Raw genomic sequence first — 56,354 nt, forward strand, 5'->3', positions numbered from 1 at the left:
TCTCGCCACGTCGTCCCCCATGTCGTCCGGTGCTCCCGCCGACGCTCAGGCTGCCTCGGGGCGGGTCAGGAAGGCCAGGACCGTGCTCTCCCAGGCCTCCTTCTGCTCGATCATGGCCCAGTGGCCGCAGTCGGGCAGCACATGCAGTTCCGCTTTCGGAATGGTACGCATCGGGAGCAACGCGCTCTCCAGCGGTGTGACCCGGTCGTCGCGTCCCCACGTCAGCAGGGTGGGCGCGGTGATCTTGTGGAGGGCGGCCCAGATGGGCTGGTCGGAGTGTGCCTGCGCGGCCTGCATGGCGGCCATGGCCTGGCGGCCGTAGATCCGGCGGGAGGCCTCCAGGGTCGCGGGGACGGTGGCGGTCTGCCAGCGTTCCTCGATGAGTTCCTCGGTGAGCAGGGCCGGGTCGTGGACCATCGACCGAAGCCACTGGACCAGGTTCTCGCGGGTCGGGTTCTCGGCGAACTCGACGAGCAGGTTGAGGCCTTCGCTGGGGCCCGGCGAGAGGATGTTGCGGCCCACGCCGCCGATGGTGACGACCCGGCGGAACAGGTCCTTGTGGGCGACGGCGAGTCCGGCGGCGACGAAGCCGCCCATGGAGTTCCCGATGACGTCGACCCGGTCGAGGCCGAGGCCGTCGAGGAAGCGCAGGACGGCTTTCGGGGCCGCCGTCATGGGGTTCTCGTCGGTCGGGTCGCTGACCCCGAACCCGGGGAATTCCAGGGCGAGGCAGCGGAAGTGCTTCGCGAAAACGGGGAGGTTTCCCCGGTAGTTGCGCCAGCCGGTCACGCCGGGGCCGGAGCCGTGCAACAGGAGCAGGGGCGGCCCGTCGCCCGCCTCGTGGTAGCGCAACGTGCCTTCGGCGGTGTGCAGTTCGCGCAGAGTGTCCTCAGCGGTGAGTGTCATGGCGGTGCGTGACCTCCGGTCGCGGGGTGACGGGCGACAGTCACCGTGCCACCGCGTCCCGGCCCGGCGCCCTGCTCCTCCCGATCAGTGGGACGTGCACGACCCGTGGTCGGCCGGGCTGATTAGCGTCGGGCTGCCAGGAGTTGACGACGGTGATGGGAGAACCTGATGGGTGTGCGCTCACTCGGGTATGTACGGCTGGAGTCCAGCGACATCGGGAAATGGAAGGTGTTCGGGACGGATTTCCTCGGCCTGATGCCTGTCGAGGGCGGCGACCCGGAATCCCTGTACTACCGGATGGACGACTGTCCGGCCCGCGTCGTGGTCTCCCCCGGTTCGCAGAGCGGGATGACCGCCCTGGGCTTCGAGGTGATCGACGAGCGGGAACTGGCGCGGCTCGTCGCCGACGTCGAGAAGACCGGCATCAAGGTGACCGCCGGCACCGAGGACGAGGCCGCGGAACGCAGGGTCACCGGTTTCGTCAAGTTCAACGACCCTGGCGGCAACCCTGTCGAGTTGTTCTACGGCGCGATCCTCGACCACGTCCCGGTGCACACGCCGCTGGTCTCGGGCTTCCTGACCGGCGACATGGGCTTCGGGCACGCGATCGTCTCCGCCGAGGACGCGCGGGGCACCTTCGACTTCTACGTCAACGTCCTCGGCTTCATCGAGCGCAACACGATGCGCTCACCGGGCGGCACGACGTGGTTCATGGGCTGCAACCCCCGCCACCACACCCTGGGCGTCACCCCGGCACCGGGCCCCGGGCGGCTGCTGCACTTCATGGTCGAGGGGAAGACACTGGACGACGTGGGCCGCGCCCTGGACCGGGCCGCGAAGCTCGACGTGCCGATGATGCACTCGCTGGGCAAGCACACCAACGACCACATGGTGTCGTTCTATGTGTGGTCGCCGGAGAACTACGCCGTCGAGTTCGGCTGGAACGGCCTGAAGGTGCCGGAGCCGGTGCCGGTCTACGAGATCACCGACGGCGCGTTCTGGGGCCACCGCTTCACCCCGCCGCCGCAGCCCGCCGGCTGACCCGAACACGCAAGAGGAGCAGCCCCACGGTCCCAGGCCGTGGGGCTGCTCCGTGTCAGCGCTCGACGGTGACGGCCCGCTCCGGGCAGGCCAATTCCCCGTCCCTGGCCGCCTGTTCCAGCTCGGGAGGTACCTCACCGTCGTAGGGCAGCGCATAGCCGTCGTCGTCGAGCCGGAAGACCTCCGGCGCCGCCGCCGCGCACCTCGCGTGCCCGGAGCACAGCGAGGAGTCAATCGTGATCTTCATCCACAACCCCGTTCTACGGCTTGTTCGTCGACCCGGCGTCGACGGTGAACTGGAGGCCGGTGACATAGCGCGCCTCGTCCGACGCGAGGAACAGCACGGCGTTCGACACGTCCCGCGGCTCGACGTACGGAGCGAGGGGGTTCATCGCGGCCAGCGCGAACAGCGGTTCCCGCGCGGCGAGTTCCTCGATCGGGACGCCGACGGTGATGCCGGTGTCGCTGACTCCTGTGGGGTGCACGGTGTTCACCCGGATGCGGTGCTGGGCGAGTTCGTTCGACAGCGCCTTCATCAGACCGACCACGCCGTGTTTGCTGGCCACGTAGTGGGCGTACGGCACATGGCCGCGAATGCCGGCGGCCGAACTGGTGATGATGACGGAGCCGCCCTGTCCGGCCTCGATCATCCAGGGGATCGCGGCCCGCACCGTGTTCCAGGGGCCCTTGAGGTTGACGTCCATGACGACGTCCCAGGCTTCCTCGGACAGTTCCCAGGCGGCGCCGATGCTCATCACACCCGCGTTCGCCACGACCGTGTCGAGCCGCCCGAACTCCTCCCGCGCCGCGTCGACGGCGGCCCGCACCTCGGCCACGGAGCGGACGTCGGCCTGGACGGCGACGCACCGGCGGCCGGTCGCCCGCACCAACTCGGCGGTCTCTTCGAGCTGTTCCTTCGACGCCAGCGGATACGGCAGCTCATCGCTGATGTCGTGGCACACGTCGGTGACGACGACGTCCGCGCCCTCCTCCGCCAACCGCACGGCGTGCGAACGACCTTGACCGCGGGCCGCGCCCGTGACAAGCGCGACCTTGCCCTCCACCCGCCCCATGCCAACTCCCTCCCGTTCAACGGACATTCAGGTCCTCGGCAGCCTCGCGCAGGGCACGCGCCCGGGTGTCGAGGAGTTCACGCTCGGCCTCGTCGTCCGGGCCGAGTTCGGCGAGCCGACGGACGGTGAGGCCGATCTCCTCCTGGAGGCGGCCGTACGCCTCGTCGCGGGTGAGCAGGTCGAGGTCGGTCCAGTCGGAGCGCTCGGACTCCGGGCGCCTGCTCACGCGGGGATGTTGTAGAGGCGGCGGGCGTTCAGCTCCACGATCTTGTGCACCTCGTCGTCCGGTACGTCGGCGAGCATCTCGGCCGCGTAGGCACGGCTCTTGGGCCAGTACGAGTCCGAGTGCGGGTAGTCACACTCCCAGGTGATCTTGTCCACGCCGACGTGGTGGCGTACCTCCACACCGAACCGATCGTCGATGAAGCAGCCGTGGAAGTGCTTGTGGAACAGTTCCGAGGGGCGCACGCTCTGGTTGACGTTCTGGTAGAAGCGGTGCCGCTCCCAGGTGCCGTCGCTGCGCTCCAGCAGGTAGGGCATCCAGCCGATCCCGCCCTCGGACAGGCCGATCTTCAGCCGGGGGTGGTTGTGGAGGACCGGGGAGAACAGCAGGTCCGCCGTGGCGTACATGGAGTTGCAGCCGAACAGCGCGATGGTCACCGCGAACGGCGCCTCCGGGGCTGTCTTCGGTGCGGCTCCCGAGGTGCCGAAGTGCAGGCACAGCGGCATGTCGGTCTCCTCGGCCGCCGTGAACACCGGGTCCCAGTGGTCGGTGTGGAACGACGGCAGGCCCAGCGGGACCGGGTTCTCCGGGAAGGAGATCGCCTTGGCGCCCTTGACCGCCGTACGCCGGATCTCGGCCGCGCAGGCGTCGACGTCCCACAGCGGCAGAATGACCAGCGGGATCAGCCGGCCGGGGGCGGTGGCGCACCACTCGTCGAGCACGAAGTCGTTCCACGCCTGGACGCAGAGCAGGGCGAGTCGGCGGTCCTCGCCGTCCAGGAAGATCGTGCCGGCGAAACGCGGGAACGACGGGAAGCACAACGCGCCCCACACACCGTCCAGGTCCATGTCGCGCAGGCGGGCCTTGGGGTCGTAGCAACCCGGGATCATCTCGTCGTAGCGGGTCGGTTCGAGGCCGAACTCCTCAGGTGTCTTGCCCGCGACGGCGTTCAGGCCGATGTAGGGGTAGATGCGGCCCTCGTAGTTCCACACCTCGGCCGGGGCCTGGCCCTCGCCGCGCGCCTGTTCCACGATCCGCGGCCCGGCCTCGCGGTACTTCGCCGGCAGGCGGTCCGTCCACAAACGCGGCGGCTCGATCAGGTGGTCGTCGGTCGACAGCAACTTCATCCATGGCTGCAATGGCATCGATGTGCTCCCTCGATCTCATGGACTCTCTAGCACCGGCCAAATTGTGTGCACTGTTCGAGTCCCACTCAACGGAAACCGATGAACGATCAGCGGAACCGACGCCGATCATGGATCACGAATGGCCTCATCGGACAACATTCAGGCTACTCTTTTATCTCCGGCGGAAGGAGCCCCACGATGGGCCGAGTACAGGACAAGGTCGTGTTCATCACCGGCGCCGCGCGCGGACAGGGCCGCTCCCACGCGCTCCGGCTGGCCGCGGAGGGCGCCGACATCATCGCCGTCGACCTGTGCGAGGACATCGCCACCAACGCGTATCCGCTGGGCACCCGGGACGACCTCGACGAGACCGTGCGGCAGGTCGAGAAACTCGGCCGGCGCATCGTGGCGCGCAAGGCCGACGTGCGGGATCCGGCGGCGCTGAAGGCGGCCGTGGCCGACGGGGTGGCGGAACTGGGGCGGCTGGACGCCGTGGTGGCGCAGGCCGGTATCGCCCCGCTGGGTCCGCGGCAGGGCGTCCAGGCCTTCATCGACGCTGTCACCGTCGACTTCAACGGTGTCGTGCACGCCGTCGAGGCCGCCCTGCCGCATCTGCCGGACGGCGCCTCGATCGTGGCGACCGGGTCCATCGCGGCCCTGACCCCGGCGACCGTCGACAGTCCGTCCAACGGCCCCGGCGGCCTGGGCTACTCCTTCGCGAAGCGCCAAGTGGCCGCGTTCGTGCACGACTTGGCGACGGTGCTGCTGTCCCGGCGGATCCGGGTCAACGCGCTGCACCCCACCAACGTCAACACGGACATGCTCAACAGCGACATCATGTACCGCTCGTTCCGGCCCGACCTCGACAACCCGACCCGCGAGGACGCCCTCGTCTCGTTCCCCGCGACGACGGGTATGGACATCCCCTACGTCGAGCCCGAGGACGTCTCCGACACGGTGCTCTTCCTCGTCTCCGACGAGTCCCGCTATGTCACCGGTATGCAGATGCGGGTGGACGCCGGCGGCTACGTCCGCAAGCGCCCCCAACTCCCCACGTTCTGACGGTGTTCGCTAGGAGGTGAGGTCCAGGACCACTTTGCCGGTGGTCCTGCGCTCGGCGACATCGGTCAGGGCGCTCGCGACCTCGGCGAGCGGGTGGACCCGGGAGACGAGCGGGCGCATCCCCTCCCGGACCATCCCGGTGAGGGCGCGGTCGGCGGCGGCCACCGCGTCCGGGGCGTACTGACGCACCATCCGGATCTCGAACCCCCGGACGACCAGGTCCTTGAGCAGCACCAGGTTCAGCGGGATGCGCGGGATCCTCCCGTCGGCGTACCCGACCGTGACGAACCGGCCGCCCCGCCGCAGCCCGCGCAGGGCCGCCTCCGCGTGGTCGCCGCCCACCGGGTCGATCACAAGGTGGGAGCCTTCGCCGCCGGTCAACTCCCTTGTGCGGAGCTTGAGATCCTCGTGGACGTAGTCGACGCCGGCCTCGGCTCCGAGCTTGCGGGCGACCGTCAGCCGCTCCTGGCTCGACGCGGCGGCAACCACCCTCATACCGAGTCGCGCGGCGATGTCGACCGTGGCCGAGCCGACCCCGCCGGCGGCGCCGAGCACCGCCACCCACTCCCCCGCGGCGGCCTGCCCGACCGTGACCAGGGCGTGGTACGCGGTGGCGTACGTGACGTGGAACGCGGCGGCGTGCACCATGTCGAGGCCCTCGGGGATCTGCCGCAGGCTCGCGACGGGCACCACGACCTGTTCGGCGAACGCGCCGGTGAGCACTGCCCCGGCGACGGATGAGCCTACGAGTGGTCCGGAGACACCCGGCCCCAACTCGGCGACCACACCGGCGAATTCACTGCCCGGAGTGAACGGCAGCGGCGCGGGCACCTGGTAGCGGTCCGCCACGATCAGCACGTCCGGGAAGTTCACCGCCGCCGCGTGCACCCGGACCAGCACCTCGCCAGGACCGGGCCGGAGATCGTCGAGTTCGACGACCGAGAGGCCACCGGGCGGCCCGTACTCCGTGCAGCGTGCGGCCCTCATGACGTCCTTCCCGCAGTCGTCGGCATCGCCGGGTCCCGGGGCAGCCCCAGCACCTGTTCGGCAATCGTGTTGCGCTGGATCTCGGCGGTGCCCGCGCCGATCGACGAGGCGCGGGTGCGCAGGAACCCCCATACCCAGCGCCCGTGTTGAACGGCATGCGGGTCGTGTCGGCCGAGGATTCCATAGGGCCCCAGCAGGTCGACCGCGAACTCGTGGAGCTCCTGCTCGAAGGTCACGATGAACAGGCGTGACGTCGAAGAGGCAGGCCCCGGTTCGCCCTTGGCCATGATGTCGGCGATGGTGCGCATCCCGGTGAGCCGCATGACACGCACCCGGATCTCGAAGTCCGCGAGCCGGTCGCGGACGATCGGGTCGGCCGTCGCCCCGCGCTCACGGGCGAGTTCGATCAGCTCGTCCAACACCCGCCGGTACAGGGCCGCTTGGTTCATCGCCCCGGCCGCGCGCTCATGCCCCAGGCTCGTCCGCACCAGCGGCCAGCCGCCGTTCTCCTCGCCGATGCGGTCGGCGACCGGTACGCGGGCGTCGTCGAAGAAGATCTCGCAGAAGTGCGCGTCCCCGGTCAGGTCGCGCAGCGGTCGTACGGTCACCCCGGGAGCGTGGGCGTCGATCAGCAGGTAACTGATCCCGTCCTGGCGGGAGTCGGGCGGTCCGGTGCGGACGAGAGTGAAGACGATGTCGGCGATGTCGGCCGAACTGTTCCACACCTTCTGCCCGTTGACGACGTACTCCGCACCTTCGCGTCGTGCCGTCGTGCGCAGCGCGGGGAGGTCCGAACCCGCCTCCGGCTCGGAGTAGCCCTGGGCCCACACCATGTCGCCGCGCAGCATGGGGCGCAGGTGCCGCTCCTTCTGTTCGGGCGTGCCGTACTTGATGAGGGTGGGGGCGGCGATGCCCAGTCCGGTGCCGAGGGGTCCGGGGACGCGGGCGCGCGCGTACTCCTCCTGGTAGATCACCTGGCCTGCGAAGGACAGGTCCATGCCGCCGTACGCGTGCGGCCAACTCGGGCCCGCGTAACCGGCGTCGTACAGCGTGGCGAGCCATTTCTTCTGCCAGGCCACCCGCTCGACGGGGTCCTTGGGACGGCGGCCGGGGTGCTGTTCCGTGAGGAAGGCCCGCAGGCGGGCGCGGAACCGCTCCTCGGTCTCGTCCGCTGTCATCGCGGAGCCATGCGGATGGCACCGTCGAGGCGGACGGTCTGGCCGTTGAGGTAGGGGTTCTCCAGCATCTCCACGGCGAGGCGGGCGAAGTCGTCCGGGTCGCCGAGTCGTTTGGGGTGCGGCACGGTGGCCGCGAGGCCGTCGCGGATGTCCGCGCGCAGGCGGCCGAGCATCGGGGTGTCCATGATGCCGGGGGCGATGGTGTTCACCCGGATCTGCCAACTGGCCAGGTCGCGGGCGGCAACGAGGGTGATGCCGTGGACTCCGGCCTTGGCTGCGGTGTAGGAGGTCTGCCCGATCTGGCCGTCGAAGGCGGCGACCGACGCGGTGAGGACTACGGCCCCGCGATCGCCGTCGACGACCTCGTTGCCGGCCAGACGGGCGGCGGCCAGGCGCAGCACGTTGTAGGTGCCGATCAGGTTGACGCGGACGACCTCGGCGAAGGTGTCGAGTTCACCGGGCCTGCGGTCGCGGTCGATGATCCGGGTACGGTCGCCGCCGCGCCCGGCGCAGTGCACGACGGCACGCAGGGTCCCGAGTTGCCGTGCGGCATCGAGAGCGGCGGTGACCTCGGTCTCGTCCGTGACGTCGGTGCGGACGAAGCGTGCGGCCTCGCCGAGGTCCGCGACCGCCTTGACGCCCTGTTCCTCGGAGATGTCGGCGAGGACGACCCGTCCCCCGCGTTCGATGACGCGCCGCGCGGTGGCCAGGCCCAGCCCGGAGGCGCCGCCGGTCACGAGTGCCGCTGAACCGTCGATGTTCACACCCAACTCCTCATGGTCTGCATGGCCTCAAAGGCCCAGGGACTTGCTGATGATGAGCTTCATGACCTCGCTGGTGCCGCCGTAGATGCGGGTCACGCGGGCGTCCGCGTACAGGCGGGCGATCGGGGATTCGAGGATGTAGCCGTAACCGCCGTGCAGTTGGAGGCAGCGGTCGACGACCCGCCCCTGTGTCTCGGTGCAGAACAGCTTGGTCCGTGCCGCGTCCGCGGGGTCCAGTTCGCCCGCGACGAGCGCGGTGACCGCCGCGTCGAGCAGGGCCTGCGCGGCGGTCGACTCGGCGTCCAGGGCGGCGAGTTCGAACTTCGTGTTCTGAAACTGGGCCAGTGGTTTCCCGAACACGGTCCGGTCGCGGACGTAGGCGACGGTCAGGTCGATCGCGGTACGGGCCTGGGCGACCGCCCCGACCGCGATGGCCAGGCGTTCCTGGGCGAGGTTGCGGCCGAGGAGGGTGAAGGCGGCGCCCTCCTCGCCGAGGAGGTTGGCGGCGGGCACGCGGACGTCGTCGAAGGCGAGTTCCACGGTGTCCTGGACGGCCAGGCCGATCTTCTCCAGCCTGCGCCCGACCGTGAAGCCGGGCATGCCCCTCTCCACGACGAGGAGGGAGAGTCCGGCGCGCCGGTTGCCCGGGTCCACGGTGGTGCGGGCGACGACGATCACCAGGTCGGCGTGGTGGCCGCCGGTGATGAAGGTCTTCGCCCCGTTGAGCACGAAGTGGTCGCCGTCACGGATCGCGCGGGTGGTGATCCCGGCGAGGTCGGAGCCGGTGGCGGGCTCGCTCATCGCGATCGCGGTGTACAGCTCGCCGGAGGCCAACCCCGGGAGCCAACGCGCCCGTTGCTCCGCATTGGCGAGGCCCGTGAAGTACGGGACGACGACGTCCAGATGGGTACGCAGACCGCCGAGCGTGACGCAGACGCGGGCACACTCCTCCTGGATCACCGCGTTGTAGCGGTAGTCGGCCTGGCCACCCCCGCCGTACTCCTCCGGGATGGCCGTGCCGATGATGCCGAGTTTGCCCAGCGCGGTGAACAGGTCGCGGGGGACGAGTCCGGCGCGCCGCCAGTCCTCGTACGACGGAACCACCTCGCGGACCAGGAAGTCACGGACCAGCAGACGGAAGTCCTCATGGGTCTCTTCGAACAGGGTCCGGCGCATCGGATCTCCTTCGGCTCGACCTATTCAGTATACCTAATTAGCCTCGCCCGACACAGCTCGGTACAGCAGAACGCCCCATGAGCCCGAAGGCACCATGGGGCGTTCCCGGTCGAGTGTCGGGGAATCAGTGCCACCAGGGAATGAGCGCGTCCAGGTGGCGACGCATCCGGTGCCGGGCCACCCCGGTGTCGCCCTCGACGATGGCGTCGAGAATCCGCTGGTGGACGTGCTGCACTTCGTCCGCCGCCGTGTCGCCGGGCAGCGGCCGGTCATGACCGGAGGCATGGCGGCGGAACAACTCGGTGATGATCGACAGGAACAGCGCGAGCACCGGGTTTCCGGAGAGCGCGGCCAGTTCGGTGTGGAAGAGGTCGGCCTTGCGCGGGTCGTCGGCGGGGCCCTCCGTGCTCCAGCGAACGGCCCTGCCGAGCCGTTCGGTCACCTCTTCGTCGCCCTCCGCGACCCGGGCGGTGACCCGGGCGACGATGCCGAGCTCGATGGCGTTGCGAACGGTCCGCAGGTCGTCGGCCGTGACGCCCTGGTACTCCAGGAACAGCGCCATGGTGTCGATGCTGGCCTGCGGCTCGGGCTCGGTGACGATCAGCCCGCCGCCTGGACCTCGGCGCATCCTGGCGACCGAGTGGTACTCCAAGAGCCGTACGGCTTCCCGCAGTACGGCCCGGCTGATCGAGTAGCGGGCGAGCAGGTCGGCCTCCGAGCCGAGCACCATGCCGGTCTGCCAGCCGCGCGCGGCGATGTCGTCGTGGATCCGGGCCGCGACCACTTCGGCGAGCTTGGCACGCGGGCCCTCGACCAGCTCGGGCTCGACCACGTTGCCCGCGATCCGCTGCCCGCGCCGCACCCGGTGCTTCTCGATCCAGCCCGCCACCGACTCCAGATGCGCGGTCAACTCCGTCTGGGCGCGGGCTCCGTCGTCGGCGATCACCGCGTCGACGACGGCTTTGTGGGCGCGGTGCGAGGTGTCCTTCGCCGCGTGCATCTCGGCCTTGGAGATACGGCGGGAGGTATGCGCGTAGCGCGCGGTGAGCCGGGTGAGCACGTCGACGAACAGGTGCAGCACCGGGTTGCCGGACAACTGGCCGAGCACGGGGTGGAGGGGGTCCTGCGCGTGGACGCCGGGGTCGTCCCAGTGGGCGAGTTCGGCTTCGAGTGCGGTGCGGAGGGTGTCGATGCCCTCCTCGGTGATCCGGTCGGCGGCGAGTCCGGCGGCGATCGGCTCCAGCAGGAGACGGGCCTGGAGCAGGTCCGTGACGCTGGTGCCGACGTATTCGAGGTAGATCACCATGGCGCGGGTGGCCGGGCCGGCGTCGGGCGCGCAGACGATCAGGCCACCGTTCGGGCCGCGCCGCATCCGGGCCACCTGGTGGTGCTCGACGAGCCGTACCGCCTCGCGCAGCACCGCCCGGCTCACCCCGAGCCGCTCCCGCAGGTCCACCTCGGACCCCAACGACTCGCCCACCGCCCAGCCCTGACGGATCACGGTCGCCTCGATACGGCGGGCGGTCTGCGCGGCCAGCTTGCCGACCGGGACACCGGTCTCGCCGTCGGCGGGCTCGCGGTCGACGGCAGTCGCCATGGCCAACTCCTCTGGGGCGGATATTGCGGACCCCCAGTCTATTCGCCACCTGGGCCGGAGACGCGCGGTTCGGGTACCTGGAATCAAGATGAGGCCACTTTTTCGGCCGTCTAACCCTAGCAACCGAGTGAACAGCATGGTTAGAGTAACCTCATTTCGCGTCACGGCATGAGAACAGGGAGCCGACAGCGATGCGCCTGGAATCCACGCCCGAGCTCGAAGCGTTCCGGAGGAAGGTGCGTGCCTTCGTCGCGGAGCACGCTCCGGGCACCAAGACCCGTGCGGGGGTGCGCGCACCGGAGCCGGAGTTGATGCCGGCGATCCGGGAGTGGACCGCCAAGCTGTACGAGGCGGGCTTCCTCGGGATCGACTGGCCGGCCGAGTACGGCGGCCGACCCGACGCGCACCCCCTGGAGCCGTCGGTCGTGGCCGAGGAGATCGCCCGGGCCCGGACCTGGCAGCCGATCGGCGCCGCCTCGCTGGCCTCGGCCGCGCTGCTGGAGTTCGGCACCGCCGACCAACGGGCGCGCTTCCTGCCCCGCATCCGCTCCTGCGAGGACGTGTGGTGCCAGCTGTTCAGCGAACCCGAGGCGGGCAGCGACCTGGCGGCGCTCCGGACGCGCGCGGTCCTTGAGGGCAAGGGCGACGACGCGGTGTTCGTCGTGGACGGCCAGAAGGTGTGGACGACCAACGGCCAGCACGCCGACCTGGGCTATCTGCTCGCGCGCACCGACCGCGAGGCGCCGAAGCACAAGGGCATCACGGCGTTCGCCCTCGACCTGCGCAGTCCGGGCGTCGACATCCGGCCGTTGCGCGAGATCACCGGGACGACCGACTTCAACGAGGTGTTCCTGGACGGCGTCCGCGTCCCGGCCGCGAACGTGATCGGCCGGGTGGACGACGGCTGGCGGGTGGCCATGAGCAGCCTCGGCCACGAACGCTCGGGCGTGGCCGCGCGAGGGGTCGAACTGGTCGCCGTGCTCGACGACTTGCTGCGTCTCGCCTCCCGCGTGTCGGTGGCCGGCGGGCCCGCACTCGACGACTCCGCGACCCGGCGGACGATCGGCGAACTGGCCACGCGGGTCCAGGTGAACGCCGCTCTGATCGGCCTCGCCCAATCACGGATGCTGCACGGTACGGAACAGCCCGCCGACGCCCTCCTCGGCAAGATCTTCTTCAGCGAGCTCAACCACGACCTGGTCGACTTCGGCCTGAACCTGCAGGGCACGGACGGCCTGCTCGTCGAGGGCGACGAGGACGCCGTGGCGGAGGGCTGGTGGCAGGACGCGCATCTGTACTCGCGGGCGTACACGATCGCCGGCGGGGCGAACGAGGTTCTGCGCACGCAGGTGGCCGAGCGAGGGCTGGGCATGCCGCGAGAGCCCCGCTGAACTGCAACGTTCTCAAATAGACCGCCCGGTCGATATCAATACCAAGAACAGCGGGACAGGCCACCGAGAGATTGATTGTACCGGTCGGTCGACGTATCGTTCAGCGAGGTATGGGCCGACGAGAGGACACCAGAACGATGACCGAGAACGTGGCCGGAACCGACGTCGCCGAAGAGCTGCCGGAGTACCCGTCGCCGCGGTCGGGCGAGTGCCCGTTCGCGCCGCCGCCGGGGCTGCTCAAGCTGCACGACACGGGGAAGGCCCTCGTCCGGGCCAAGACCTGGGACGGCACCACCCCCTGGGTCGTCACGACCCACGCCGCCCAGCGCGAGCTGCTGACGGACCCGCGGCTGAGCGCCAACATCGCCGCGTCCGGATACCCGCACACGACCGAGGCGATGAAGGCACACGCGGCCGACGTACGGCTGTCCATCAACAACACCGACGGTGCCGAACACGCCCGGTGGCGCCGGATGTTGACGAGTTCGTTCACCCGTCACCGGATGGAGAAGATCCGCCCGGAGATCCAGCGGATCACCGACGACCTGATCGACAGGATGCTGGCCGGTCCCCAGCCGGTCGACCTGAACCAGGTTCTGTCCCTGCCTCTGCCGTCACTGATGATCTGCGCGCTCCTCGGGGTGCCGTACGACGACCACGAGTTTTTCCAGGAGCACGCGGGAGTGACCAACGCGCGGTTCAAGACCCCGGAGAGGGCGGCGGAGAGCACGGCCACACTGGTCGGCTACATCTCCGAGCTCATCGAGGGCAAGATGGACGATCCCGGAGAGGACGTGCTCTCCGACCTCGCCGCGCGCGTCAAGGCGGGCGAGCTGTCCATGGAGGAAGCCGCGCCCCTGGGGCACATCCTGCTGGTCGCCGGCCACGACACCAGCGCCAACATGATCACGCTGGGCACCGCGCTGCTCCTGGAGAACCCGGACCAACTCGCGGGTCTGCGCGAGCACTCGGACGATCCGAAGTACGTGACGAGCACGGTCGAGGAGTTGCTGCGCTACCTCACCATCCCGCACCTGCTGGCACGCCGGGCGGTGCTGGACGACATCGAGATCGACGGCGAGACCATCCGCGCGGGCGAAGGCGTCATCGCGTCGCTGCCGGCCGCCAACTGGGACCCGCAGGCGTTCCCCGACCCCGGGAAGCTCGACCTCACCCGCACCGCGTCCCACCACCACGCGTTTGGCTGGGGCCCGCACCAGTGTGTGGGCCAGCAGCTCGCGCGCATCGAACTCCACGTCGTCTTCAGCACGTTGTTCCGCCGGATCCCGACGCTCCGACTCGCCGTGGACGTCTCGGAGCTGAAGTTCAAGGAGGACTCGCAGGCCTACGGCATCTACGAGTTGCCCGTCACCTGGTGATCCGCCGCCCGCGGAAGCCCAACTCCTCGATCGCCGGTGCGGGTGGGTTGGGCAGGGGCGGACAGATGTCACGGGAGCAGTTCGATGATCGTGGCGTTGGCGGTGCCGCCGCCCTCGCACATCGTCTGGAGCCCGTAGCGCAGGTTCCGTTGCCGCATCCGGGCGAGCAGCCGGGTCATCAGGATGGCCCCGGAGCCGCCGAGCGGATGGCCGACCGCGATCGCCCCGCCCAGCGGGTTGAGCCGCTCGGGGTCGGCGCCGGTCTCGGCCAGCCACGCCAACGGGACCGGCGCGAAAGCCTCGTTGACCTCGAACGCTCCGATGTCGTCGATGGACAGACCGGACCGGCGCAGCACCTTCTCGGTCGCGGGGATCGGGCCGGTCAGCATCATGACCGGGTCGGCTCCGCTCACCGCGCCGGAGTGGTAGCGGGCGATCGGCTTGAGGCCCAACTCCCTTGCCCGTTCGGGAGTTGTGATGAGCAGGGCGGCGGCGCCGTCGGATATCTGGGAGGCGTTCCCGGCGTGGATCACGCCGTCCTCCTTGAACGACGGTTTGAGTCCGGCGAGCGTCCCGACCGAAGTTCCGCGCCTCAGGCCCTCGTCCACGGTGAACTTCGTGCCGTCGACCTCGATCGGCACGATGTGGTCGTCGAAGACACCCGAGTCGATCGCCGCGGCGGCCTTGGCGTGCGAGGCGGACGCGAACTCGTCCAGTCGGGTGCGGCTGAGTCCCCACCGCTCGGAGATCATCTCCGCGCCGACCCCCTGGCTGAACCGAAAGCCGTCGTAGCGGGCCAGCACGGCGGGTCCGTACGGCTGGCCGGTGGTCCGGTGAGAGCCCAGCGGCACTCGCGTCATGGTCTCCACGCCGCCGGCCACCACCAGGTCGTACTGTCCGGCCATGACGGCGTGGGCGGCGGAGTCGACGGCCTGTTGGCCGGAGCCGCAGGCCCGGTTGATCGTCACGCCGGGCACACGCTCGGGCCAGCCCGCGGCCAGCGCCGCGAACCGGGCGATGTTGCTCGACTGGTCGCCGATCTGGGTGACACACCCCCACATCACGTCGTCCACGGTGCCGGGGTCCACACCGGTGCGTTCCACCAGCGCGGTGAGCACGTGCGCCGACAGGTCCGCAGCGTGCACGGCGGCCAAGGAGCCGTTGCGCTTGCCGATGGGTGTGCGGACGGCGTCGACGATGACGGCCTCGGGCATGGAAGGGTCCTCTCGATCGGTGGGGAACTGGACGACGTCAGTGGGGGAACTGGACGGCGGCGCCGCTGTCGACGAGTTCGTCGACGCCGGCGATCTCCCAGTCCCGGAACACAGCGCGGGTGTCGGCGCCTACGGGTGGTGCGGCCGGGCCGGGGCTCGACGGTGTCGCCGAGAAGCGGGGTGCCGCTGCGGGCTGGACGACGCCGTCCCGGGCGAACAGGCTGCCGCGCGCGGCTACTTGGGGGTGTGCTGCGGCCTCGGTGAGGCCCAGGACGGGGGCGACGCAGGCGTCGGTGCCCTCGAACAGGGCCGCCCATTCGTCGCGGGTGCGCTCCGCGAAGCGTTCCGCCAGGCGGCGGCGCAGCTCCGGCCAGGTCGAGCGGTCGTGCTGGAGGTCGGGGTGGACGTCGAGCTTCAGCAGGTCGATCAGGCACCGGTAGAACCTGGCCTCCAGGGCGCCGACCGCCACATGCCGGCCGTCCTTGGTCCCGTAGACGGCGTAGAACGGCCAGCCACCGTCGAGTTGGTTGATGCCTCGCTCGTCGGTCCACACCCCGCGCCCGAGTTTGCCGAAGGTGCTCGCGAGGAGATGTGTGGTGCCGTCGACGATGGCCGCGTCGACGACCTGGCCGACTCCCGTGCGCCCTGCGGCGTGCAGGGCTGCCAGCACGCCGATCACGAGGTAGCAGCCGCCGCCCCCGAAGTCGCCGACGAGGTTGAGCGGTATCTGCGGGGGTCCGCCGGTGTCTCCGATCGCGCCGAGTGCGCCGGTGAGGGCGATGTAGGTGAGGTCGTGTCCGGCGGCCGCGGCGAGGGGTCCGGTCTGGCCCCAGCCGGTCATCCGGCCGTAGACCAGCCGGGGGTTGCGGGCCAGGCACTCGTGCGGTCCGACGCCCAGGCGTTCGGTGACGCCGGGGCGAAATCCCTCGATCAACACGTCCGCGCACGCGGCGAGTTGGAGGAGGGCAGCGGGTCCTGCCGGGTGTTTCAGGTCGAGTACGACCGACCGTTTCCCTCTGTTGAGTACGTCCGCGGGGCCGCCCGCGTCGGGTTCGTCCGCCCGCTCGGGGCGGTCCACCCGGACGACCTCCGCGCCGAGATCGGCGAGCAGCATGCCCGCGAACGGGCCCGGTCCGATTCCACCGAGTTCGACCACTCGGCAGCCGGACAGCGGTCCTGTGGTCACAACACCCTCCCTGGCAAGCTGAGTTGACGATCCGACTGTGCTGGGGCGCTGTCAGCGTCCCTTCCAGACCGGTGGCCGCTTCTCCGCGAAGGCGGCGGCGCCTTCGCGCGCGTCCTCGGACGAGAACACCGGCGACGCGATCTCGGCCTGCCGGATCCAGCCCTCCTCCAGCGTCCAGTCGGCGGCGGACTGCGCGATCTGCTTGGTCGCGGCAACGGCGAGGGGGCCGTTCGCGGCGATGGTCGTGGCAAGTTCCAGGGCGCCGGCGAGCGCGCCGCCCTCGTCGGTGAGCCGGTTGACCAGTCCGACCTCGGCCGCGCGCACGGCGGTGATGGGCGCGCCGGTCAGGAGCAGCTCCAACGCGATGGCGTAGGGCACCCGTTGGGGCAGGCGCAGTGCCGCGCCGGCCCGGGCCACCAGGGACCGCGTCACCTCCGGGACGCCGACCCGTGCCGTGCGGGACGCCACGACGAGATCACAGGCGAGCAACAGCTCGAAGCCGCCGGCCAGCGCCCAGCCCTCGACCGCGGCGACCAGTGGCTTGCGGGGCGGGGTGACGGTGATCCCGCACAGCCCGCGGCCCTCGATCGCGGGGCTCTCACCGCGCAGCCAGGCCTTGAGGTCCATCCCCGCCGAGAACGTGCCGCCCGCCCCGGTGAGCACGCCGACCCGCAGCTCGTCCGACTCGTCCAGCTCGTCCACGGCGGCGGCGACTCCGGCGGCCACTCCCGCGTCGAGGGCGTTCTTCACCGTAGGACGGTTGATCGTGATGACCTGGACCGCGCCCCGGCGCTCCACCAGCACTTCGTCCGACATCCTGCCTCCTGATGCTCGTTCTCGATTGCCGATCACTTGACCGCGAACCGCTCCAGTTCGCGGGCGACCATGCCGTCCAGGTCCGGGGCGGGCGGCGAGGGAAGCTCGACGGCCCGCTCCCTGGTCGGCAGCAGCACAACTGCCGTGCCGGGTGTGGTGACTTCGCCGCGCTGGTTCTCGCAGCGCACCTCGATGTGCACCTCGCTCCGGCCGTCCACCTGTTGCTTGTCGACGACGGTGCCGCGTACCCAGGTGGTGTCGCCGAGGTAGTTGAACCTGCGGTGTTCGCAGCGGAGTTTCCACAGCCAACCGTCGTCGCCGATCCAGTCGGTGAGGAGATGGCAGAGCCAGGTCTCGCGCATGCCGCCGTAGTCGTAGGGGTTGGGCAGGCCCAGTTCCCGGGCGCGTTCGGGTTCCCAGTGCAGGCGTTGGACGGTGTCCGGGACGCCCAGCCGGTTGGGCGGGTAGAGGCCGGGAGCCTTGCGTCGCACGGCCGCGGCGATCCCGAACGCCCCGGGCGGGGTGAGCTGCATGCCCCAGCCCAGGTGCCAGACAACCACGTCCGTGGTGGTCAGCGGCCCCTTCACCCGGGGTTGCAGTTCCTCGCCGACCTCGACGTCCTCCCAGTGACGGGGTTCGGCGCCCCGCCTGCTCTCGGCCGCGTACGCCGCGTCGATCTCGGCGAGTCTCCCGGGCGGGTACGGCTGCTGTTCGAGCGCCTCCTTGGCCCGCTTCTTCGACGTGTGCCGTTCGGCGTTGATCCAGGTGCCGCGTCGCAGGGCGTGCATCTCGCCGTGGCCGTTGGCGTAGAGGTAGTCGCGGACGACGTGTGCGGTACGTCCACCGAAGTTGCTCTGCTTGAGCCGGACCCCGACCTGGGTCTGCAACACCCGGCAGCGGTCGCCCAGTTGAAGCGGTCGCCACCACTCGAACTCCATCACCGCCTGGTAGGAGCCGAGCCCCGCGAAGGGGTCCCCCTTGAGCAGGGCCTTGGTCTCCGGGTCCGGGATCGGGGCCGCGTCCTCTCCCATCGTGTAGAGGAAGGTCGGCGGTGCGACGAGGGAGCCCCAGCGGGTCTTCGCCGCGTACTCGGGGTCGCAGTAGAGCGGGTTGGCGTCGCCGTAGCCGTAGGCGAAGTGGCGCGAACCGTCCCAGGTCACCTCGTAGTTGTGCGGTGGATTGCGTTGCGGCTGGGGTACGCCCAGGCGGCGCCGGGAGCGTTCGACCGCCTCGTCCGTCAGCACGCCGAACCGCTCCGCCGCCTTCTCCTCGGTATCACTCACCGCTCAACCTCCTTGCTGGACACCGCGGTTCCTCCTTGGGACGCTCAGGCCTTGCTGTGCTCGGCGAGCCGGGCCCGTACGAGGTCGAGCAGTTCGACGCGGCTCACCTTGCTTGACGGGGTGCGGGGCAGTGCGTCGAGGACGACGATGTGGGTGGGCACCTCGTACGGGGTGAGGTGGGCGCGGCACAGGGCGGTGAGTTCGGCGGCGTCCGGTGCGCGCAGCCCGGGCTCCAACTCGACGGCCGCGACCGGCACTTCGCCGAGCCGTAGGTCGGGCAGTCCGGCAACTGCCGCCTCGCGTACGGCCGGGTGGGTCTCCAGGACGCGTTTGACCGTCTCGGGCTGGACTTTGAAGCCGCCGCGGATGATGGCGTCGTCGGCGCGGCCCTCGATCCACACGAACCGGTCGGCGTCGATCCGGGCCAGGTCGCTGGTCCGCACCCAGGTCCGGCCGCCGTGCGTGCTCTGCTCGGTGCGGACCTCCAGGCACCCGGTCCGGCCGACCGGCAGCTCGGTGCCGTCCTCGCCGGTCACCCTCAACTCGACGCCGGCGAAGGCGCGTCCGGCACTGCCGGCCTTGCGCTCCCACCAGCGGTCGTGCAACGGCAGGGTCCAGCCGGCGACGGCTCCGGCGAACTCGGTCGCGCCGTAGGTCATCAGGACGGGGACGCCGTACGTCCGGTGGAAGGAGTCGGCGAGTTCGGGCGGGCACGGTGCCGTGCCCGAGGTGACCACCTGGAGGGTGGCGAGGCGTTCCTTCGGTACGTGGGCGTCGAGTACGGCGCGCAGCGCGGCCGGTACCAGGCTCGCCGCCCGGAGTCCGTGGCGTTCGACAGCGCTCACCCAGGGTTCGACGGCGAACCTCGGCATCAGGAGCATGCGGCGTCCGGTGGCGAGGCAGGCCAGCGCCCGCCACAGGCCGCCGATGTGCACGAGCGGTGCGGCCACGAGCGACGCCGACTCCGACAGGAGCCTGCTCGGCTTCGGAGTCTGTCCGCCGGAAACGAGGGCCTGGTCGAGTTGCCCGATGCGCAGGTGGACGCGTTTCGGGGGGCCTGTGGTGCCGGAGGTGAGCATCTCCACGGCGATCCCCGGGCGGGTCGGTGCCTCGGTGGGTGCCGTGCCGCCGGCGGGCCGCAGGGTCCCGTCGGCGGCGAGTTCGAGGGCGGCGCCGTACGTGGTCACGGCGTCGAGGACGCCCTCGCGTGCGAGGGCGTCGGCGCCGGACACCACGACGGGTGGCCCGCAGCGGGCGATGTCGGCCGCGAGGCGTGCGGCGGGCTGGAGCGGGCTGAGCATGACCAGGCAGCGCCCGGAGGCGATCACCGCGGCGACCACTGCGACGTGCTCGGGCCGGTTCTCCAGGACGACCCCGACGCGGGCTCCGGCGTGCAGGCCCATCGCGTCGAGTGCTTCGCCGAGTCCCTTCGCGGTCCGCTGGACCTGTCCCCAGGTCCACCAGTTCCGGTCGTACTCGATCGCCTCGGCAGCCGCCGGCGCTTCGGCCAGCAGACGGGACAGGCGGTCGCGGATTCCCACGTGATCAGCCTTTCGACAGGACGTCGGTCTCAGATTCCGACCAGGTCGGCCAACCGGGTCCGGTGCATGCCCGGCCCCCCGAACAACTGTTCCGACGACTTCGCGCGCTTGAGATGGAGGTGCGCGTCGTGCTCCCACGTGTAGCCGATGCCGCCGTGGATCTGGATGTTCTCCTTGGCCGCGTGACTGAAGGCGTCCGCGCAGCAGGCCGCGGCGAGCGCCGCGGACACCGGCAGTTCGGACGAGCCCTCGGCGGCCACGGCCGCCGCGTGGTAGGCCGCCGACCGGGCGGCCTCGACCTGGACGAGCAGATCCGCGCACTTGTGCTTGACGGCCTGGAAGGAGCCGATGGGGCGCCCGAACTGCACGCGGACCTTCGCGTACGCCACGGCCGCGTCGAGACACGCCCGGGCTCCGCCGACCTGCTCCGCGGCGAGCGCCACGGCGACGAGATCGAGCACGGTGCGCAGATACGGTGAGGAGTCGCCGTCCGGGCCGACCCGTCGCACGGGCACGTCGTCGAGGTCGACGCGCGCCAGCCGCCGGGTCGGGTCGAGGGTCTCCAGCCGGGTCCGGGTCACGCCGGGCGCGTCACCGTCGACGGCGAACAGCCCGGGTCCCGTGCCGGTGCGGGCCATGACGAGCATCAGGTCCGCGGTGTGGCCGTCGACGACGAACATCTTGGTGCCCGAGACCGTCCCGTGCTCGGCGGACGTCTCGATGTCCTCCAGTCGCCACGACCCGCTCTCCTCCGCCAGGGCCAGCGTGGCGGTCGTCGAACCGTCGGCGATACCGGGCAGCCAACGCGCCTTCGCCTCCTCGTCGTTCGAGGCCGCGAGGGCCTGTCCGGCGAGGGCCACGGTCGCGAAGTACGGCGACGGCAGCAGCACCCGGCCGAGTTCCTCCAGTACGATCCCCAACTCGACCGGGCCGCCGCCGAATCCGCCGTAGGCCTCCGGCAACGCCAGTCCGTGCAGGCCGAGTTGGTCGGCCATCTGTCGCCACAGCCGGGGGTCGTGCCCCTCGTCGGAGTCCATCGCGCGGCGCACCGCCGCGCTCGGCGCCTTGTCGGCGAGGAACCGCCGCAGTGTCGTGCGGAGTTCTTCCTGCTCCTCGGTGAACGTCAGTGCCACGTCGGTGCCTTGGAGCGGAGGTAGGCGGCGAAGTCGGGCATGCGGGTGCGGTCCACAATCTCGATGCGGACGCCGTACGGGTCGAGGTGGTAGGCGAAGATCGACATCGAGTCGTCGACCACCGCGCAGGCCTCCAGCGGGAAGCCCGCCTCCTCCAGCCGTGCCGACGTGGTCGGCAGGTCGTCGCAGAAGTAGCCGAGGTGATGGGTGGCGAGGCGTCCGGCAGGCGTCCACGGTGTCCCCGGGATCTCCTGCACGAGTTCGATGTGCGGGGCGTCCAGTGAGTACGCGAAGCGCAGCGGGAGCACACGCTCGCCGTCGGCCAGGCGCACGAGGAGGTCGAAGGACTGGGTCTCGGTCCAGCGGTGGCCCGCGATCCCGGTGAACCAGGTCTTCCACTCCTCGATGTCCGGAACGACAATTCCCGTGTGGTACAGGTCTGTTGCGTTGAGAGGTGAGGCCATGGCGTCGCTCACCACTCCAGCCGGAGCTGCTTGATGCCGTACATGTTGCCGTGCTGTTCGAGGTCCTGGCCGGGGGTGATCCGGTAGTCGGGGATGCGCCTGTGCCATTCCTCGACGGCCACGTTGAGTTCGAGGCGGGCGAGGTGGGAGCCCAGGCAGCGGTGCGGGCCGGAGCCGAACGCGATGTGGTTGGTGGACTTGCGCCGCAGGTCCACGTCGAGGGGGTGCTCGAAGCGCTCGGGGTCGCGGTTGCTGACCGCGAGCGGCAGCATCACCATCTCCCCGGCCCTCACCGGGCAGCCACCGATCTCCACGTCCCGGGTCGCCTTGCGGGCGGGCACGACGAACGAGTAGACGCGGAGGATCTCCTCGACCGCCGTGGGGATCAGGGAGGGGTTGTCGACGATCGCCCTGCGCTGTTCCGGGTGCGTGGCGAAGTGGTAGAGGGCCCAGCCGATCGAGATCGGGACCGTGTCGAAGCCGGCCTGGAACAGCAGGACGCAGAACGCGTGCATGTCCCGGTCGCAGATCGGCTCGTCGTCGATCGTCCAGGCCATGGCGCGGGACAGGAGGTCGTCACGCGGGGCCTCGCGCCGGACGGCGATCTGTTCCTCGAAGTACTCCGACACGGCGTTCATCGCCCTCAACTGCCGCTCGCCGTCCGGGTCCTCACCATGGGACAGGTGCAGCAGATCGTGGATCCAGTCGAGGAACCGCGGGAGATCCTCCTCGGGCAGACCCATCAGACGCATGAAGATCAGGGTCGGGAAGCGACGGGCGAACATGTCGAGGACGTCGGCGGAGCCACTGTCCTTCAGCCCGTCGACGAGTCCGGACGCGACCTGCCGGATCTCCGGTTCGCGGGCGGCGACGGTCTTGGGCGAGAAGGCGCTGCCCAACAGCCGCCGCCACGCGGTGTGTTGCGGCGGGTCCAGCATCTCCGGGATCCACAGGAATCTGGGGTCGGGGTCGAGCGCCGTCACGGACGTGTTCGAGAAGGTCCGCCAGTCCTGGAGTGCCGTCTGCACGGCCTCGCCCTCGGTGACGACCCAGTACCCGCGTGCGGTGGTGCTCCGGAATCCGGAGTGGGCGCGGGCGATCTCGTCCCAGCGTTCCTGATGGCTGAGGACCGGGCCGCCGAGGCGGTTGTCGAAGTGGTAGGCGGGGACGCCCTGGTGGGTCCCGTCGGGTTCGAGCGTCGCGCTCATCACGGCTCCTCTCGTGCGCTGTTCGGTTCTCGTACGGTGCTCATGTCGCCGCCCCGTCGATCTTCAGCGCGATCAGCTCCTCGTCGGAGAGGCCGAGCGAGCGCAGCACCTCGTCGGTGTGCTCCGCGAACTGCGGTGCCCGCGTGATGTCGGCCGGGGTCTCGTCGAACTGGACGGGGCTGGCGACTAGTTCACGGCCCACACCGTCGGCGTCCACGACCGGGGCGATGAGTCCGTTGGCGCGCAGCGAGGGGTCCTGGCCGACCTCCCACGCGTTCTGCACGGCCGACCACTGGCCCTCCCCGCGGGAGAGGAGCTGGACCCACTCCTCGAAGGGGCGGGCCGCGATGAGTTCGGCGACGATGTCGGCCGCCTCCGCCGCGTTCGCCATCAACTTCTCGGTGCTGTCGAAGCGTTCGTCGGTGGCGAGTTCACCGCGGCCTGCGAGTTTGCAGAACTCGGCCCAGTACCGGCCGGGTTGCAGCATCGACAGTTCGATCCAGCGTCCGTCCGAGGTGAGGTAGGCGCCGATGAGCGGGTTGGTGCGCGATCCGTGCCGGGGCTGGACGTTCTCCGGCAGCGGCCCGCCGTTCATCAGCGCCATGTTGACCGTGAACTGGGTCGCCCAGGCCCCGACAGCGAGCAACGACACGTCCACCACGGAGGGTTCACCGGTCGTCGCGCGGGAGTAGAGAGCGGCGGCTATACCACCGGCGATCGTCATGCCGCCCATCGAGTCGCCGTAGGCGCCGGCGGGCATCCGGGTCATCCGGTCGGCACCCGCCGGTGTGACACCGGCGGCGCTGCCGCCGCGCGCCCAGAAGGCGGTGCTGTCGTAGCCGCCCTTGGTGGCCTCGTCGCCTCGCGGGCCGAAGCCACTGCCGCGTACGTAGATGATGTCCGGGTTGATCGCCCGGATGTCCTCGACGTCGATGCGCAGTTTCGTGCGCGCCTCGGGCAGGAAGTTGGTGAGGAACACGTCGCTGCGGCGGACCAGTTCCTCGAACGCCTTGCGGGCCGACGGTTTCTCCAGGGCGAGGCCGACGCTGCGTTTGCCCCGGTTGGGTCCCTCCACGATCGGGAAGAACGAGGATCCCCTGCTGGTGGCGTCGTAGCCGAGGACCCGGACCAACCCCCTCTGTCCGTCGCCGCGTTCGGCGTGCTCGATCTTGATCACATCGGCGCCCCAGTCCGCGAGCACGGCGCCCGCCGCCGGGACGAAGGTGAACTGGGCTACTTCGAGAACGCGAACGCCCTCCATCGGCCTGCGCATCGACCAACTCCTCATACTCAATCTGCCGTCACGCGCTCCGAGTATGGACCGAACCTCGCTAAAAAGTATACTGTTTTGCCGTCACCGTCCGCCCCGCACCTTCCGGAGAGCCGATGCTGGACTTCTCGATCGAACCCGAGTTCCAGGACAAACTGGACTGGGCGGCGGCCTTCGTCCGGGAGGAGATCGAGCCGCTCGACCTCCTGTTCCCGCACGGCGGCGATCCGTACGACACGCGCAACGAGAAGGCGCGCGCGATCCTGCGGCCGCTCCAGGACCAGGTCCGGACCCAGGGCCTGTGGGCCTGCCACCTCGGCGCCGAACTCGGCGGGGCGGGCTACGGCCAGGTGAAGCTCGCCTACCTCAACGAGATCCTCGGCCGCTCCTACTGGGCGCCCACGGTCTTCGGCACGGCGGCCCCGGACACCGGCAACGCCGAGATCCTGGCGATGTTCGGCACCGGCGAACAGAAGGCGCGCTATCTGCGGCCCCTGCTCGACGGGGACATCGTCTCCACCTTCTCGATGACGGAACCGCAGGCCGGAGCCGATCCCAAGGAGTTCGTGTGCCGGGCCACGCGCGAGGGGGACGCGTGGGTGATCGAGGGGGAGAAGTGGTTCTCCTCCAACGCCCGGTACGCGGCCTTCCTCATCGTCATGGCCGTCACCGACCCGGAGGCCGCGCCGCACGCCCGGATGTCGATGTTCATCGTCCCGGCCGAGACACCCGGCATCGAGATCAAGCGCAACGTCGGCACGATGGACGAACGCGACTCCCTCGACGAGGGCATCCACGCCTACATCCGCTACGACCGGGTGCGGGTCCCGCTCGACGCCATGCTCGGCGGCCCCGGTGAGGGCTTCAAGGTCGCCCAGGCCCGGCTGGGCGGGGGCCGGGTGCACCACGCGATGCGGACCGTCGGCAAGTGCGCCCGTGCCTTCGACATGATGTGCGAGCGCGCGCTGTCCCGGCGTACTCAGGGCACTCTTCTCGCCGAGAAGCAGGCCGTGCAGCAGTTCATCGCGGACTCCTGGGTGGAGTTGCAGCAGTTCCGGCTGCTGGTGCTGCACACGGCCTGGATCATCGACACCCAGCCGCACGGCGCCGCCCGCACCCAGATCGCGATGTGCAAGGTCCAGACGGCGAAGGTGTTGCACGACATCATCCAGCGCGCCCTGCACCTGCACGGCTCGCTCGGCACCACCAACGAACTCCCGCTGGCGAAATGGTGGATGGCCGCACCGAACCTGGCCCTCGCCGACGGCCCCACCGAGGTCCACCGCACCACGATCGCCAAGCAGCTGCTGAAGAACCGCCGGCCGGCCGAGGGACTGTTCCCCAGCGAGCACATCCCGCCCAGGCTGGAGGCCGCCCGCAAGCGGTACGCGCACATCCTCGACGACGAGAGCCTCTCCGGCCGGGTGGAGGCATGAGCGCGCGGCGTGACACCAAGTCCCCGGCTCCGGCAGCCCTGTTCGACCTGTCCGGCAAGGTCGCGCTCGTCACGGGCGGCAGCCGCGGCCTGGGTCTCGCGATGGTGCGCGCCTTCGCCGGCGCGGGTGCCGACGTCGTGATCGCCAGCCGCAAGCTCGACGCGTGCGAGACCGCGGCGGCCGAGGTCCGCGGCCTGGGCCGGCGTGCCCTGCCGGTCGCCGCCCACGTCGGCCACTGGGACGACCTCGGCCGGCTCACCGACGCGGCCTACGAGGAGTTCGGCAAGATCGACGTCCTGGTCAACAACGCCGGCATGTCGCCCCTCGCCCCCTCCTCCGCCGACACGAGCGAGGAACTCTTCGACAAAGTGATCGGCGTCAACTTCAAGGGCCCGTTCCGGCTGGCCTCGTTGATCGGCCGGCGGATGGCCGACGCGGGCGGCGGCTCGATCATCAACGTCTCCTCCTCCGGCGCCCTGATGCCCCAGCCACGCTTCGGCCCGTACGCCGGCGCCAAGGCCGCCCTCAACGCCCTGACCACGGTCTTCGCCCTGGAGTACGGCCCGACCGTACGGGTCAACACGATCTCGGCCGGGCCGTTCCTCACGGACATCTCCCAGGCCTGGGCGGAGGAGAAGCGGCAGACCACGCGCAGCGCGATCGGACGTCCCGGGCAGCCGGAGGAGATCGTCGGTACCGCGCTGTATCTGGCGAGCGACGCGTCCAGTTACACGACGGGGGCGCTGATCCGGGTGGACGGCGGGCTGTACTAGCCGAGCAACTCCAGTGCCTCTTTTAGCAGTTCGGGCAGCGCGGGCAGCATCCGCCGGTGCATGGTGTTCAACTGCCCGGTCTTTCTGCCCCGCTTGATCAACAGCGCGGTCGCGGCCGACTCCTTGTACTTGGTGAGTGCCTCGAACCACGGCAGGTCCCGAAGCGGTTCGCCTCGCGACTCCTCATAGGCGTCGACCAGTTCGGCCCTGCCGGGCATGCCGGTGGGCTCGTCCGACAGGGCGGCGGGGTGGCGGGCCTCGTCGGTGAAGAAGGTCAGCCAGGTCATGTCGACGCGGGGGTCGCCGCGCGACCAGATCTCCCAGTCGATGACCGACGTGACGAAACCGTCCGCGCACAACGTGTTGCCGAGCCGGTAGTCGCCATGGGTGAACACCGGCGTCATCGCGGCGGGCACGGTCGCGTGCAACCGGTCCGCGACCGCTTCATGCCCGGTACGCAGGTCGTCGGAGACGGTACCGAACGCCCGCGTCCAGCGGTCGATCTCCCCGGCGAGCGTCACCACCGGCTCCGCCGCGAGCGCCGTACGCGCCGGATCCACCCGGTGCAGGGCGGCCAGCATGCGCGCCGCGTCCAGGGCACGCCCCCGCACCTCCCCCTGGGTCAGCGTGCCGCGCGGCACCAGCACCGGCTCGACGCACTCCCCCGGCACCAGTTCCATGGCCACGAAGGGCTGGCTCTCGGGGGGCTCGCCCGCGTCGCAGAACAGCACCTTCGGCACCCTGACGCCCGGCTGCCCGGCCAGGGCCGCCATGAGCCGTGCCTGGCGCAGCACGTCCCGGTTGCGGACCGGGGCCAGGCCGGGCGGTGCCACCTTGAGGACGACGCGCTCGTAGCCCGCCGGGACACCCGCCAGGGCCGCTACATACGTCAGGCTCGACGTGCCGCCGGTGAGCGGTTCGACGCCTTCCACCGTGGCGCCGGGTATCCAGCCGCCGACCACGGCGGCTGTCCGATCCGTCAACTCCCGTATCAGCGCGGGGCTGTTGGTGGCGACGCTCAAGGCTGCCCCTTCGTCCCGTTCCCGGGTGCGGTCAATGCCGCCACGATGTCGCGGCGCACCAGCTTGCCGGTCACCGTGCGCGGGAGTTCGGTCCAGTACGTGATGCGGTCCGGGGTCTTCGATCCGCGCAGTGTGCCGCGTACGGCCGCGCGCAGCGCGCCGGCGTCGGCCTTCGCGCCGTCGCGCGCCACCACGACGGCCTCGATGCGCTGACCCCACTCCTCGTCCGGGACACCGACCACCACGGCGTCGAGCACGTCCGGGTGCCGTAGAAGAACGTCCTCTATCTCGGCGGGCGCAATGTTCTCCGCGCCGCGGATGATCGTGTCGTCGGCTCTGCCCTCGATGTGGACATAGCCGTCCGCGTCGAGGCGGCCCCGGTCCCGGGTGTGGAAGAAGCCCTGCTCGTCGACCGCGGAGCCCTGCCCCGCGTACTCCCCCGAGACCTGCTCGCCGCGCACCCAGATCTGTCCGGTCTCCCCCGCGCCGAGAGGCTGCCCGTCCACCGCCCGGACCTCGATCTCGATGCCCGGCACCGGCAGTCCGGCCGACCCGAGCCGGGCGCGCACCACCGGGTCGTCGCTCGCGACAGCCGCCCGGTGTTCGGCCGGGCCCAGCACCGAGACGGTGGACGAAGTCTCCGTCAGGCCATAGGCGTTGACGAAGTCCACGCGCGGCCAGGTGCGCAGTGCCGTCTCGATCACACGCACCGGCATCCTGGCTCCACCGTAGGCCAGCGAGCGCATGGAGGGCACCGAACGGTCCAGCCCCGCCGTGTCCATGATCCGGGCGAGCATGGTCGGCACGATCATCGCGTGCGTGATGCGCTGCTCCCTGACGAGGGCGAGCCAGCCCTCGGGGCTGAACTGGTCGAGGGTGAGGGTGCGCCGGCCCGCGTAGAGGTTAGTCAGCACATTGGAGACGGCGGCTATGTGGTAGGGCGGCACACTCATCAGCGCCGCCTCGGCCGGGTCCGCCGCGGCGAACTCCACCGTGCCGAGCACGTACGACACGAGGTTGTGGTGACGCAGGACCACGCCCTTCGGAGCCGAGGTGGTTCCGCTGGTGTAGATCAGTACGGCGGGGGTGTCGGGCGATGGTGCCGGTCCCATGGCGCCGTCGACGTTCGCGGCTGCCTCCGTGAGCCACGCGGCCGGGCCGCGGACCGTCAGTCCGGCCCTGCGCGGAGCCATGGCCTGGTCGGGAGCGGCGATGGCCAGAGCGCGCGGGTGGTTCGCGAGGAGGGCGTCCAACTGCTCTTCGCCCAGGCGGTAGTTGACCGGGATCAGTGGAACACCGGCGTGGGCGGCGGCGAACTGGGCGACAGCGAAGGCGGGGCCGTTCGTCGCCAGGTACACGATCGCGTCGGCATCGGCCGCGCGGACCGACCGGGCCCCGCCGGCGGCCAGTTCGCGCAGCCGTACGGGAGTGAGCCCGTCCTGTGCGCGGCCGATCACGACCCGGTCGCCGAAGCCCTCGGCGGCCATGTCCAGGATCATCGAGACGTTCATCGGCGCACTTCCCGCTTCCCGTTTCTCAGTCTTCCCGGTTGTCAGTCCGAGGCCGGGAGCGGTTTGGCGCTCTTCACCGGCAGGGGCACGCCGGTGACCGCGAGCGTGCCCTGTCCCTGTTTCGTGCAGAGCAGTTCGAGTCCGAGGTCCTCGTCGGCGTAGCGCTTGCCGAGGAGTGAACCGCCCATCAGGTCCGGGTCGGCCGTGCCGGTGACGGCCCCCGGCGCGGTTCCCTCGATCATCGCGGCACCGCCGCAGGTGATGTCCAACTCGCTGTCAGGGCAGCGCACGACGATCACCGCCGTCGTGTCCACCGTACTGGCGAGCATCTGTCCCACTCGTGGCCTCATCGCAGCTTCCTCCGCGGATCTTGTTCCGTTCCGGGCACCCGAAGACCAGAAAAAAGTATACTACTTACCTCGATCGCGTCGAGATGACGAACCGAGCCGACATACCGAGCTGACGAACGGAGTCGCCGGATGGATCTCAAGACCGTCCTGTTCGAGGTGAGCGACCATGTCGCCACGGTCACGCTGAACCGGCCGCAGGCCATGAACAGCTTCAACCAGCGGATGCTGGAGGACTTCTCCGCGCTCTGGGACAGGGTGAAGACCGACGACGACGTGCACGTCGTCGTGTTGCGCGGGTCGGGCGAGCGCGCGTTCAGCACCGGCATGGACGTGAAGGAGGGCATCGACCGGCATCCCAACGCGTGGTCGCAGACCGACCCCGGGGAATTCCTGTCGCCGAAGCTGAACCAGGTGTGGAAACCCCTGGTCTGCGCGGTGCACGGGATGGCCGCCGGCGGCGCGTTCTACTGGCTCAACGAGGCCGACATCCTGATCTGTTCGGAGGACGCGACCTTCTTCGACCCCCATGTCAGCTACGGACTCACCGCAGCCCTCGAACCGATCGGGCTGGCCCGCCGCATCCCGCTCGGCGAGACCCTGCGCATCGCGCTGCTCGGTCTGGACGAACGCCTGTCGGCCGCACGCGCTCTCCAGATCGGCCTGGTCAGCGAGGTGTTGCCGGGCGAACAGCTCTGGGACCGGGCGGACGAGATCGCGCGCGTCATCGCCGCCAAACCGCCGGCCGCGATCCAGGGCACGGTCCGCGCGATCTGGGAGTCCCTGGACGCGACCCGCACCCAGGCGCTGCGCACGGGACTGTCGTACACCCAGATCGGAAACCCGATCGGGAAGGCGGAAGTAGATCGCGCAGCGGTGCCCCGCAGGCGGTGGACACTGCGCTGACACTCCCCTACGCTCCATAAAACAGTATCCTTTATTATGACGTTCCATGGAGGGCTGGCTCCGATGCGCTTTGGCATGCCCTGGCCGGGCCGTGAGGTGGCACGTGAGGCCGAGGAGGCCGGTGCGGGTGCCTTCTGCGCCGGCGAGTTCGTCGACCATGACGCCTACCTCACCCTCGCCGAGATCGTCGCGAACTCCGAGCACGCCCTGGCGGGGCCCGCCATCGCCTACGCCTTCGCCCGCACCCCGTACGCGCACGCCACCGCGCTGCGCCAACTGCACGCCCAGGCGCCGGGGCGGCTCTTCCTCGGCCTGGGCAGCGCCGCGTTCCGCATCAACCGCGACTGGCTCGACGTGCCCGCCGACCGCCCGGTGGACCGGATCGCGGAGACCGTCGGCGCGGTCCGCGCCTGGCTGCACGCGGAAAACGGTGAGCAGGTCCGCTACTCCGGCGAGTTCTACTCGATCGACGCGGACGTCCGCGCACCCGTGCTCGGCCGGCTCGACATCCCGGTCCTGCTCGCCGCGTTCAACACCCGCATGGCCGCCACCGCGGGCCGGGTCGCCGACGGCGTCATCGGCCACGGGCTGTTCACCGGCTCCTGGTGGAACGACGTCGTACGCCCGTCGGTGGAACGCGGCACGCTCGCCGCGGGCCACGCCGAGCCGCCGCTGGAGCACGGCTGGGTCATCACGGCGGTCGACGACACCGCCCCCGAACGCGCCGTGGCCGACGCCCGGCGCATGATCGCCTTCTATCTGACGGTGAAGACATACGACCCGTTCGTGGCCCACCACGGTTGGGAGGGCCCGGTGGCCCAACTGAGGAAGGCGTTCCGGGCCGGTGACACCGACGCGATGGCCGCCGCCGTCACCGACGAGATGCTGGCCGGGATCGCCGTGTGCGGGACGACGGCCGACGCGAAGGACATGCTCGCCCGTCGCGCCGGTTCGCTGCCCCGTGACGTCGGCTATTTCGCGCCCCCGAGTTTCCTGGTGAGCCAGAGGCGCCGGGCCGCGTACGCCCGGGCCTCCCTCGCCCTGATCGACGAACTGCCCACACCGTGAGAGAAGCGGCGGGCGGCACCCTCGGGCCGCCCGCCGCTGCCATCGCGTTTCAGTACCCTGAAACGCCGTTTCGCGGGTCAGGCGTTTTCGGTGGCCGGGGCGAGTTTCCTGCTCTTGTCGAAGTGCACGACGTCCGCGAGGGTGCCGCCCAGGATGGCCGCACGGTCCTCGTCGTTCACCCCCTCGAAGTTCTCCGCGACACACTCCGCACTGCTGCGGAAAGTCCCCTCCGCATGCGGATAGTCATTGCCCCACATCACCGTCGACAGACCGGTGATGTGCCGCGCCTTGACGGCCGTGGGGTCGTCCGCGAACTGCACGTGGATCTGCCGACGGACGTACTCGGTCGGCTTGAGCGGGTAGGGCCACTTGTCGTTGATCGCGAACAGCCGCCCCATCGAAGGCTGTTCGGTCGCCGGACGGTTGTCGTCCCAGAAACCCAGCCACCAGTCCGGATCCTGACCCGTACCCGTCTTCCACGCCTTGTCCATGTACCCCATGAAGGAGACCAGCCAGCCGGCCGTGTACTCGATCAGGTTGAAATGCAGATCCGGGAAACGCTCACACACACCGCCGCCGACGAGGCTCGCGATGATGCCCTGCGGACCCGCCACCCCGGCACCGGCCGCGAAGCCCATCGTCCGGCCCGCCACCATGTCGTCGGTCAGGTTCCCCTTGCCCATGTTCATCGACGTCATCAGTCCCCGCACGGTCTGCGCCGTCCCGGAGATCTCCTGCTTCACCTTCACGCCGCCGGTCGCCACATGGATGAACACCGGCAGGCCGTGCGCCTGGGCGGCGGCCCAGATCGGGTCGTACTCCCGCGAGTAGTACGGCTGGGGCGGGATCTCCGGGAGGAGGATCGCACCCAGCCCCAGCCGCGCGATCCGCTCGATCTCCGCCACCGCCGCGGGGACGTCCGTGATCGGGATCGCCGCCGTGGGACGCAACCGGTCCCTGTAGGGCAGGTAGCGCTCCACCAGGTAGTCGTTCCACACCCGCGCGTGCGCCATCGACAACTCGTGATCGTCCGTGAACAGCACGAACAGCGACAGATTCGGGAACATCACCGACGCGTCGACGCCGTCGAAGTCCATGTCCCGCAGGATGTGCTCCGGATCGCCGTCCGGGGTCTCCCCGCCCGTCTGGCGGTACTTCGAGATCGTCCAGCCGTCGAACCCGATGGTGTGGAGCTTCTTGAACTCCGTGTGCCCACCCGGCACGATCGGCTCGTCCAGCGTGAACTCCTCCTCCCACAGAGCACGCTCACGCAACTCCTTCGGCAGCCGGGTCCTGAACAGATCGACCGGCTCGATGATGTGCGAATCGCCGGACACCACAAATTCCTTGAACACAGGCGGTACCTCTCTTCGAACTCCGTCGTCCGTAGCCAAAAGGCCGACCCCCAGATGTCTGCGAAGTTAGCTGTACCGACCGGTCGAGTCAATAAAAGGTGCACACTCCTGACCTCCCTCCGCTAATTCAGTACACTCAACCTTGGGACACGGCAATGAGGAGACGGCACACATGACGACGACGTACGCGTTCTCTTCCCAGCTCTACATCGACGGACGGCACACCGACGGCACCTCGGAGGCACAGATCGTCGTACGCAATCCGGCGACGGAGGAGACCCTCACCGAGGTTCCCGACTCCTCGCTCGCGGATGTGCGTCGTGCGGTCGAGGCGGCGCGGCGGGCCTTCGACGAGGGACCGTGGCCACGGATGAGGCCCGCCGAGCGGGGCGCGGTCCTGCTGCGCATGGCGGAGGAGTTGGAGCGGCGGCTGCCCGAACTCGTCGCCGTCAACATGGCCGAGGCGGGTTCGGTGCGGGCGCTGGCGGAGAGTCTGCAGACCCGGGTGCCCGTGGCGCATCTGCGGGACATGGCCGAGCGGGTGATCCCGGCCTTCGCGTGGGAGCGTCCGATGGATCCTACGATAGCGCCGGGCATCGGCATCTCCCAAGGGGTGCTGCGGCGCGAGGCGTTCGGGGTGTGCGCGCTGATCCCGGCGTACAACTTCCCCTTCTTCCTCAGCATGATGAAAGTGATCCCCGCCCTCGCCGCGGGCTGCACCGTCGTACTGAAACCGGCGCCCCAGACGCCGCTCGACTCGCTGCTGCTCGGCGACTTCGCCGACGCGGCCGGGCTGCCGCCGGGTGTGCTGAACATCGTGACCGGCGACGTCGAGGCCGGCCGGGAGCTGACCACCCACCCGATGGTGGACCTCGTCAGCTTCACGGGCTCGGACACGGTGGGCCGCGTCGTGTACGCCCAGGCCGCCGCCTCCATGAAGAAGGTCGTCCTGGAACTCGGCGGCAAGTCCGCCAACATCGTCCGCGCCGACGGCGATCTCGACGGTGCCGTTCGTTCCGCGCTGGTGGGCATGACCACCCATGCGGGGCAGGGTTGTTCGCTGCTGACGCGCACGCTGGTGCACGAGTCGGTCCACGACGAGCTGGTCGACCGGTTGAGCGCGGCCCTGGTAGATGTCAGGGTCGGCGACCCCGCCGACCCGGCCACCACGATGGGGCCGCTGATCAGCGCGGCCCAGCGGGACAAGGTCGAGAAGCTGATCCGGATCGGCGAGGAGGAGGGCGCCCGTATCGTCCGCGGCGGCAGGCGCCCGGCCGGTCTCGACAAGGGCTACTTCCTGGAACCCACGCTCTTCGCCGACGTGGACAACGGGATGGCCGTCGCCCGGACGGAGTTCTTCGGACCGGTCGGCGTCGTCATCCCGTTCCGCACCGACGAGGAGGCGGTGCACATCGCCAACGACAGTCCGTACGGACTGGGGGGTGCCGTCTGGAGCGCGGACACGGTGGCCGCGTACGACATGGCGACCCGGTTGCGGACCGGTGGTGTCGCGATCAACGGCGGCAGCGCCGGGGTGAACCCGCGGGCGGCTTTCGGCGGCTACAAGCAGAGCGGACTCGGCCGCGAGTGGGGCGAGTTCGGGCTCGACGAGTATCTGCAGACGAAGACGGTGAGCTGGGCGGCGCGCTGACCGGTGTGCCGCCCGGCGGGCCGCTCGTCACACGGTGAGCACCATCGCCGATCCCATGCCGCCACCCGCGCACATGGCCGCGACCGCCGTCCCTCCCCCGCGCCGCCGCAGCTCGTGCGCGAGCGTGACGACCATGCGCGCGCCGGTGGTCGCGATCGGATGCCCGAGACTGCACCCGCTGCCGAAGGGATTGACCTGCTCCGGGTCGAGGTCCAGCTCCCGGGTGGCGGCGACGGCCACGGCGGCGAACGCCTCGTTGACCTCGAACAGGTCGACGTCCTCGATCCGCAGCCCGGCGCGGTCGAGTGCCTTGCGGATGGCGGCGATCGGGGCCAGTCCCGTCTCGACGGGGTCGACGCCGACACTCGCCCACGACCGTACGGTGGCGAGCGGCGCGAGCCCGTACTCGGCGGCGACCTCGGAGGAGGCGACGACGACCGCGGCCGAACCGTCGTTCACCCCGCTGGAGTTGCCCGCGGTGATGGAGTAGCCGTCGATCTCGGGGTGCAGCACCTTCAGCGCCGCGAGCTTCTCGATGCTGGTGTCGCGCCGAGGGTGTTCGTCGGTGTCGAACACGGACTTCGTCCCGTCCCGGTCGATGACCTCGACCGGGACGATCTCGTCGGCGAACCGTCCCCCGTCGATCGCCCGCACGGCCCGCTGGTGCGAGCGCAGCGCCCAACTGTCCATCTCCTGACGGGAGATGCCGGCCAGCCGGGCCGCGTTCCAGCCGACGAGGGTGGCCATGTCGTCGTTGGGCGCCTCCCGGGTCGGCACGTGCGAGGGCGACATCCAGGGGTCCTGCCAGTCGTCGGTGCCCGGAATCCGGCGCCGGGCCGCCGGCGCGGTCGAGGAGGACTGCGTTCCGCCCGCGACGACCACGCGGTCCATTCCGGCGCGTACGCCCGCGGCGGCGGTCGCCACGCTCGACAGTCCCGAGGCGCAGTGCCGGTTGTGCGCCAGGCCCGGCACATGGGTCAGCCCCGCTTCGAGTGCCGCGTAGCGGGCGATGTCCCCGCCGCCGGCCAGGGTCTCGCCGAGGACGACGTCGTCGATCAGTTCGAGCGGCACCCCGGAGCGTCGCACCGCCTCGCGTACGACGACGGTGGCGAGGTCGAAGGCGCTCGTGTCACGCAGCGTTCCCCTGTGGGCGGTACCGATCGCGGTGCGGCAGGCGGCGAGCAGAACGGCATCAGTCATGCAATTCATGATACTCAACTCGTCACACGACGCGGAAGAACGCCCAGAAGCACCCCAGGATCTCGACCGATTCTCTAAAAGAGGATACCTTCTTCATGCCGTGGCTCTGCCGTCGATCTGCCGTGGAACGGGTGGTGGCTGGTGAACTTCGAGCTCAGCGAGGAGCAGGCCATGCTGCGCGAGGCCTCGCGCGACCTGCTGTCCGACCGGGCCCCGATCGCCCTCGTACGAGCATCGATGGACGGCACCGAGGACGTCGACCCCGAACTCTGGCGGCTGACCTCCGACCTCGGCTGGCCCAGTCTTGCCCTGCCCGAGGAGTACGGCGGGTCCGGCCAGGGATTGGTCGAACTCGCCCTGGTCGCCGAGGAGATCGGGCGCGCGTTCGGCCGGGGCCCGTTCCTGCCGACAGCGGTCGTCGGCCGGGCGATCGCCTACGGAGGTTCCGAGCGGCTGCGCGGCGAGGTACTGCCCGCGCTCGCCGCCGGAGAGGGCTGGGCCACGTGGGCCTTCGCCGAGCCGCACGCGCCCTGGACCCTCGACGGGGTCCGCGCGACCGCCCGTACGGACGGGGACCGGGTCGTCCTGGACGGCGTCAAGACCGTGGTGCAGGACGCCGGCGGCGCCCGCTGGCTGCTGGTCACCGCGCGCCACGAGGGCGAGCCGGCGTCCTTCCTCGTCGACCGCGCGGCCCCCGGTGTCACGGTCCGGCGTCAGCGCGTGCTGGATCCCACCCGCGCGTTCCACGAGGTCCGGCTCGACGCCGTACGCGTCCCGTTCGACGCCCGTCTCGACGGCGGGCCGGCCGACATCCAGGCCCTGCTCGACGAGGCGTCCGTCCTGCGGTGTGCGGACGCGCTCGGCGTGATGGGGCGGATGCTGGAGCTGACCGTCGAACACACCGGCAGCCGGGTGCAGTTCGGGCGGCCGATCGGAAGTTTCCAGGCCGTCAAGCACGCCTGCGCCGACATGGCACTGCTCGTGCACGGCACCCGTGCGGCGACGTACTACGCGGCGATGGCCATCGATGCCGGCATCGACGACGCCGCCCGCGCGGCCTGTGCCGCCGCCTCCTACGCCACGGCCGGTAGCGGTGAAGTCGCCGCCAGGGCACTGCAGTTGCACGGTGGCATCGGCTTCACCTGGGAGCACGACCTCCACCTCTACCTGCGCCGGGCCAGGGCCGACCGGGTGCTCCACGGGGACACCGCCGTCCACCGCGACCGGCTCTGCACCCTCCTCCAGCGGTCTTCCGCGTCCGCCTGAGCCGAGCGAAAGGGAATCGACCGATGGAGATCAAAGGCAAGAAGGCCGTGGTGTTCGGCGGTGCCTCCGGAATGGGGCGCGCCAGCGCCGAGTTGCTCGCGGCACGCGGCGCCGACGTCGTCGTACTCGATCGTCCGGCGTCGGCCGGTGCCGAGGTCGCGGCGGCGTTGGGCGGGCGTTTCCAGCCGGTCGACGTCACCGACTTCGAGGCGACGGAAAGCGCGCTGGCCACCGCCGTCGAATCGCTCGGCGGGCTGCACGTCTCGATCACGACCGCGGGCGGCGGTACGGCGAAGCGGACGCTCGGCAGGAGCGGGCCGCACGACCTCGACACCTTCCGCCGGGTGCTCGACCTCAACACCGTCGCAACCTTCAACGTCAGCCGGCTCGCCGCCGCGCACATGAGCCGGAACGAGCCCGAGGACCCGGACGGCGAGCGCGGCGTCATCATCAACACGTCGTCGATCGCCGCCTTCGAGGGGCAGGTCGGCCAAGTCGCCTACGGGGCCGCCAAGGCCGCCATCGCCGGGATGTGTCTCACCATGGCCCGCGATCTCGGCTCACTTGGCATCCGTGTCCTGGCCATCGCCCCCAGTCTGTTCGACACGGGCGCCGTCGAGAGGATCCCCGACGAGGCGCGGGCGGTCCTGGTCAAGGACGCGGCGTTCCCCAAACGCCTGGGCCGCCCCGAGGAGTACGCGAAGCTCGCGCTCGCCATCGTCGACAACCCGATGCTGAACGGCCAGTGCCTGCGGCTCGACGCGGGACAGCGGTTCGGGCCCAAGTGACCGGTGTGCGGCGCTGGTTGGAACCACGACGACGACGGGAGCATACGTAATGCCGGAACAGGACGAGCACCACGGCAAGGTCGCGTTCATCACCGGGGGCGGGCGCGGGTTCGGCAAGGCGTTCGGCGCGGCTCTGTCGGCGCGGGGTACGCACGTCGTGCTCGCCGACATCGACGGGGACGCGGCGCGGGCCGCCGCCGCCGAACTCACCGCCGCCGGCGGCAGCGTGACCGGGGTGGCATGTGACATCGCCGACGAGAGCGCGGTCGAGACGGTCATCGCCGAGGTCATAGAACGACACGGCGGCCTCGACATCCTCGTCAACAACGCGGGCCTGCACGCCGCTTACAACCGACCGTTCACCGAACTCGGCCTCGCCAACGTGCGCCGCGTGCTCGACGTGAACGTCATGGGCGTCATCATCTGCTCCCTCGCGGCACAGCGGGCCATGCGGGGGCGCGCCGGTGCCGCCATCGTCAACATCTCCTCGTCGGCGGCCTACGCGAACCGCAGCATCTACGGCGTCTCCAAACTCGCCGTACGTGGACTGACCGTGTCCTTCGCTCGCGAGTTCGCCGCCGCCGGCATCCGCGTCAACGCGATCGCCCCGGGCCTGATCTTCACCGACACGGTCCGCGCCGAACTGTCCGAGGCCGAGGCGAGGCGGGTTCTGGGCGAGCAGATCCTCCAACGGGAGGGCGAGGAACGGGACATCGTCGAGGCACTGCTGTATCTGGTCTCGTCGAAGGCTTCCTTCATCACGGGTGAGACGTTGCGGGTGACGGGCGGGTTCGCGCTCTCGGTCTAGCGTCCCGGGAAGCGTTCGTGCCGACCGGACTTGGGCCACATCGTCCACTTCCTCGGCAGTACCTCAAGTAGCCGAGAATCAGTCGGAGTTGCCGATGACACCACGGGCCGCGAGCCGGAAAGCCCTCACTCTCCGGTAGAGGATGCGCTCCCGTTCGGCGGCAAGGGCCACGCCCTCGGCTTCGCGGGTGACGTCTCCCCGGCGCGAGCGTTGTCGGCCAGACGACGTAGCTTGCCATCGACATCGGGCAGTTCGGGCTCGTCCGAACGCAGTGCGTCGAAGTCGATTACGGCGTCCGTGGTGATGTCGCGGTCATGGAGCGCGCCCAGGTAACCGGCACAGGCATCGCGGCGAGACCTGCTGCCGGCCGCCCAGTCCGCCGTCGCCGGACACCGTCCGGAAACGTGTCACGGTTCGTCACGCAGCGTGCGGCCGGGCCGGTGCGTCTGACACAGTGTCCCCTCATCCACACATCAGGGGCGTACCGTGTCCAACTCCGTATCTACGCCACCAGGTCGGCCGTCATGGGCCGCCGGATCACCTCCGCGGAAGAGGCGCGACTGGAAGCTCGTCGGTGGAGTCACCGCGGGCATCCTCGTCATCGGCGGCCTCGGAAGCGCCTGCCACGCCACCACCTCCGCGGGCAGTACAAGCGGCACCAGCGGCAACGCCAAGACCGGCGGCAAGACCAGGACCGTCCCCCACTTCGTCGGAATGGGACTTCAGTCCGCGCAGGACACCGCCCAGAAACAGGGCTTCTACGGCCTCAAGTCCCACGACTCGCTCGGCCGTGACCGTCACCAGATCCTCGACCGGGACTGGAAGGTCTGTTCCCAGAACGTGAAGGCCGGTACGACGACCTCCACGGACACCCAACTCGACTTCGGCGCGGTGAAGTCGGACGAGACCTGCCCGTCGAAGGACCAGTCAGCACCCACGTCGGCCGGCACAACGATGCCGGACTTCAAGGGGAAGTCGGTGAACACCGCCCGCGACGCGCTCGACTCCAGCACGTCGATCACGGTCAAAGACGCCTCCGGCAAAGGGCGTTACGTCCTCGTGGAGTCGAACTGGCAGGTGTGCTCACAGAAGCCGGCCGCCGGGACGAAGCTGAGTGGACAGCCGGTGCGGTTCTCCGCGGTGAAGTTCGGGGAGTCCTGCCCGTAGCGGCGCCCAACGACCCCGACGCGTCGCATCCGGCCGACGCCGCCGACGTCCGTTCCCCGCCCGGGTCCCCGGCCCTGGTCGGGACCACCGCGATCTCGCCCGGCCCGGACTCCGCGTAGGCGTTGATACGAGCCCCGGCGGTGGCGGCGCCCACGAGGGCGACCTGGTGCGCGGCCTCGGGCGGGAACGCAGCAGTGAGAGCGCCGGAATCGACGCCTGAGCGGGCCCGTTGCACCATCTCGCCGAAGCCGGCCCCGGCGAACACGGCGCTGCGGCCCGGCACCGTCGGACAGCCGAGCACGCTGCGCAACACCCGTGTGAGGGACTTCCGTTCGGGATCGACGGCGGCGGCCACGGCGATCACACGGGCACCGGACTCGGCCTGTGGCTCAGTCAGGATCGGAGACGGTCGCAACCGCTTCGCCGGTACTCGCGGCCTGCGGGCATACGCCGCTTCCCTCATCACCAGAGTCTCCGGGACGGTCTCCGTACGATCCAGTACCACCCCCACCTCGTCGACGGCTGCCTCACCGAAACCGGACTGTCACTCACACCGACGGCAGCCCGAGTTCAAAACCGTCAGGTGCTCGCCGGCGCGGAGGATTCCGCCGCACTCGTGGCCGCCTCCTTTTCTTCGGATCTCACAGCGCGCAACAGCACGATCGGGGTGGCGATTTTCCAGATGAAGTACGCCACCGTGGGAAGCACGTTCGCGAGAAGTCCGTTCCAGGCGAACGGTCCGGTCTTCGTGAGGAAGACGAAGGCGCCCGGGATGAGCAGAACTCCGAGCACCAGATTGAGATAGCCGAACCAGCGAGGGAACACCGGCTCGGCGCGGTTGTCGACGAGTGCCGCGTATCCGATCGACCAGACCTGGAGGACGAATATGCAGGCGTTGCCCACCAGCATGAGCCAGTAGATGTCCGACATCGCGTAGAGCACGTCGGGCGAGTGGCTTTCCGGTCGATAGGCCGCCGCGGCGAGTATCGCGATCGGGAAGAAGAAACCGATCGGCGCTACGACACCGGTGAGCAACTGAATCATGGACAGCAGGCCCCAGCCGCCTTCGATCCGGCGCATCTGCATGCTGGTCACGACGACGAACGGGTACTCGAACGGCACGACAAGGACCATGATCGCGGCGCAGGCGAGAATACCTGTCTGATGGTCGGTGAGGAATTGGACGACACCCTGGGCATTCTCTGTCGGGTCCATCGGCGTGATGAGATGGCCGACGGAGTAGGCCACGGCGAACCCCAGCAACAGCACGAATCCGCACCACGCGGAGATGCGTTCCAATCTGAAGTGCAGGTCTTGTCGCATCAACGGATCTCCTTTGATCTCGCGATCTCGCGGCTCATGTTGTGCTCTCCTACCAGCCCACCAGCCTGTCCAGCAGCAGCGCCGCGCTCGACAGATAGTCGCCATAACCACCGCGGAAGAAGAGCAGTGGGGTCTTCATCGACTCGACGCGGAGTGTGCGGACGCGCCCGACGACCAGCTGGTGATCGCCGAGTTCGACGATCTTCTCCACCGTGCAGTCGACCCACGCGACGATTCCCTCCAGGACGGGATTTCCGAGCGGGGATTCCTGCCACGCGGCGCCTTCGAAGCGATTCGGGCCGCCGGCCATCTGCCGGGAGAGGCGTTCCTGGTTGCCCGCCAGCGCGTTGGCGCAGAAACGTCCGGCCGCCCGGATCGTCCGCAGGGTGTTGGAGGAACCGTCCACCAGGAAGGACACCAGGGGCGGTTCCAGGGACACGGACATGAAGGTTCCGACGATCATTCCCCGGGGTTGCCGGTCGGCGTCCGTCGTGGTGACGGCGACGACGCTCGTGGGGAAGTGGCCCAGCACCTCACGGAAGTGGCGCCCTTCGACCGCGTCCGTCACGGCCCCTCCTTGGTTCTCGCACGTTCGTTCTTGACGATCCGTCAGATCAGGACCCGCATCGCCTCGGGCAGTTCGAGTCCCATCTGGGCCAACGCGTTGGCGTGATAGGCGGATCCGGGGACGTGGATCATGTGCTGGAGTCCCACGTGTGCGTCCCGCCAGAACCGCTGCATCGGGTTGTCGCGCCGGATCGCGTTGCCGCCGGACCGCACGAAGATCTCGTCCAGGGCGGAGACGGCACGCCACGCGCAACGGACCTGGTTCCGGCGGACGTTCGACCGGTCCTCGATGGACACGGGCCTTCCGGCCTCGACCTGGTCGTACAACCGGCTGATGCCGTCGATGAGTTGGACCCGCGAGGCGGCGATCTCCGCGGCGGCCTCTCCGGCGGCGTACAGCACATAGGGGTCGTCGCGTACTTGGACCCCGGTCACGGCGACCCGATCGCGCTGCTGGCCCAGATGGAGAGCGAGCGCGCCCTCGCAGATGCCGATGACGGCCGCCGTGATCCCCAGCGGGAACATGGAACTGAAGGGCAACCTGTAGAGGGTGTCGGTGAGTCCGACCGCCTCGGCGGCGCTGCCCTCCTGGACCGCCTCCTGCCCGATCGTGCGGTAGGCGGGGATGAACGCCTTGTCGACGACGACGTCCTTGCTGCCGGTGCCCGCCAGGCCGATCACGTCCCAGGTGCCGTCGATGATCTCGTAATCCGAGCGCGGCAGTACGACATGGAGCACGGAGATCGGGCCGGCGGGCCTGCCCTTGCCGTCGCCGACGAGCGCGCCGAGGAAGTCCCAGTCGCAGTGGTCGCTTCCGGAGGAGAAGGGCCAGCGTCCGCTGAGAACGTAGCCGCCGTCCACGGGGTCGGCGATGCCGTTCGGCATGTACGGCGAGGCGATCCAGGTGTCCGGGTTCTCGTCCCACACCTCGTGCGCGAGCCGGGGGTCCAACTGGGCAAGTTCCCACGGGTGTACGCCGACGACACCGCACACCCAGCCCGCGGCCCCGTCGTGCCGTGCGACGGCCATCACCGCTTCCGCGAAGTCCCGGGGGTGGGCGCCGTGGCCGCCGAACTCCTTGGGCTGCAGGAGTCGGATCACTCCTGCCGAGCGGAGCAGTTCGACCGTCCGGTCGCTCAACTTGCCCAGTTTCTCGTTCTGTTCGGCGAGCGCGGCCAGTTCGGACCCGAGATCCTCGACACGGTTGACCACCTCATGCGTCACGCCGCACACCTCCTGCTGAGTGATACCTCGCAAGTGCCGCACACGCGCGGCGGGATGGTCACAGTGTCTTTTCCGGCATCGACCACCCGCTGAGCACTTTCCGCTGACCGGGACCTTTGAGGATCAGCGTGTGATGCGAGGCCGCAGGGCCGCGGTGGAGCGGCCCCTGAGCGCCGACAGCCACACGCCGGCCCCGTAGGCGAGGTCGTCGAGGCGGCGCGCGACGCCGTAGCGGACCGGGTCGAGAGGAGCCCGGTCACGCCGGTACTCAAGGGCGATGTCGGCCAGCGCGGCCACCGCCGCCGCCCTGCGCACCCGGCGGGACGCCACGCACCCCACGACCGTGAGGGGCCACCAGTGCCGGTTGGACAGGGCCGAGGCCTGGGCCAGAGCGGCCACGGCTCCGTTGGCCGTCAGCCGCACGGCCAGCTGGTGAGGGTGCTGGATGCCGTCGACCTTGTGGCCGATCCTCAGGGTGACGCCCACGAGGACAGCACCCGCGACGGGCACCGACCACCTGCGCTGGGCGAGCAGCGCGGTCAGGAGCGCCGCGCTCCAGGGGGCGAACACGGCCGGGGCGATGAACCGCGGGTGGCGTTCGGCGAGGGGCTGCGCACCGGTGCCGTAGACGGCCTTGCGCAACAGCCAGTCGTCGAGCCGCGCCCGGTGTTCATGTGCCGCTTCGGCGCTCGGCTCGTAGCGCAGCCGCCGGCCCTGTTCGATCAGCCGCCAGCACAGGTCGACGTCCTCGCCGACCCGCATCCGTTCGTCGAAGCCGTCGGTCAAGGCATCCACGCGCGCTACGACACATGCCGTGGAGGCCCACGAGACAGGACTCCCGGGCCGCACTCCGGCCGGGTGGACGCCCAGGTCCAGGGAGGAGCGGGCGTTCTCGTACCGTTCGATCCAGGTCGGAGCAGGTGAGGGCAGCCCGGTGATGCGGGGTACGGCCATGGCGACGGCCGGGTCGGCGAAGTGCCGGAGGAGGGTGGGCACGGTGTCGGGGGCGAGCACGATGTCGGAGTCGGCGAACACCACGAAGGGGGTCGTCACGAGCCGGAGTCCGGCGTTGCGGGCGCCGGCCGGTCCGAGGTTCGTGGTCAGGGCGACCAGCGTGGCTCCGTGTTCCGCTGTGACGGCGGCGACGGCCTTCGGATCGCTGGACGCGTCGTCGACCACGATCACGGGGTGGTTCCCGCCAACACTGCCTAGCAGGCGGGCTAGTTGACGTGGGCGGTCACGGACCGGCACGACGACCGTGCAGCGGGGGTCGGTGGGCGGGGGCAGCGAGGCGACGACGGGATGGGCCATGCCGAGGTCCAGCAGCCGGTCCGCGAGAAGCGAGCTCGCCGCGTCCCGTACCCGCAACGTCCGCCCGGTGAGGAGCCGTTGGGCCCGCGGGGTCAGCCGTATCAGCCGGGTCGGGAAGCCGCCGACGAGGGCCCGGCCGTCGTCGACGATCCGGGTGTGGCGGTCGAGTTCCACCAGGAAGCCCACGGGCAGCGTCATGGCCGTACGGCCTGATGGTCCAACTCCCGTGACGTGGGCGGGTGTTCCGGATCGGTGAGCCGGCCCCGGTGGTCCACGGTCCAGGCGGTGATCCGGCGGACGGCGGCCGACGCCATCGTGTCCATCACGCCGCGTCCCTCTGCCGCCGAGGCGCCGGTCGGGTCGCCGAGGACGCCGGAGGGTGAGACCGCGCGGACCCCATGGGCCACCAGGTCCGGGAGGAGGGCGGTCAGCGGCCGGGTGTCACCGGCGACCGCCACGTCCAACCGCACCTGATCCGGGGCGAGATGGAGCATCACCGAGGTCTCGGTACGCCCGGCGTGCGCGTCGGCTCCGGGGACGGCGCAGCCGGTCCAGGCCACGTCGTGCCCTTCGGTGCGCAGCAGGCGGAGGGCGGTGTCGAGGGTGGCGGTGTTGCCGCCGTGGCCGTTGACCAGGACGATCCGTCCGGACCACAGTGCCAGCGAGCGCACGGCCTCCATCAGCACCATGCGCAGCGCTTCGTGGCCGATCGAGACGGTTCCGGGGAAGCCCGCGTGCTCGCCGCTGGCGCCGTAGGGAAGGGTCGGTGCGACGAGCGCCGTGGGCAGGGCGGTTGCCGTCCGCCGCGCGACGGCGTGGGCGATGACGCTGTCCGTGTCGAGCGGCAGATGCGGGCCGTGCTGTTCGGTGGACCCGATGGGCAGCAGGACCAGCACGTCGGACGGCACCAACGGCCAGGCGGTGTGGGCGAGTTCGGTCGCCGGGTCCCCGACCATGCTCAGGCGGCCGGGGCGTCGCGGCCCAGGACGAGGGGGAAGCCCGGGGGTACGACCAGGTCGTCGGGGGTCAACTCGTGGACGGAGGAGTGCCCTAGGCCCAACACCGCCGAATCGAGACCGCTGCGGAGGATGTCCAGGACGTTCTCGACGCCGGCCTGCCCGTTCGCCGCCAGGCCCCACAGATAGGCGCGCCCGATCAGGACGGCGCGAGCACCCAGCGCGAGGGCCTTGGCCACGTCGCCGCCTCTCCGCACACCGCCGTCGAGGAGCACTTCGATCTGCGCGCCGACCGCGTCCGCTATCGCGGGGAGTACGCGGATGGTGGCGGGGGTGGTGTCGAGGTTGTTGCCTCCGTGGTTGGAGACGGACAGCGCGGTCACTCCGGCGTCGACGGCCCGCCTGGCGTCGTCGACGCGGGTGACTCCCTTGAGCAGAAAGGGTCCGCCCCACTCCTTGCGGAGCCACGCCACGTCCTCCCAGGTCGGGGGTGTGGTCTGCGTCCACTCGCCGTAGGCGCCGAAGAAGGTGGGGGCCGCACCGCCCGGGGGCCGCAGGTTGGGGACCGAAAGGTCGGGCAGACTACGGGACTTGGCGAACCTGAGCAGCCAGCCGGGGTGGGGCAGCACATCGGGCGCGAACCGCAGCATGGTCTTCAGGTCGAGCTTGTCGGGGATGGCCGGGCTCCCCCAGTCCCGCCCGTGGGAGAAGGACCAGTCGAGGGTGACGATGAGGGCTTTGGCGCCGGCCGCCCTGGCCCGGTCCATGCGCTGCGTCATCGTCGCGCGCGTGCCGCTCCAGTACAGCTGGTAGAAGAAGTCCGGCTGGGCGGCGGCGACTTCCTCGACCGGCTTGCCGGCGAAGGAACTCAGGCCCATGACGACGCCTCTGCTCGCCGCCGCGCGGGCGACGGCCACCTCGCCCTCGGGGTCCACGGCCTGCACACCGGTCGGCGAGATGAGCACCGGAAGCGAGGTGGGCACCCCGAGCACGGTCGTGGACAGGTCGCGCTCCGCGTGATGGCCAACGACCCTGGGTGCGAAGCCCAGTTCGGCGAACGCGGCCGTATTGTCGTCGATCGTACGGCCGCGCTCCGAGCCCGCGACGAGCGCTCCGTACACCGTGCTCGGCAGGCGCCTCTTCGCCCGGCGCTGCGCTTCGGCGACCGTCTCGAACCAGGGGTTCCTGCCCATGTGCCACGTCCCTTCGATCGAGCTGTTCGTCGGCTACGGCCGGCCGAGGCGCAGGCCGGCCAGGGGATCCTCGGCGCAGTCGCTGACCGGGGGCCGTTGCGGGCCCCGGCGCCGGGTGAGGACGAGGTCCACGGGCCGTCGCCGGGAGTGGTCGGCGGACGGCTTGGGAAGGTCCGCACCGCCCTTGGCACGCTTGGCGAGCTGCTGTTCGCCGTACCCCTGCACGCACTCGGGGTCGGGGCCGTCCAAGGGCAGTCCGGTGAAGAACTTGGCGGCCATGCAGCCGCCCTTGCAGGTGTCGTAGAACGCGCAGGACGCGCAGGCTCCGCCGTGCTGCGGGGTGCGCAGTCGCGCGAACAGTTCCGAGCCGCGCCACACCTCGGTGAAGCCGCCGGGTGCGCGGACGGTGCCGGCGAGGAACTCGTCGTGGATGGCGAAGGGGCAGGCGTAGACGTCGCCGACCGGGTCGATCAGGCAGACGACGCGTCCGGCACCGCACAGGTTGAGGCCGGGGAGCGGTGCACCGTACGCGGAGAGGTGGAAGAAGGAGTCTCCGGTCAACACGTAGTCGCCGTGGGCCAACAGCCAGTCGTACAGCTCACGTTGCTGTGCCGCGGTCGGATGCAGGTCGTCCCAGACGTCGGCTCCGCGGCCGGAGGGACGCAGCCGGGTCAGACGGAGTTGGGCGCCGTAACGATCGGCGAGGGCCTTGAACCCGTCCAGCTGGGGGATGTTGTGGCGGGTGCAGACCACGGAGATCTTGAAGGTTCGCATGCCTGCGGCGGCGAGGTTCTCCATCGCCCGCAGCGCCGTCGCGTACGAACCGGCGCCGCGTACCGCGTCGTTGACGTCGGCGGTCGCGCCGTCGAGGGAGATCTGGACGTCCACGTAGTCGTTGGCGGCGAGCCGGCGAGCCGCCTCGGGCGTGACGCGGACGCCGTTGGTGGAGAACTTCACGCCGATGTGGTGGGCGGTGGCGTAGTCGAGGAGTTCCCAGAAGTCGGCGCGGACGGTGGGTTCTCCGCCGCCGATGTTGACGTAGAAGACCTGCATGGCCTCCAGCTCGTCGATGACCGCCTTGGCTTCGGCGGTGCTCAGCTCGCGCGGGTCGCGGCGGCCGGAGCTGGAGAGGCAGTGGGTGCAGGCCAGGTTGCAGGCATAGGTCAGTTCCCAGGTGAGGCAGATCGGCGCGTCGAGTCCGGACTCGAAGAGGTCGACCAGCCGTGTGGTGCCGGCTGTGGCGGTCATGGGGTCCTTCCGACGAGCATCTGCGACTCGGCGAGTGCGGCCAACGCCCGGCCGTAGCGGGGCAGTTCGGCCTCTTCGACGCCGGCCGCCAGGCAGGCGTCGCGGGCCGTGGGAGCGTCCGCGAGGGACTCGACGGCGGCGAGCAGTCTGCGGTCCTTGAGGAACGTCAGTCTGCGGGTCCCGAAGTGGTAGAGGAGCGCACCGAACGGTTCCGGCCGCACCGAGACCTGGGGGTGCAGACCGAGGGCACGGTCGAGGGTGGGCGCGGTCATGCGGGCGGCCTAGTAGACACCGCACATGCCATCGATGGAGATCTCCTCGATGAGATCGTCGGCCTCGATCAACTGCTGTTCCGTGACAGGCTCTTCGGCCTTGATCTCGTTGGCCGGGACGGTCGATGGGGACTGGAGCTCGTTCATGCGACTCTCCCTGGGCATCCGGCTGGGCATCCGAGCGACTGCGCGGTCGACAGTAATGGCACTCAGTGCCGAAAGTGAAGAGGGAGCAGTCATGATTCTTTCGACCGATCGGTCTACGCCAGTTCCGGGTTCCGATTGAGGTGCCCGGACGTCGTCGTCGTGGGGGCGGGAGGCAGCGGCGCTCCGCTTGCCGCACGGCTCAGCGAGGACGCCGACCGCAGCGTGCTGATGCTGGAGGCGGGACACGTGCCCCGCCAACAGGCTGGCTTCACACGGGAGTTGCTGGACGCGCGAATCGTCCCGGGCGCGCAGCCCGGACATCCCGCCGTTCAGCCGTACGCGGTCCGTCTCACGCCGCGCCGGCCGTACACGGTCGTGCGGGGGCGCTTTCTCGGTGGGTCGACCACTGTCAACGGCGGCTACTTCGTACGTGCTCGGCGCGAGGACTTCGAGCGCTGGTCGGCCGCGGGGGGCGCCGCCTGGTCGTACGACCGGGTGCTTCCGTTGCTGCGCTCGCTGGAGTCCGATCTCGACCACGGCGCCGACGAGGTGCACGGGGGCGGGGGTCCGGTGCGGATCCGGCGGGCGGGTCCACGGCACCCTGCCGCCGCGGCATTCCGGTCGGCCGCACGGGAGTTGGGGTATCCCGAGGAGCCCGACAAGAACGCCCAGGGCGCCCCCGGGTTCGGGCCGGTGCCGTCCAACTCCGTGGACGGGATACGCGTCAACACCGGCGTCAGTTACCTGCTGGGCGCACTCGATCGCCCCAACCTGACTGTGGAGGGCGGCAGTTCGGTGACCGAAGTCGTCATCGAGCGTGGCCGGGCGACCGGCGTGGTCGTCGACCGCGACGGGCGTCGTACGACTCTGGAGTGCGGTGAAGTGGTGCTGTGCGCCGGGGCGTTCCGCTCCCCCCAACTGCTGCATCTGTCGGGTATCGGACCGGGCGACGAGTTGGAGCGCCTGGGCATCGCGGTGGCCGTGCACTCCCCCGCCGTAGGAGCCCGGTTCGGCGACCATCCGCAGCTGGTGCTGGAGTGGCAGCCGCGGCGGCCGATGCCCGAGCCCGTGCACTCCTGGCTCGGCGGCTGCCTCCACCTGTCCTCGTCGGACGGCTACCACTCCGGCGATCTGGAGATCCTCCAGTCGCTCGTCCCCATGGCGGGCCTGGTCGGCGGAACGGTGACCGTGCCCGGCGCACCGCTCGCGTTTCTGGCGTCCGTCCAGTCACCCCGACTCAGCGGCCGACTGCACACGTGTTCCCGGGACGCGGCCACTGCCCCGAGGCTCGACTACGGCTATCTGGAGACCGCCGAGGACCGGCGGCGCATGCGCGAAGTCGCCCGTGCCACAGCCGCGTTGATCGCCACCGACGCGTTCGAGGAGGTGTCCCGCGGGCTCCTGGAGCCGGGACCGGAGGTGCTGGCGGACGACCGGATGCTCGACCGCTGGGTCGAGACGCATCTCGGCACCTCGCACCACACCTGCGGCACGGTTCCCATGGGCCCCGCAGACGATCAGGGGGCAGCCGTCGACCACTACGGGCGCGTGCACGGCGTCGTCGGGCTGCGTGTCGCGGACACGTCGATCCTGCCGACTCCGCCGTTGCGCGGCCCGGCGGCCACCGCCGTCCTCGTCGGCGAGCTCGTCGCCGACGCCATGCGACGTGACCTGCCATGACCCGGTTCAGGGAAGGACCGGGGCCGGGCCGTCGAACCCGGCCGCGAGTTGGCGCAGGCCCTGGTCCAACAGGTCGCCCAGGACCGCCTGTTCGTCCGCCAGCCAGTGTTCGTACGCGGCGACGCACGCGGCGAGGACGGTGTGGCCGATCAACCGGGGCAGCAGGTCCGAGGACGCCCTGCCCGTGCGTCGCGCGGCGAACTCCGTGACCAGTGTCCGCCACGAGGCATAACGCACGGTCGAGTCGGCCTGCAGCGTCGGGACCCGCAGGATGAGCGCCATGCGCTCCCGGTGCCAGGGCACGGCAGCCGGGTCGAAGCGATTGAACTCGACGACGGCGCCGCGCAGCGCGTCCATCATCGGGACGGCCGCATCGGTCGCCGCCAACAGGCTGTCCAGCTTGACCAGTTCGGCCTCGAAGTCGCCCCACACCAGGTCGTTCTTGGAGGCGAAGTAGCGAAAGAAGGTGCGGCGGCCGATACCTGCCGCGGTGGCGATGTCATCGACGGTCGTCCGGTCGAATCCCTGCCGTGCGAACAGTTCGAAGCCCACCTGCTCCAGTGCGGCCCGCGAGGTCGCGGGCGGTCGGCCTGTTCTGGTCCGTCTCTGTCCGTTCTCACCGTCCACAGCGCACATCATGCACAAGCGTCCATCAGGATGCCCGCCGCCGCTCTCATCCGGGGCCTGCGCAGATCGAGGACGGGGCTCGGGTTCGAGAGGCCGTGGGAGGCCAGCAGGTTCATCAGGGCCCAGACCGTGTCGGGGCGACCCGTCAGCGGGAGTTCCTGGCCGTCCGGGGCGATGACCGTGGCCGGGGTGACGCCCGCAAGAAGACTGCTCCGTGCCCAATCGACGTCGTACGAGATGCCGTTGGGGCTGACAGCGAGGACGACCTCCTTGGTGCGGTGGAGGACGGTCAGGTAGTCCATCGGTACCGTCAGTCGTCGGGTGGCGTCGAACGGGGGTGTGCCGTCCGCCGGTTGGATGCGCAGGACCGTGTCGAGGACGGGGCCGTGGTCCTGGAAGGTGGTCCTCGCGCGCATCTCCAGGAAGCGGCCACGCACCAGGACACCGCCCCGGCGCGACCAGCGTCGGCCGACCGAGCCGAACGCGGCCTTCTCACCCGGCAGTTGGTCGGCGAGCCAGCGGGCTTCCTCGCCCGGTTCGCTCACCGGTGCCTGTTCCTCGGGGACGGCACGGTCCCGGTCGGCCAGGGCGGCGTAGCGTGCGGCCGTGTACGGGTCCAGGCGCCGGAGGTCGACCGTGTCGCCGGTCATGACGACGCCTCCGGCCTCCCGGGATATCCGCATCTGCTGGAGCTGGCGGCCAACTCGCCGTGTCACCTGGGACGTTCGGCCTTCGAGGTCGATCACCCGGTAGGTCCTTGTGCCCGAGAGCAGGGTGCTGCGCGGCCAGTGGGGAGTGACGGTTCGCTGGGCCCCCGGAGCGGCCGGGGTGTCGACGAGGACGACCAGGCGTCCCGCTGTGATCGCCGAGAGGCACAGGGACGGCACCCGCCACTCCCCCGTCACCTCGAACCCGCCGCTCCCGCCCGCCTCCTCGGTCTCCTCGGCGTCGTGCACCCGCAGCCTGAGCCGGATCAGCGGCGTGAACTCGTCGGGCGTGTAGTTGCCGTAGTGGGTCGTGAAGGTCGACTCGCCGTCGGGGTTGTACCGGACCAGTGACGCCTCCAGCACATCCGCCCGCACCAACTGCGCCTGCGCCGAGCCCTGTTCGGACCGGGGCGCCCACATCACGAAGGTGTCGTCCGGGCATCGGTGGCTCACGTCCTTCACCCGGTGCCTGCGCGTGATCCGGGGAAACTCCTGGCGTGTGGCGGTGATCGCCAGGACGGGAATCATGATCGTGCCGGCCAGCCCCGCGGCGAACATGATCGCCGGCCAGTCCCGGCCGGGGTAGTCGCTCCAGGCCGAGTACCCGACGAGGAGGAAGAACGGGGCCGCCGAACAGCAGACCGCGATGAACAGCAGATTGCCCACGAACACACCGGTCTGACTGCGCATGTGCCCCTCCTCCTCCATGCAGTCGCTCAATCAACGCGCTGACTCTCCGCACTCGCTCACAACTCGACACGGAACCGCCCGCCCGACGCGTCCACCACGGCCCCGAGCCGACGGCCGACCCGCAGGCCGGGATGGTGCGTACGTCTCCAGGTCGCCTCGAAGGTCCGCAGCTCCGACCCGCTGACGCGCAGACCGACCTCGACGCCGGAACTCTCCACGTCCCGGTCGAAGTCGGTCAGGTCGGTGATCTCGGCGACCGCCGGTACTCCGACAGCGTCGAGCCGCCGGCTCTCCTCCCGGCTGACGGCCGTGTTGCCCCAGAACCCCAGGCCCACAGGAACGAGGACCACCGTGAACACGACGCCCATGACCATGAGGTCCGCGCCGGTGAAGACCGCGAAGCCCAGCATGACCGGGCCGCACAGGACCATCACGGCGGAGACGGCGTACAGGAACGCGGCATCCCACGGGCCGACTTGATCGATCACCGCCATCCGCACCGGCTCGGGACGGACCCCGTCGTCGGTCATGTCAGGACGCCGAGCCCCCGGACCCGATCCGCTCCAGTTGCTCCGCCAGGGCCTGCAGGCCGGCGCGGCGGGGTGGGTCGTAGAAGACGGTCTGGCGGCGTCTGTTGGGGCGGGTGCGGATCACCAGGAGGCGGCTTCGGCCGGGGCGGAACTCCAGGCGGGGCTTCTCCCAGATGTGGTAGCGGCCGGCGTCGATCTCACCGAACACCTCCAGCACGGTGCCGTCGAAGGAGAGCATCGTAGAGTCGGTCAGCGGCACTGCGGAGAATGGTGTCCGGGTCACGGTGCGACGCCGTCCCCGGCGTAGAGGTAGCTCCCGGGCCGCGCGGGGTCGGCCACCAGCAGGACCTGGTCGCCGGCGCGGGGTATCCGCAGCTTGGAGACGATGGTGTGGAGGGTGATCCGGTCGGTGCTCCCGGTCGGCTGGACGACCAGGTCGACCACCGGGTCGTGGTTGACCAGTTGGCCGGTGTCGGCGATCGACACGACGACGGCGGTCGTGGTCGGCGCCCCCGCGGCGAGCAACTGCTGAACTCCGAGGCCCGAGTTGTACGCGCCGACCGACTGCTGGACCCTGGCGAAGTCCTCGTTGCCGAGGAACGCGCGGGTGGTTCGGCCGTAGAAACCCTTGCCGCTGGCCACCTGGCCCGCGATCTCGGCGGCCCGCTCCTCGCGGCTCTTGCGACGCCCGAAGATTCCCATGACGGCTGCTCCTTCTGGTCGGGGTGGATTCCCGTGTTTCCCGCTGTCCTGGTGGACGCTAGGCGGCCCCGGTCGCCTACCGATCCCAGGTTCGCCCGCCCGATCTCGGACGACGTACCCTCCTGACATGCCGCTTCCCAGCCAGCCGACCGGCGCGCGCCGACCGCGCGCCATGGTCATCGACGGCGCGTGGCGCGCCCTCGGGCCGGGTCTGGAATCGCTGAGCGGCCCCGGCGGCGCCCCGCTGACCCGCACGGTCAAGCTGATCGTCCTGCCGCTCATCGTCAGGCCGGCCCTGCACCCCGAACTCGCGGCGGACTTCCTCGCACCGGAGCCCGCGGCACGTCTCGACGCGCTGATACGGGAGTCCGGCACACGCCTTGTCGCTACGGCACTGTGGTTCACGCTGCTCAAACGGACCCGCCGGGCGCTGGGCGTCGTGGCGGGCAACCCCCAGGATCTGTACTTCCAGCGGTGCTTCGAACTCGCCGCCGAGCACGGGGAACCCGGCGCCGAAGCGGGCGCGTTGGCCAGGGCCGTCGTCGAGGACGTCGCGGATGCGGACGGCGGTCGTACGGTCGACGCGCTGAAGCGGTATCTGGCGGATGTCGCCCAACAGGACCGGCTGGAGGTGGAGTTGGGCGTCGCGTGGGAGGGGCGCCGACTGACTCCGGCCGCCGATACGTCCGTTGCGGTCGCGCTGGCGAGTGACGTTCTGGAGACTTGCGGTGGGGTGGAGGGGCCGAGGAACTCACCGGCGTACTCGTCCATGGTCGAGGCGGGACTCGGCGAGCTGCTCGGCCGGACCCTGTGGACGCACGCGAGCGGGGTCTGGGGGCGGGACGGTCTGCCGGCCCATCTCGGCCTGACGGAAAGAGAGTTGCCGCCGCGCCCACAGGTCGGCCGGGGTGCGTCGACGGCCACGCTGCCCGCACCGCTGGACCGCACGCTCTTCGAGCGGCTCTTCGTCGTGCTCCAGTCGTCGGCCCGGCGCGAGGAGCTGCCCACGGTGCCGGAACTCGTCGGGCGGGAGGTCGGCCGCAGTTGCGCTCCGCTCGGTCTGTACGATGAGACCCTGCGCGTCGCCGCCCTGCTCGGCGGTCAACTCGCGGTCGGGCTGGACCCGTTGGGCATCAAGGCACCGCCGTCGGGGTGGACCGAGGCACACCGAGCCGTCAACGGCCGTTGGCGCAGGGAGGCTTCGGTCCTGCGCGCCCGGCGGATGACCGTCTCGCCCCGCCCTGATCCGGACGGCGGGGTCCTGGACGCCCTGGCCCAGGATCTCCGTACGCCCTGGACCGCCTACATGCGGCGGCTCTGGGTGCGGTTGCACGGGCGGGACGTCCGCGACGCGCCGCTCACGGATGCCGCGTCGGCCTGGGCGGTCCTGGACGGGGTCGCCCGCTCGGTGATGATGGACCATCGCGCCCGAGTCCGGTCCGCGCTGCGGACGTTGACGGCTTCGGCGGTACCACCCGCTGCCGTGGCCGAGGCGGCCGAGTCGAGGAGTGCGTGATGGCGCGGGGCCCTGTCGACGTCCATGTCGTGCGCGGTGATGACGGCGCGATCCGCATCGCCGCCGATCCTGCGACCGCCGCTGTTCCTGCCACCGGTCCCGCCGCCGCTCCCGATTTCGCGCGTGCGGTTCTCGATGTCGCGGGCGCTGTTCTGACCTGGTCCGTTCTCGGGGACCCGGTGCCGCCGGTGGCGGAGATACATGACGTGGGGCGGGCGCAGCAGTGGCTGTGGGCGGTCTACGGCGAGCGCGTGGCCGGTGCCGTGCACGCCTGTGCGGCAGCCGAGTTGGCCGATGTGGGGGTGCCCTCGGACCTGACTCCGCTCGCGGGCCGCGCCGCCCGGCTCGGGTTCGGGCACTGGGCGGCGCGGTGGTGGCCGGCATCGCACCTGGACGGGATTCCGGCTCTCCAACCGGATGTGCTCGGGCTGGAGTTGGCCGCGCTCACACACGAGTGCCAGCAGTTGTTCGACGACGAGGGTGATCAACCCGACGACTGCGTGGCCGAGTTGGTCGGGGATCACCGAGTCGCCCTCGACCCGCTGATCCAGTGGTGGCACGCCACACCGCCGTCGACGGACACGGCACGCCAGCTGGAGAGCGTCCTGCGGTCGGTCGACGACGCGGCGGACAGCGCCGGGTTGGACGGGCCGGCTCTGCGCCGCCTTCGGTCGGCCCTGGATCGGCCCCGTCGTCCGGACGGCACCCCGGTCGATCTCGTCACGCTGTTCGTACGGCATGACGACTACGCCCTTGCCGCGGGCGACCCACTCGTCGCGGGCGGCCGATTGATCGCGCGGGGCTCGGGGACCAACGACTGGCGCCGCTACCCGCCCGGCTTCGTCGATGCCGCCGAGACGGCGGTTTCCTGGACCGCCCGAGCATTCGGCGCCCGACGGCGGATCGAGGTCGAGGTCGTCGCGCACATCGCGGCGCCCGTCACCGCCGTACCCCTCGCGGCGGAGGTCCGGGTGAACGACGGCCCCCGGAATCGGGTGCCCCTCTCCAGGCGGGTCGACGTGTGGACCGGCCGCGCGGACCTGGACCTCCCCGCCGGAGAGACACAGCCGCACATCGAACTCGGCGTGCTGCTACCGGGGTTCGACCCGGGACCGGGCCCCGAAGGCGGTGCCGACCGCGACTCGATCCGTGCCCTGATCCGACGACGCCTCGCGACAGCGGCACAGTCCGACGCGCACAACTCACCTCCACACGAGGACGCTTATCGGCCGTTCCTCGCCGAGATCACCGCCGCGACCACCGATGAGGACTACTGACGGATGTCGGACGAGGAGGACAACGCGGTGGGCGACGGAGCGGACGACAGCACGGGCGACGGGGTGACGCGACTCTACGGAGAGCCGTTCGACAGCGGCTTCGCCCAGGCCGAGCACTTTCACCTGGCCGCCGATCTCACCGCCGCGCTCGCCGTCTACGAGGAGTTGCTCACCCTGGCCGAATCCATCGAGGACTCCCCCGACGTGCGGTTCCTGCGGGCGCATCTGCTGGCGGACATCACGAGTGTCCACCTCACCGCGACCGATGTGGTCGGGGCGGAGGACACCAACCGGCGGTCCCGTGCCCTGCTCGACGACATCGCCTCGGCACCGATGGGGCCGCGCGGCCGTCAGCTGTGGCTGGAGATGCTGCTGCGGACACTGATCGCCGGAGCCGACCTCCTGCGCAGGACCGGACGCCTGGACGAGGCACTGGCCTGTCTCGACGAAGCGGCGGCCAGGCTGCCCGAGTTCGACGACCCCGACGGACTGCGCACCTCCGAACTCGGCCTGAACCGCGTGCACCTGCTGATGGACCGAGGCGAGTGGGGAGCGGCCGAGGACCAGGCGTCGGCGCTGCTGTCGACCACGCCGACGACCGCGATGGAGACCGTCCCGCGGCTCCTGGTCGCCCTCGGGCTCATCTGCTCCTCGACCGGGCGGTTCGACCCGGCCGAGGACCACTTCGCCCGCGCGGAGGAGCACTTCCGAGCCATCGGCGACACCGGTGGGCAGCGGACCCTGCTCGCGCACCGGGCGTACGCGGCGATGCACCGGGGTGAACTCGACCTCGCCGAGCGGCTGTTCGCGGAGGCGTCCGCGTTCTTCGAGCAGCAGCGGTGGTTCGGCGACCTCGCGGTCTGCGAGCAGGCCCGCGCCTTTCTCGCCGGCCGGCGCGGCGACGCCATCGGCGCGGAGGATCTGCTGGCGGCCAGCCTGTCCCGGTTCGAGCGGCTCGGCGCCTCGATCGCCGCCGCCGACACCATGCTGCTGGGCGCCCAACACGCGTACGACCAGGGCGACATCGACGAGATGAAGCGGCTGGCCCAAGGCGCCCGGGACGTGTA

General features: G+C 70.3%; 56 protein-coding genes (2 of these 56 running past the window's edge). 17 read left to right on the plus strand and 39 right to left on the minus strand.

Features of this window, described 5'->3' with window-relative positions; translation table 11 throughout:
* Both OG226_RS05560 and OG226_RS05565 read right to left on the minus strand, forming a co-directional pair.
* Window positions 1–9 carry the 5' end (the start) of a TetR/AcrR family transcriptional regulator gene (locus OG226_RS05560; RefSeq protein WP_329348144.1) on the minus strand. The gene continues 618 nt to the left of window position 1, outside the view, so only the first 9 of its 627 coding nucleotides appear in the window; the start codon lies at window positions 7–9; its stop codon lies off the left edge, out of view.
* A gap of 36 nt (window positions 10–45) precedes the next feature.
* Window positions 46–906, minus strand: coding sequence for an alpha/beta fold hydrolase (locus tag OG226_RS05565; RefSeq protein ID WP_329348145.1), 861 nt, complete (start codon window positions 904–906; stop codon window positions 46–48).
* A gap of 168 nt (window positions 907–1,074) precedes the next feature.
* Between OG226_RS05565 and OG226_RS05570 the strand changes: the two genes are divergently transcribed.
* Complete coding sequence (locus OG226_RS05570; protein ID WP_329348146.1) at window positions 1,075–1,947, plus strand: VOC family protein; 873 nt, start codon at window positions 1,075–1,077, stop codon at window positions 1,945–1,947.
* 55 nt (window positions 1,948–2,002) lie between these two features.
* On the opposite strand, the gene OG226_RS05575 is transcribed toward OG226_RS05570, so the two are convergent.
* From OG226_RS05575 to OG226_RS05590, 4 genes are read right to left on the minus strand one after another with little or no spacing between them, the layout of a single operon-like run.
* Window positions 2,003–2,194: a ferredoxin gene (locus OG226_RS05575; RefSeq protein WP_200709256.1), complete on the minus strand. Its 192-nt coding sequence runs from the start codon at window positions 2,192–2,194 to the stop codon at window positions 2,003–2,005.
* A 13-nt stretch (window positions 2,195–2,207) separates the two neighbouring features.
* A complete protein-coding gene (locus OG226_RS05580) occupies window positions 2,208–3,020 on the minus strand; it encodes a mycofactocin-coupled SDR family oxidoreductase (protein ID WP_328675572.1) in 813 nt (270 codons plus the stop codon).
* Between the two features lie 16 nt (window positions 3,021–3,036).
* Window positions 3,037–3,246, minus strand: coding sequence for a hypothetical protein (locus OG226_RS05585; RefSeq protein ID WP_328675573.1), 210 nt, complete (start codon window positions 3,244–3,246; stop codon window positions 3,037–3,039).
* The gene (locus OG226_RS05590; RefSeq protein WP_328675574.1) at window positions 3,243–4,388 is read right to left on the minus strand and encodes an amidohydrolase family protein; all 1,146 of its coding nucleotides are present in this window, start codon (window positions 4,386–4,388) and stop codon (window positions 3,243–3,245) included. The genes OG226_RS05585 and OG226_RS05590 overlap by 4 nt, the downstream gene beginning before the upstream one ends.
* A gap of 180 nt (window positions 4,389–4,568) precedes the next feature.
* Here OG226_RS05590 and OG226_RS05595 point away from each other — a divergent pair, with 180 nt between their 5' ends.
* On the plus strand, window positions 4,569–5,432 hold the full coding sequence (locus OG226_RS05595; RefSeq protein WP_328675575.1) for a mycofactocin-coupled SDR family oxidoreductase: 864 nt from the start codon (window positions 4,569–4,571) through the stop codon (window positions 5,430–5,432).
* Between the two features lie 9 nt (window positions 5,433–5,441).
* Here OG226_RS05595 and OG226_RS05600 read toward each other — a convergent pair whose 3' ends face one another.
* The 5 genes from OG226_RS05600 to OG226_RS05620 all read right to left on the minus strand — a co-directional run bounded on the left by OG226_RS05600 (window position 5,442) and on the right by OG226_RS05620 (window position 11,134).
* Window positions 5,442–6,419: an NADPH:quinone oxidoreductase family protein gene (locus OG226_RS05600; RefSeq protein ID WP_329348147.1), complete on the minus strand. Its 978-nt coding sequence runs from the start codon at window positions 6,417–6,419 to the stop codon at window positions 5,442–5,444.
* Window positions 6,416–7,597 (minus strand): acyl-CoA dehydrogenase family protein, encoded by a 1,182-nt coding sequence (locus tag OG226_RS05605; RefSeq protein ID WP_329348148.1) that lies wholly within the window; start codon window positions 7,595–7,597, stop codon window positions 6,416–6,418. The genes OG226_RS05600 and OG226_RS05605 overlap by 4 nt, the downstream gene beginning before the upstream one ends.
* Window positions 7,594–8,361: an SDR family NAD(P)-dependent oxidoreductase gene (locus tag OG226_RS05610; RefSeq protein WP_328675578.1), complete on the minus strand. Its 768-nt coding sequence runs from the start codon at window positions 8,359–8,361 to the stop codon at window positions 7,594–7,596. Before OG226_RS05610 ends, OG226_RS05605 begins: the two co-directional genes overlap by 4 nt.
* Window positions 8,362–8,388: 27 nt before the next feature.
* Entirely contained in the window at window positions 8,389–9,537 is a 1,149-nt protein-coding gene (locus OG226_RS05615; protein ID WP_329348149.1) for an acyl-CoA dehydrogenase family protein, read from the minus strand.
* A 124-nt stretch (window positions 9,538–9,661) separates the two neighbouring features.
* Window positions 9,662–11,134 (minus strand): FadR/GntR family transcriptional regulator, encoded by a 1,473-nt coding sequence (locus OG226_RS05620; protein WP_328675580.1) that lies wholly within the window; start codon window positions 11,132–11,134, stop codon window positions 9,662–9,664.
* Window positions 11,135–11,325: 191 nt separating this feature from the next.
* On the opposite strand from OG226_RS05620, the gene OG226_RS05625 reads away from it, so the two are divergent.
* Together OG226_RS05625 and OG226_RS05630 are read left to right on the plus strand one after the other, a co-directional pair.
* Window positions 11,326–12,525, plus strand: a complete 1,200-nt coding sequence (locus OG226_RS05625; RefSeq protein WP_328675581.1) for an acyl-CoA dehydrogenase family protein — start codon at window positions 11,326–11,328, stop codon at window positions 12,523–12,525.
* A gap of 137 nt (window positions 12,526–12,662) precedes the next feature.
* Window positions 12,663–13,904: a cytochrome P450 gene (locus OG226_RS05630; RefSeq protein ID WP_329348150.1), complete on the plus strand. Its 1,242-nt coding sequence runs from the start codon at window positions 12,663–12,665 to the stop codon at window positions 13,902–13,904.
* A gap of 68 nt (window positions 13,905–13,972) precedes the next feature.
* On the opposite strand, the gene OG226_RS05635 is transcribed toward OG226_RS05630, so the two are convergent.
* From OG226_RS05635 to OG226_RS05675, 9 genes are read right to left on the minus strand one after another with little or no spacing between them, the layout of a single operon-like run.
* Window positions 13,973–15,118 carry a thiolase family protein gene (locus OG226_RS05635; RefSeq protein WP_329348151.1) on the minus strand — a complete coding sequence of 382 codons (1,146 nt, stop codon included), beginning with the start codon at window positions 15,116–15,118 and terminating at the stop codon, window positions 13,973–13,975.
* A gap of 37 nt (window positions 15,119–15,155) precedes the next feature.
* Window positions 15,156–16,304, minus strand: coding sequence for a CaiB/BaiF CoA transferase family protein (locus tag OG226_RS05640; protein ID WP_329348152.1), 1,149 nt, complete (start codon window positions 16,302–16,304; stop codon window positions 15,156–15,158).
* A gap of 51 nt (window positions 16,305–16,355) precedes the next feature.
* Window positions 16,356–17,120, minus strand: coding sequence for a crotonase/enoyl-CoA hydratase family protein (locus tag OG226_RS05645; protein ID WP_329348153.1), 765 nt, complete (start codon window positions 17,118–17,120; stop codon window positions 16,356–16,358).
* Window positions 17,121–17,152: 32 nt separating this feature from the next.
* Window positions 17,153–18,403, minus strand: a complete 1,251-nt coding sequence (locus OG226_RS05650; protein WP_329348154.1) for an FAS1-like dehydratase domain-containing protein — start codon at window positions 18,401–18,403, stop codon at window positions 17,153–17,155.
* Between the two features lie 44 nt (window positions 18,404–18,447).
* The gene (locus OG226_RS05655; protein WP_329348155.1) at window positions 18,448–19,944 is read right to left on the minus strand and encodes a class I adenylate-forming enzyme family protein; all 1,497 of its coding nucleotides are present in this window, start codon (window positions 19,942–19,944) and stop codon (window positions 18,448–18,450) included.
* 29 nt (window positions 19,945–19,973) lie between these two features.
* The gene (locus OG226_RS05660; RefSeq protein ID WP_329348156.1) at window positions 19,974–21,077 is read right to left on the minus strand and encodes an acyl-CoA dehydrogenase family protein; all 1,104 of its coding nucleotides are present in this window, start codon (window positions 21,075–21,077) and stop codon (window positions 19,974–19,976) included.
* Complete coding sequence (locus OG226_RS05665; RefSeq protein ID WP_329348157.1) at window positions 21,068–21,541, minus strand: VOC family protein; 474 nt, start codon at window positions 21,539–21,541, stop codon at window positions 21,068–21,070. Before OG226_RS05665 ends, OG226_RS05660 begins: the two co-directional genes overlap by 10 nt.
* 8 nt (window positions 21,542–21,549) lie before the next feature.
* Window positions 21,550–22,749 carry a cytochrome P450 gene (locus OG226_RS05670; RefSeq protein ID WP_329348158.1) on the minus strand — a complete coding sequence of 400 codons (1,200 nt, stop codon included), beginning with the start codon at window positions 22,747–22,749 and terminating at the stop codon, window positions 21,550–21,552.
* Between the two features lie 40 nt (window positions 22,750–22,789).
* Window positions 22,790–24,022, minus strand: a complete 1,233-nt coding sequence (locus OG226_RS05675) for a CaiB/BaiF CoA transferase family protein (protein WP_329348159.1) — start codon at window positions 24,020–24,022, stop codon at window positions 22,790–22,792.
* A 113-nt stretch (window positions 24,023–24,135) separates the two neighbouring features.
* On the opposite strand from OG226_RS05675, the gene OG226_RS05680 reads away from it, so the two are divergent.
* Window positions 24,136–25,455: an acyl-CoA dehydrogenase family protein gene (locus tag OG226_RS05680; protein WP_329348160.1), complete on the plus strand. Its 1,320-nt coding sequence runs from the start codon at window positions 24,136–24,138 to the stop codon at window positions 25,453–25,455.
* Entirely contained in the window at window positions 25,452–26,228 is a 777-nt protein-coding gene (locus OG226_RS05685; protein WP_328675593.1) for an SDR family NAD(P)-dependent oxidoreductase, read from the plus strand. Before OG226_RS05680 ends, OG226_RS05685 begins: the two co-directional genes overlap by 4 nt.
* On the opposite strand, the gene OG226_RS05690 is transcribed toward OG226_RS05685, so the two are convergent.
* From OG226_RS05690 to OG226_RS05700, 3 genes are read right to left on the minus strand one after another with little or no spacing between them, the layout of a single operon-like run.
* Window positions 26,225–27,250: a phosphotransferase family protein gene (locus OG226_RS05690; RefSeq protein ID WP_328675594.1), complete on the minus strand. Its 1,026-nt coding sequence runs from the start codon at window positions 27,248–27,250 to the stop codon at window positions 26,225–26,227. The two genes, OG226_RS05685 and OG226_RS05690, sit on opposite strands and share 4 nt — an antisense overlap.
* Complete coding sequence (locus tag OG226_RS05695) at window positions 27,247–28,761, minus strand: class I adenylate-forming enzyme family protein (protein ID WP_328675595.1); 1,515 nt, start codon at window positions 28,759–28,761, stop codon at window positions 27,247–27,249. Before OG226_RS05695 ends, OG226_RS05690 begins: the two co-directional genes overlap by 4 nt.
* A gap of 41 nt (window positions 28,762–28,802) precedes the next feature.
* Window positions 28,803–29,111, minus strand: a complete 309-nt coding sequence (locus OG226_RS05700; RefSeq protein WP_328675596.1) for a hypothetical protein — start codon at window positions 29,109–29,111, stop codon at window positions 28,803–28,805.
* Window positions 29,112–29,240: 129 nt separating this feature from the next.
* Between OG226_RS05700 and OG226_RS05705 the strand changes: the two genes are divergently transcribed.
* Both OG226_RS05705 and OG226_RS05710 read left to right on the plus strand, forming a co-directional pair.
* Window positions 29,241–30,014 (plus strand): enoyl-CoA hydratase/isomerase family protein, encoded by a 774-nt coding sequence (locus OG226_RS05705; RefSeq protein WP_328675597.1) that lies wholly within the window; start codon window positions 29,241–29,243, stop codon window positions 30,012–30,014.
* 63 nt (window positions 30,015–30,077) lie between these two features.
* On the plus strand, window positions 30,078–31,082 hold the full coding sequence (locus tag OG226_RS05710; RefSeq protein ID WP_329348161.1) for an LLM class flavin-dependent oxidoreductase: 1,005 nt from the start codon (window positions 30,078–30,080) through the stop codon (window positions 31,080–31,082).
* Between the two features lie 77 nt (window positions 31,083–31,159).
* Here the strand turns inward: OG226_RS05710 and OG226_RS05715 are convergent, their stop codons facing one another.
* On the minus strand, window positions 31,160–32,419 hold the full coding sequence (locus OG226_RS05715) for an amidohydrolase family protein (protein ID WP_328675599.1): 1,260 nt from the start codon (window positions 32,417–32,419) through the stop codon (window positions 31,160–31,162).
* Window positions 32,420–32,609: 190 nt separating this feature from the next.
* Between OG226_RS05715 and OG226_RS05720 the strand changes: the two genes are divergently transcribed.
* Window positions 32,610–34,088: an aldehyde dehydrogenase family protein gene (locus tag OG226_RS05720; protein ID WP_329348162.1), complete on the plus strand. Its 1,479-nt coding sequence runs from the start codon at window positions 32,610–32,612 to the stop codon at window positions 34,086–34,088.
* A 27-nt stretch (window positions 34,089–34,115) separates the two neighbouring features.
* Here OG226_RS05720 and OG226_RS05725 read toward each other — a convergent pair whose 3' ends face one another.
* Window positions 34,116–35,288, minus strand: a complete 1,173-nt coding sequence (locus OG226_RS05725) for a thiolase family protein (protein ID WP_329348163.1) — start codon at window positions 35,286–35,288, stop codon at window positions 34,116–34,118.
* Between the two features lie 141 nt (window positions 35,289–35,429).
* On the opposite strand from OG226_RS05725, the gene OG226_RS05730 reads away from it, so the two are divergent.
* The 4 genes from OG226_RS05730 (at window position 35,430) to OG226_RS05745 (ending at window position 39,317) form a co-directional block, all read left to right on the plus strand.
* On the plus strand, window positions 35,430–36,554 hold the full coding sequence (locus tag OG226_RS05730) for an acyl-CoA dehydrogenase family protein (protein WP_329348164.1): 1,125 nt from the start codon (window positions 35,430–35,432) through the stop codon (window positions 36,552–36,554).
* Window positions 36,555–36,577: 23 nt separating this feature from the next.
* A complete protein-coding gene (locus tag OG226_RS05735; protein WP_328675603.1) occupies window positions 36,578–37,342 on the plus strand; it encodes an SDR family NAD(P)-dependent oxidoreductase in 765 nt (254 codons plus the stop codon).
* A 49-nt stretch (window positions 37,343–37,391) separates the two neighbouring features.
* On the plus strand, window positions 37,392–38,150 hold the full coding sequence (locus OG226_RS05740) for an SDR family NAD(P)-dependent oxidoreductase (RefSeq protein WP_329348165.1): 759 nt from the start codon (window positions 37,392–37,394) through the stop codon (window positions 38,148–38,150).
* A 486-nt stretch (window positions 38,151–38,636) separates the two neighbouring features.
* Entirely contained in the window at window positions 38,637–39,317 is a 681-nt protein-coding gene (locus OG226_RS05745) for a PASTA domain-containing protein (RefSeq protein ID WP_329348166.1), read from the plus strand.
* Window positions 39,318–39,896: 579 nt separating this feature from the next.
* Here OG226_RS05745 and OG226_RS05750 read toward each other — a convergent pair.
* From OG226_RS05750 to mftA, 9 genes are all read right to left on the minus strand, one after another.
* The gene (locus OG226_RS05750) at window positions 39,897–40,586 is read right to left on the minus strand and encodes a hypothetical protein (RefSeq protein WP_329348167.1); all 690 of its coding nucleotides are present in this window, start codon (window positions 40,584–40,586) and stop codon (window positions 39,897–39,899) included.
* Window positions 40,587–40,689: 103 nt separating this feature from the next.
* A complete protein-coding gene (locus tag OG226_RS05755) occupies window positions 40,690–41,208 on the minus strand; it encodes a flavin reductase family protein (protein WP_328675606.1) in 519 nt (172 codons plus the stop codon).
* 41 nt (window positions 41,209–41,249) lie between these two features.
* A complete protein-coding gene (locus tag OG226_RS05760; protein ID WP_329348168.1) occupies window positions 41,250–42,431 on the minus strand; it encodes a hydroxylase in 1,182 nt (393 codons plus the stop codon).
* A 123-nt stretch (window positions 42,432–42,554) separates the two neighbouring features.
* Window positions 42,555–43,940: a mycofactocin biosynthesis glycosyltransferase MftF gene (gene mftF / locus OG226_RS05765; protein WP_329348169.1), complete on the minus strand. Its 1,386-nt coding sequence runs from the start codon at window positions 43,938–43,940 to the stop codon at window positions 42,555–42,557.
* Complete coding sequence (gene mftE / locus OG226_RS05770) at window positions 43,937–44,698, minus strand: mycofactocin biosynthesis peptidyl-dipeptidase MftE (protein ID WP_329348170.1); 762 nt, start codon at window positions 44,696–44,698, stop codon at window positions 43,937–43,939. The genes mftF and mftE overlap by 4 nt, the downstream gene beginning before the upstream one ends.
* A 2-nt stretch (window positions 44,699–44,700) precedes the next feature.
* A complete protein-coding gene (gene mftD / locus OG226_RS05775; protein WP_328675610.1) occupies window positions 44,701–45,891 on the minus strand; it encodes a pre-mycofactocin synthase MftD in 1,191 nt (396 codons plus the stop codon).
* 33 nt (window positions 45,892–45,924) lie between these two features.
* Window positions 45,925–47,139, minus strand: a complete 1,215-nt coding sequence (mftC, locus tag OG226_RS05780) for a mycofactocin radical SAM maturase (RefSeq protein ID WP_329348171.1) — start codon at window positions 47,137–47,139, stop codon at window positions 45,925–45,927.
* The gene (mftB, locus tag OG226_RS05785) at window positions 47,136–47,411 is read right to left on the minus strand and encodes a mycofactocin biosynthesis chaperone MftB (protein ID WP_328675612.1); all 276 of its coding nucleotides are present in this window, start codon (window positions 47,409–47,411) and stop codon (window positions 47,136–47,138) included. Before mftB ends, mftC begins: the two co-directional genes overlap by 4 nt.
* Window positions 47,412–47,420: 9 nt before the next feature.
* Complete coding sequence (mftA, locus tag OG226_RS05790) at window positions 47,421–47,558, minus strand: mycofactocin precursor MftA (protein ID WP_328675613.1); 138 nt, start codon at window positions 47,556–47,558, stop codon at window positions 47,421–47,423.
* Window positions 47,559–47,717: 159 nt separating this feature from the next.
* On the opposite strand from mftA, the gene mftG reads away from it, so the two are divergent.
* On the plus strand, window positions 47,718–49,238 hold the full coding sequence (mftG, locus tag OG226_RS05795) for a mycofactocin dehydrogenase MftG (protein WP_329348173.1): 1,521 nt from the start codon (window positions 47,718–47,720) through the stop codon (window positions 49,236–49,238).
* A 6-nt stretch (window positions 49,239–49,244) separates the two neighbouring features.
* Here the strand turns inward: mftG and mftR are convergent, their stop codons facing one another.
* From mftR to OG226_RS05820, 5 genes are read right to left on the minus strand one after another with little or no spacing between them, the layout of a single operon-like run.
* Window positions 49,245–49,865, minus strand: a complete 621-nt coding sequence (mftR, locus tag OG226_RS05800; RefSeq protein WP_329348175.1) for a mycofactocin system transcriptional regulator — start codon at window positions 49,863–49,865, stop codon at window positions 49,245–49,247.
* 8 nt (window positions 49,866–49,873) lie between these two features.
* Entirely contained in the window at window positions 49,874–51,262 is a 1,389-nt protein-coding gene (locus OG226_RS05805; protein ID WP_329348176.1) for a hypothetical protein, read from the minus strand.
* 56 nt (window positions 51,263–51,318) lie between these two features.
* A complete protein-coding gene (locus OG226_RS05810) occupies window positions 51,319–51,792 on the minus strand; it encodes a hypothetical protein (protein ID WP_329348177.1) in 474 nt (157 codons plus the stop codon).
* Window position 51,793: 1 nt separating this feature from the next.
* Window positions 51,794–52,051 (minus strand): hypothetical protein, encoded by a 258-nt coding sequence (locus OG226_RS05815; protein WP_329348178.1) that lies wholly within the window; start codon window positions 52,049–52,051, stop codon window positions 51,794–51,796.
* A gap of 20 nt (window positions 52,052–52,071) precedes the next feature.
* On the minus strand, window positions 52,072–52,494 hold the full coding sequence (locus OG226_RS05820; protein ID WP_328675619.1) for a hypothetical protein: 423 nt from the start codon (window positions 52,492–52,494) through the stop codon (window positions 52,072–52,074).
* Window positions 52,495–52,621: 127 nt separating this feature from the next.
* Between OG226_RS05820 and OG226_RS05825 the strand changes: the two genes are divergently transcribed.
* The 3 genes in view from OG226_RS05825 to OG226_RS05835 are tightly spaced (at most 3 nt apart) and all read left to right on the plus strand, a layout consistent with a single transcriptional unit that may run on beyond the window.
* Window positions 52,622–54,010: a hypothetical protein gene (locus tag OG226_RS05825; protein WP_329348180.1), complete on the plus strand. Its 1,389-nt coding sequence runs from the start codon at window positions 52,622–52,624 to the stop codon at window positions 54,008–54,010.
* Window positions 54,010–55,287: a hypothetical protein gene (locus tag OG226_RS05830; protein ID WP_329348181.1), complete on the plus strand. Its 1,278-nt coding sequence runs from the start codon at window positions 54,010–54,012 to the stop codon at window positions 55,285–55,287. Before OG226_RS05825 ends, OG226_RS05830 begins: the two co-directional genes overlap by 1 nt.
* Window positions 55,288–55,290: 3 nt before the next feature.
* A protein-coding gene (locus OG226_RS05835; protein WP_329348182.1) for a CHAT domain-containing protein crosses the window boundary here: on the plus strand, window positions 55,291–56,354 show its 5' portion. The gene runs 1,882 nt beyond the window's last position; the window shows 1,064 of its 2,946 coding nt (coding positions 1–1,064); it begins with the start codon at window positions 55,291–55,293; the stop codon falls past the right edge of the window.

This window comes from Streptomyces sp. NBC_01261, assembly GCF_036226385.1.
In the GTDB taxonomy this organism is placed as follows: Bacteria; Actinomycetota; Actinomycetes; order Streptomycetales; family Streptomycetaceae; genus Streptomyces.

Bases quoted from the DNA above. Each gene is read 5' to 3' on its own strand.
- OG226_RS05595 (WP_328675575.1), top strand. From the start codon at position 4,569: ATGGGCCGAGTACAGGACAAGGTCGTGTTCATCACCGGCGCCGCGCGC.
- OG226_RS05570 (WP_329348146.1), top strand. From the start codon at position 1,075: ATGGGTGTGCGCTCACTCGGGTATGTACGGCTGGAGTCCAGCGACATC.
- OG226_RS05575 (WP_200709256.1), bottom strand. From the start codon at position 2,194: ATGAAGATCACGATTGACTCCTCGCTGTGCTCCGGGCACGCGAGGTGC.
- OG226_RS05665 (WP_329348157.1), bottom strand. From the start codon at position 21,541: ATGGCCTCACCTCTCAACGCAACAGACCTGTACCACACGGGAATTGTC.
- OG226_RS05635 (WP_329348151.1), bottom strand. From the start codon at position 15,118: ATGCCCGAGGCCGTCATCGTCGACGCCGTCCGCACACCCATCGGCAAG.
- OG226_RS05565 (WP_329348145.1), bottom strand. From the start codon at position 906: ATGACACTCACCGCTGAGGACACTCTGCGCGAACTGCACACCGCCGAA.
- OG226_RS05725 (WP_329348163.1), bottom strand. From the start codon at position 35,288: ATGACTGATGCCGTTCTGCTCGCCGCCTGCCGCACCGCGATCGGTACC.
- OG226_RS05735 (WP_328675603.1), top strand. From the start codon at position 36,578: ATGGAGATCAAAGGCAAGAAGGCCGTGGTGTTCGGCGGTGCCTCCGGA.
- OG226_RS05805 (WP_329348176.1), bottom strand. From the start codon at position 51,262: ATGCGCAGTCAGACCGGTGTGTTCGTGGGCAATCTGCTGTTCATCGCG.
- mftB (WP_328675612.1), bottom strand. From the start codon at position 47,411: ATGACCGCGCCCACCCTCGACCGTGCCCTCGGTCTGCACCCCCAGGTC.
- OG226_RS05600 (WP_329348147.1), bottom strand. From the start codon at position 6,419: ATGAGGGCCGCACGCTGCACGGAGTACGGGCCGCCCGGTGGCCTCTCG.
- OG226_RS05695 (WP_328675595.1), bottom strand. From the start codon at position 28,761: ATGAACGTCTCGATGATCCTGGACATGGCCGCCGAGGGCTTCGGCGAC.
- OG226_RS05685 (WP_328675593.1), top strand. From the start codon at position 25,452: ATGAGCGCGCGGCGTGACACCAAGTCCCCGGCTCCGGCAGCCCTGTTC.
- OG226_RS05630 (WP_329348150.1), top strand. From the start codon at position 12,663: ATGACCGAGAACGTGGCCGGAACCGACGTCGCCGAAGAGCTGCCGGAG.
- OG226_RS05700 (WP_328675596.1), bottom strand. From the start codon at position 29,111: ATGAGGCCACGAGTGGGACAGATGCTCGCCAGTACGGTGGACACGACG.
- OG226_RS05810 (WP_329348177.1), bottom strand. From the start codon at position 51,792: ATGACCGACGACGGGGTCCGTCCCGAGCCGGTGCGGATGGCGGTGATC.
- OG226_RS05720 (WP_329348162.1), top strand. From the start codon at position 32,610: ATGACGACGACGTACGCGTTCTCTTCCCAGCTCTACATCGACGGACGG.
- OG226_RS05580 (WP_328675572.1), bottom strand. From the start codon at position 3,020: ATGGGGCGGGTGGAGGGCAAGGTCGCGCTTGTCACGGGCGCGGCCCGC.
- OG226_RS05740 (WP_329348165.1), top strand. From the start codon at position 37,392: ATGCCGGAACAGGACGAGCACCACGGCAAGGTCGCGTTCATCACCGGG.
- mftF (WP_329348169.1), bottom strand. From the start codon at position 43,940: ATGACGCTGCCCGTGGGCTTCCTGGTGGAACTCGACCGCCACACCCGG.
- mftA (WP_328675613.1), bottom strand. From the start codon at position 47,558: ATGAACGAGCTCCAGTCCCCATCGACCGTCCCGGCCAACGAGATCAAG.
- OG226_RS05625 (WP_328675581.1), top strand. From the start codon at position 11,326: ATGCGCCTGGAATCCACGCCCGAGCTCGAAGCGTTCCGGAGGAAGGTG.
- OG226_RS05670 (WP_329348158.1), bottom strand. From the start codon at position 22,749: ATGAGCGCGACGCTCGAACCCGACGGGACCCACCAGGGCGTCCCCGCC.
- mftD (WP_328675610.1), bottom strand. From the start codon at position 45,891: ATGGGCAGGAACCCCTGGTTCGAGACGGTCGCCGAAGCGCAGCGCCGG.
- OG226_RS05605 (WP_329348148.1), bottom strand. From the start codon at position 7,597: ATGACAGCGGACGAGACCGAGGAGCGGTTCCGCGCCCGCCTGCGGGCC.
- OG226_RS05830 (WP_329348181.1), top strand. From the start codon at position 54,010: ATGGCGCGGGGCCCTGTCGACGTCCATGTCGTGCGCGGTGATGACGGC.
- OG226_RS05820 (WP_328675619.1), bottom strand. From the start codon at position 52,494: ATGGGAATCTTCGGGCGTCGCAAGAGCCGCGAGGAGCGGGCCGCCGAG.
- OG226_RS05825 (WP_329348180.1), top strand. From the start codon at position 52,622: ATGCCGCTTCCCAGCCAGCCGACCGGCGCGCGCCGACCGCGCGCCATG.
- OG226_RS05705 (WP_328675597.1), top strand. From the start codon at position 29,241: ATGGATCTCAAGACCGTCCTGTTCGAGGTGAGCGACCATGTCGCCACG.
- OG226_RS05645 (WP_329348153.1), bottom strand. From the start codon at position 17,120: ATGTCGGACGAAGTGCTGGTGGAGCGCCGGGGCGCGGTCCAGGTCATC.
- OG226_RS05710 (WP_329348161.1), top strand. From the start codon at position 30,078: ATGCGCTTTGGCATGCCCTGGCCGGGCCGTGAGGTGGCACGTGAGGCC.
- mftE (WP_329348170.1), bottom strand. From the start codon at position 44,698: ATGGTCGGGGACCCGGCGACCGAACTCGCCCACACCGCCTGGCCGTTG.
- OG226_RS05680 (WP_329348160.1), top strand. From the start codon at position 24,136: ATGCTGGACTTCTCGATCGAACCCGAGTTCCAGGACAAACTGGACTGG.
- OG226_RS05675 (WP_329348159.1), bottom strand. From the start codon at position 24,022: ATGCGCAGGCCGATGGAGGGCGTTCGCGTTCTCGAAGTAGCCCAGTTC.
- mftC (WP_329348171.1), bottom strand. From the start codon at position 47,139: ATGACCGCCACAGCCGGCACCACACGGCTGGTCGACCTCTTCGAGTCC.
- OG226_RS05620 (WP_328675580.1), bottom strand. From the start codon at position 11,134: ATGGCGACTGCCGTCGACCGCGAGCCCGCCGACGGCGAGACCGGTGTC.
- OG226_RS05590 (WP_328675574.1), bottom strand. From the start codon at position 4,388: ATGCCATTGCAGCCATGGATGAAGTTGCTGTCGACCGACGACCACCTG.
- OG226_RS05615 (WP_329348149.1), bottom strand. From the start codon at position 9,537: ATGCGCCGGACCCTGTTCGAAGAGACCCATGAGGACTTCCGTCTGCTG.